At 39.9% G+C, this 46,301-nt stretch carries 44 protein-coding genes and 1 pseudogene; 42 read left to right on the top strand and 3 right to left on the bottom strand.

The features are described 5' to 3' along the window. From RYO55_RS06165 to RYO55_RS06110, 12 genes are all read left to right on the top strand, one after another. The coding region (locus RYO55_RS06165; RefSeq protein ID WP_314984651.1) for a putative porin at positions 1-881 on the top strand (881 nt) is incomplete at its 5' end. Between the two features lie 274 nt (positions 882-1,155). Continuing rightward, positions 1,156-1,968, top strand: coding sequence for a Cof-type HAD-IIB family hydrolase (locus RYO55_RS06160; RefSeq protein WP_156696977.1), 813 nt, complete (start codon positions 1,156-1,158; stop codon positions 1,966-1,968). 12 nt (positions 1,969-1,980) lie between these two features. Beyond that, on the top strand, positions 1,981-2,895 hold the full coding sequence (rapZ, locus tag RYO55_RS06155) for an RNase adapter RapZ (protein ID WP_004695526.1): 915 nt from the start codon (positions 1,981-1,983) through the stop codon (positions 2,893-2,895). A 12-nt stretch (positions 2,896-2,907) separates the two neighbouring features. Next, complete coding sequence (gene yvcK, locus RYO55_RS06150) at positions 2,908-4,257, top strand: gluconeogenesis factor YvcK family protein (protein WP_221741768.1); 1,350 nt, start codon at positions 2,908-2,910, stop codon at positions 4,255-4,257. Between the two features lie 15 nt (positions 4,258-4,272). After that, positions 4,273-5,220 carry a DNA-binding protein WhiA gene (whiA, locus tag RYO55_RS06145; protein WP_287518226.1) on the top strand — a complete coding sequence of 316 codons (948 nt, stop codon included), beginning with the start codon at positions 4,273-4,275 and terminating at the stop codon, positions 5,218-5,220. A 12-nt stretch (positions 5,221-5,232) separates the two neighbouring features. Then, on the top strand, positions 5,233-8,280 hold the full coding sequence (locus RYO55_RS06140) for an ATPase (protein ID WP_314984648.1): 3,048 nt from the start codon (positions 5,233-5,235) through the stop codon (positions 8,278-8,280). A gap of 351 nt (positions 8,281-8,631) precedes the next feature. Beyond that, complete coding sequence (locus RYO55_RS06135; protein WP_314984647.1) at positions 8,632-9,582, top strand: aspartate carbamoyltransferase catalytic subunit; 951 nt, start codon at positions 8,632-8,634, stop codon at positions 9,580-9,582. Then, positions 9,566-10,852, top strand: coding sequence for a dihydroorotase (locus tag RYO55_RS06130; RefSeq protein ID WP_270279366.1), 1,287 nt, complete (start codon positions 9,566-9,568; stop codon positions 10,850-10,852). Before RYO55_RS06135 ends, RYO55_RS06130 begins: the two co-directional genes overlap by 17 nt. Continuing rightward, positions 10,852-11,919 (top strand): glutamine-hydrolyzing carbamoyl-phosphate synthase small subunit, encoded by a 1,068-nt coding sequence (carA, locus tag RYO55_RS06125; protein ID WP_314984644.1) that lies wholly within the window; start codon positions 10,852-10,854, stop codon positions 11,917-11,919. Before RYO55_RS06130 ends, carA begins: the two co-directional genes overlap by 1 nt. A 1-nt stretch (position 11,920) precedes the next feature. Further along, a complete protein-coding gene (gene carB / locus RYO55_RS06120; RefSeq protein ID WP_314984642.1) occupies positions 11,921-15,121 on the top strand; it encodes a carbamoyl-phosphate synthase large subunit in 3,201 nt (1,066 codons plus the stop codon). 4 nt (positions 15,122-15,125) lie between these two features. Beyond that, positions 15,126-15,893 carry a dihydroorotate dehydrogenase electron transfer subunit gene (locus RYO55_RS06115; RefSeq protein WP_314984640.1) on the top strand — a complete coding sequence of 256 codons (768 nt, stop codon included), beginning with the start codon at positions 15,126-15,128 and terminating at the stop codon, positions 15,891-15,893. After that, positions 15,893-16,843, top strand: a complete 951-nt coding sequence (locus RYO55_RS06110) for a dihydroorotate dehydrogenase (RefSeq protein WP_314984638.1) — start codon at positions 15,893-15,895, stop codon at positions 16,841-16,843. Before RYO55_RS06115 ends, RYO55_RS06110 begins: the two co-directional genes overlap by 1 nt. Before the next feature lie 188 nt (positions 16,844-17,031). Here the strand turns inward: RYO55_RS06110 and RYO55_RS06105 are convergent, their stop codons facing one another. Beyond that, a complete protein-coding gene (locus RYO55_RS06105; RefSeq protein WP_004695545.1) occupies positions 17,032-17,922 on the bottom strand; it encodes a LysR family transcriptional regulator in 891 nt (296 codons plus the stop codon). A gap of 195 nt (positions 17,923-18,117) precedes the next feature. Here RYO55_RS06105 and RYO55_RS06100 point away from each other — a divergent pair, with 195 nt between their 5' ends. Continuing rightward, on the top strand, positions 18,118-18,303 hold the full coding sequence (locus RYO55_RS06100) for a hypothetical protein (RefSeq protein WP_295816443.1): 186 nt from the start codon (positions 18,118-18,120) through the stop codon (positions 18,301-18,303). Between the two features lie 14 nt (positions 18,304-18,317). Here the strand turns inward: RYO55_RS06100 and RYO55_RS06095 are convergent, their stop codons facing one another. Beyond that, positions 18,318-18,980, bottom strand: coding sequence for a YigZ family protein (locus RYO55_RS06095; protein WP_314984637.1), 663 nt, complete (start codon positions 18,978-18,980; stop codon positions 18,318-18,320). Positions 18,981-19,392: 412 nt separating this feature from the next. Here RYO55_RS06095 and RYO55_RS06090 point away from each other — a divergent pair, with 412 nt between their 5' ends. From RYO55_RS06090 to RYO55_RS06080, 3 genes and pseudogenes are all read left to right on the top strand, one after another. Then, positions 19,393-21,567 (top strand): heavy metal translocating P-type ATPase, encoded by a 2,175-nt coding sequence (locus RYO55_RS06090; protein WP_314984636.1) that lies wholly within the window; start codon positions 19,393-19,395, stop codon positions 21,565-21,567. Positions 21,568-21,732: 165 nt separating this feature from the next. Beyond that, complete coding sequence (locus RYO55_RS06085) at positions 21,733-22,260, top strand: ECF transporter S component (RefSeq protein WP_314984654.1); 528 nt, start codon at positions 21,733-21,735, stop codon at positions 22,258-22,260. Between the two features lie 161 nt (positions 22,261-22,421). Then, positions 22,422-22,727 (top strand): annotated as a pseudogene (locus RYO55_RS06080) (VOC family protein); the annotation flags it as partial. Positions 22,728-22,854: 127 nt separating this feature from the next. Here the strand turns inward: RYO55_RS06080 and RYO55_RS06075 are convergent. Beyond that, a complete protein-coding gene (locus RYO55_RS06075) occupies positions 22,855-24,180 on the bottom strand; it encodes an FAD-containing oxidoreductase (protein ID WP_314984635.1) in 1,326 nt (441 codons plus the stop codon). Positions 24,181-24,494: 314 nt separating this feature from the next. Here RYO55_RS06075 and ylxM point away from each other — a divergent pair, with 314 nt between their 5' ends. The 26 genes from ylxM to RYO55_RS05945 all read left to right on the top strand — a co-directional run bounded on the left by ylxM (position 24,495) and on the right by RYO55_RS05945 (position 45,942). Beyond that, complete coding sequence (gene ylxM, locus RYO55_RS06070; protein ID WP_004695559.1) at positions 24,495-24,830, top strand: YlxM family DNA-binding protein; 336 nt, start codon at positions 24,495-24,497, stop codon at positions 24,828-24,830. Beyond that, positions 24,820-26,172 (top strand): signal recognition particle protein, encoded by a 1,353-nt coding sequence (ffh, locus tag RYO55_RS06065; RefSeq protein WP_024060991.1) that lies wholly within the window; start codon positions 24,820-24,822, stop codon positions 26,170-26,172. Before ylxM ends, ffh begins: the two co-directional genes overlap by 11 nt. A gap of 60 nt (positions 26,173-26,232) precedes the next feature. Further along, the gene (rpsP, locus tag RYO55_RS06060; protein ID WP_004695565.1) at positions 26,233-26,496 is read left to right on the top strand and encodes a 30S ribosomal protein S16; all 264 of its coding nucleotides are present in this window, start codon (positions 26,233-26,235) and stop codon (positions 26,494-26,496) included. A gap of 21 nt (positions 26,497-26,517) precedes the next feature. Continuing rightward, entirely contained in the window at positions 26,518-26,745 is a 228-nt protein-coding gene (locus tag RYO55_RS06055; protein WP_004695567.1) for a KH domain-containing protein, read from the top strand. A gap of 14 nt (positions 26,746-26,759) precedes the next feature. Further along, on the top strand, positions 26,760-27,167 hold the full coding sequence (locus RYO55_RS06050; RefSeq protein WP_004695569.1) for a YlqD family protein: 408 nt from the start codon (positions 26,760-26,762) through the stop codon (positions 27,165-27,167). Continuing rightward, a complete protein-coding gene (rimM, locus tag RYO55_RS06045; protein WP_012864102.1) occupies positions 27,167-27,664 on the top strand; it encodes a ribosome maturation factor RimM in 498 nt (165 codons plus the stop codon). The genes RYO55_RS06050 and rimM overlap by 1 nt, the downstream gene beginning before the upstream one ends. 120 nt (positions 27,665-27,784) lie before the next feature. Beyond that, positions 27,785-28,600 (top strand): tRNA (guanosine(37)-N1)-methyltransferase TrmD, encoded by an 816-nt coding sequence (gene trmD, locus RYO55_RS06040; protein ID WP_302498791.1) that lies wholly within the window; start codon positions 27,785-27,787, stop codon positions 28,598-28,600. After that, positions 28,597-29,643, top strand: a complete 1,047-nt coding sequence (locus RYO55_RS06035; RefSeq protein WP_314984632.1) for a DUF4178 domain-containing protein — start codon at positions 28,597-28,599, stop codon at positions 29,641-29,643. The genes trmD and RYO55_RS06035 overlap by 4 nt, the downstream gene beginning before the upstream one ends. Before the next feature lie 44 nt (positions 29,644-29,687). Continuing rightward, positions 29,688-30,260: a hypothetical protein gene (locus RYO55_RS06030; RefSeq protein ID WP_302498789.1), complete on the top strand. Its 573-nt coding sequence runs from the start codon at positions 29,688-29,690 to the stop codon at positions 30,258-30,260. Between the two features lie 14 nt (positions 30,261-30,274). After that, on the top strand, positions 30,275-31,582 hold the full coding sequence (locus RYO55_RS06025) for a glutathionylspermidine synthase family protein (protein WP_302498788.1): 1,308 nt from the start codon (positions 30,275-30,277) through the stop codon (positions 31,580-31,582). 101 nt (positions 31,583-31,683) lie between these two features. Beyond that, positions 31,684-32,754 carry a hypothetical protein gene (locus RYO55_RS06020; protein WP_119206523.1) on the top strand — a complete coding sequence of 357 codons (1,071 nt, stop codon included), beginning with the start codon at positions 31,684-31,686 and terminating at the stop codon, positions 32,752-32,754. Positions 32,755-32,764: 10 nt separating this feature from the next. After that, complete coding sequence (locus RYO55_RS06015; protein ID WP_302498785.1) at positions 32,765-33,196, top strand: DUF350 domain-containing protein; 432 nt, start codon at positions 32,765-32,767, stop codon at positions 33,194-33,196. A gap of 11 nt (positions 33,197-33,207) precedes the next feature. Then, positions 33,208-33,768: a hypothetical protein gene (locus RYO55_RS06010; RefSeq protein WP_295816467.1), complete on the top strand. Its 561-nt coding sequence runs from the start codon at positions 33,208-33,210 to the stop codon at positions 33,766-33,768. 57 nt (positions 33,769-33,825) lie between these two features. Next, a complete protein-coding gene (locus RYO55_RS06005) occupies positions 33,826-34,398 on the top strand; it encodes an RNA methyltransferase (protein ID WP_005377916.1) in 573 nt (190 codons plus the stop codon). 9 nt (positions 34,399-34,407) lie between these two features. Then, positions 34,408-35,142 carry a YebC/PmpR family DNA-binding transcriptional regulator gene (locus RYO55_RS06000; RefSeq protein WP_221741834.1) on the top strand — a complete coding sequence of 245 codons (735 nt, stop codon included), beginning with the start codon at positions 34,408-34,410 and terminating at the stop codon, positions 35,140-35,142. Positions 35,143-35,346: 204 nt separating this feature from the next. After that, positions 35,347-35,841 (top strand): crossover junction endodeoxyribonuclease RuvC, encoded by a 495-nt coding sequence (gene ruvC, locus RYO55_RS05995; RefSeq protein WP_221741836.1) that lies wholly within the window; start codon positions 35,347-35,349, stop codon positions 35,839-35,841. Continuing rightward, positions 35,841-36,449: a Holliday junction branch migration protein RuvA gene (gene ruvA / locus RYO55_RS05990; RefSeq protein WP_314984626.1), complete on the top strand. Its 609-nt coding sequence runs from the start codon at positions 35,841-35,843 to the stop codon at positions 36,447-36,449. Before ruvC ends, ruvA begins: the two co-directional genes overlap by 1 nt. Before the next feature lie 2 nt (positions 36,450-36,451). Next, positions 36,452-37,456, top strand: coding sequence for a Holliday junction branch migration DNA helicase RuvB (gene ruvB / locus RYO55_RS05985; protein WP_038125893.1), 1,005 nt, complete (start codon positions 36,452-36,454; stop codon positions 37,454-37,456). A 2-nt stretch (positions 37,457-37,458) separates the two neighbouring features. Then, entirely contained in the window at positions 37,459-39,249 is a 1,791-nt protein-coding gene (locus tag RYO55_RS05980) for a SpoIID/LytB domain-containing protein (protein WP_314984623.1), read from the top strand. 11 nt (positions 39,250-39,260) lie between these two features. Beyond that, positions 39,261-40,286: a tRNA preQ1(34) S-adenosylmethionine ribosyltransferase-isomerase QueA gene (gene queA / locus RYO55_RS05975; RefSeq protein ID WP_314984621.1), complete on the top strand. Its 1,026-nt coding sequence runs from the start codon at positions 39,261-39,263 to the stop codon at positions 40,284-40,286. 8 nt (positions 40,287-40,294) lie between these two features. Next, a complete protein-coding gene (gene tgt, locus RYO55_RS05970) occupies positions 40,295-41,410 on the top strand; it encodes a tRNA guanosine(34) transglycosylase Tgt (RefSeq protein WP_221741844.1) in 1,116 nt (371 codons plus the stop codon). A gap of 77 nt (positions 41,411-41,487) precedes the next feature. Further along, positions 41,488-41,778, top strand: a complete 291-nt coding sequence (yajC, locus tag RYO55_RS05965) for a preprotein translocase subunit YajC (protein WP_105087073.1) — start codon at positions 41,488-41,490, stop codon at positions 41,776-41,778. Beyond that, positions 41,778-42,344, top strand: a complete 567-nt coding sequence (locus RYO55_RS05960; RefSeq protein ID WP_314984618.1) for a 5-formyltetrahydrofolate cyclo-ligase — start codon at positions 41,778-41,780, stop codon at positions 42,342-42,344. Before yajC ends, RYO55_RS05960 begins: the two co-directional genes overlap by 1 nt. A gap of 18 nt (positions 42,345-42,362) precedes the next feature. Next, entirely contained in the window at positions 42,363-43,637 is a 1,275-nt protein-coding gene (gene secD, locus RYO55_RS05955; protein ID WP_314984616.1) for a protein translocase subunit SecD, read from the top strand. After that, the gene (gene secF, locus RYO55_RS05950) at positions 43,634-44,527 is read left to right on the top strand and encodes a protein translocase subunit SecF (protein WP_314984615.1); all 894 of its coding nucleotides are present in this window, start codon (positions 43,634-43,636) and stop codon (positions 44,525-44,527) included. Before secD ends, secF begins: the two co-directional genes overlap by 4 nt. Before the next feature lie 239 nt (positions 44,528-44,766). Then, on the top strand, positions 44,767-45,942 hold the full coding sequence (locus RYO55_RS05945; RefSeq protein ID WP_314984653.1) for an MFS transporter: 1,176 nt from the start codon (positions 44,767-44,769) through the stop codon (positions 45,940-45,942). The last annotated feature ends 359 nt before the right edge of the window (positions 45,943-46,301 follow it).

Raw genomic sequence — 46,301 nt, 5'->3', positions numbered from 1 at the left:
GTTTGGAAGACCGCGTTGGTAACGTAAAAGTTACTGGTGATGCTCGTCTTCGTTATAAAGATGCTGAACATGAAAAATCCAAATTTGACGCTCGTGCACGTGTACAATTCAATGCAAGAGTAAACGATCGCACTGACGCAGTAGTTCGTTTGACATCTGGTAACTTCGAATTGGGTAACTCCACTACTGGTGGTAAAGCAGACGCTCAAATCGACCGCGCTTATGTTAACCACAAATTCGGCGAACGCGTATCCTTGAAAGCTGGTCGTTTTAACCAAGTTATTGGTGGCGGCTTAGCATTTGATGGTACTTTCGACGGTGCTCAATTCAATGCTGGCAATGACAAAGTTAATGCACAAGTAGCTTATGGTTACATGGTATCTGGCGATGCAGCTGGCTTGACTAAAGAGGAAAATGTTACTGATCTTATCGTAAATGTTAATGGTAAAGTTGGTAAACATGCTATGGTTGGTGGTTTCTATGACCGTATTAACCAAGATGATGATGTTAGAAACGTATATGGTTTCAATGCTGATGCTAACTTCGATAAAATTTGGATTGGTGGCGAATGGTTGAAAGCTTCTAGCCTTGAAGAATCTCAAGCTTGGACAGCAGGCGTAGGTTATGGTAACTACGACATCAAAAAACAAGGTACTTGGGGCGTAAAAGGTCAATACTTCAACGCAAAAGAAAATGCTCCTATCATTGATACTACTTACAACCACATCTACACTACAGATGCTAAAGGTTGGATGGCAACTGTTGACTATGCATTGCAAAACAACGTAGGCTTAACAGCTAACTACGGTTTTGATTGGAAAGATCAAAACGGTAATGATAAAGCTGACTTCTACCGTGCAGACCTTAACTACAAATTCTAATTTGATAGTTACTCATACGAAAGAGACTCCTTCGGGAGTCTCTTTTTGTGTTTAATATAAAATAATATGAGGCTTTTTATATAGTGTTTCATTAATGCCGTCTATTTAATTAATATAGAATGATTTATCGAAAATAGATGATTTTTCATTTAATGGAAATTTCATGAGTAAACTTTCTTGTCATTATTAGGGTTATTACCGCTAATTTCTATCTATATAGCCACTATTAATGGTATAATAAAGAGTATTTAAAATTTCTATAAAGGAGGCAAACATGAATCCTTCTTTTTCTCATATTAAAATGGTTGCCATCGATTGTGATGAAACCTTGGTACGCAGTGATAATACTGTATCTGACTATACAGTAGATGTGTTACATCGTTTACAGCAAAGGGGCATCGTTGTTACCATTGCTACGGGACGGATGTATCAAACGGCTAAGCCCATTGGGCAGGCATTAAAGCTTGGTAATGTACCGATGATTTTGTTCTCTGGAGGACTCATTCAAGAATTGGAAACAGGGTGTAAACTATTTGAGCAGACCGTTTCTGTTGAGGCTGTACAGCGTATTTATGAATTAGCAAAACAATATGATTGGCATATACAATCTTATATAGATGATCATTTGCTATGTCATCATAAAACGTGGCAGTCCGATCTCTATGAAGTTCAAACGGGAGCGAAAGCAGAGTTTTTAGGTGATGGGTTATATACTTTAGAGTCTGAACCAAATAAGCTAATCGCTATTGATACAGTAGAGGGGATTGATCAAATTATTGATACTTTGACTCCTGAAGTGGGCGATTTGGTTAATCTAGTTCGTAGCCAAAAAGACTTTTTAGAAATCGTTGCCCTTAATGTGTCAAAGGGGCGTGCTTTGACACAACTAGCTTTAGATAATCATATTAGTTTAGAACATATCGTTTCTTTTGGTAATGCAGAAAATGATATTTCTATGCTACGTAAAACAGGTTACTCTGTAGCTGTTGAAAACGCTACAGATCATGTAAAATCTGTGGCTTATACAATTTGTGGCCATCATAATGACGATGGAGTAGCCCATTGGATTGAGGATAATCTTTTATAATGGAGTAAAACTATGGAAGCATTTCGTTTGTTAATAGTTACAGGTATGTCAGGTGCCGGCAAAACTCAAGTATTGCAAGCTTTAGAAGATATGGGGTATTTATGTATTGATAATATTCCCCCTGTGCTGATTCCTAAATTAAGTGAAATTTGCCGACAAGGTGGAGAACGGACTAATCGCGTTGCTCTTGTTGTAGATATTCGGGGGGGCGAATTTTTTGAAGCTCTTTCTTCATCTTTAGATACATTAAAAGATATGAAGGTAGATTTTGAAATTGTATTTATGGATGCTACAGATGAGACTTTGATTCGTCGATATAAGGAAAGTCGACGGAGTCATCCATTGGCTCCTAATGGGCTAATTACAACAGGGCTAAAAAAAGAACGCCAAATTCTTAACTCTGTGCGCCATAAAGCAGATTTTATTATTGATACCACTAATATGAAGACGGCTAGCTTGAAAGAGTATTTAAAAACGCGCTTTGCTCAAGTTGATGAAGCTCATGGTATGGCGATTACTGTAGTGAGCTTTGGTTTTAAGTATGGTATTCCTCTCGATGCAGATATGGTATGGGATGTTCGTTTTCTACCTAATCCATTTTATATTCCTGAGTTTCGTCATAAAACAGGTCGTGTGAAAGCAGTGAATGAATATATCCATTCCTTTGAAGTAACCGAGGAATTTAAAAAACGTTACTTTGATACCATGGACTTCCTTGTGCCAAATTATGAACAAGAAGGGAAATCTCAGTTTATTGTGGCAGTAGGTTGCACAGGTGGTATGCATAGATCTGTAGCTATGGCAGAGGCTCTATACTCCCACTTGTTAGAAAAAGGATATCGTGTAACTGTTGAACATAGAGATATGATGAAAAATAATGTAGAAGAAGATTATAATCCTCATGAAATTATAACACTTGATAACTAGATAGGGGGGATTATGTTGCGAAAAGGATGGTTCCGGTGGCTAATTCCGGGTCTAAATATAAAACGTTGGCTTGCCCTATTTAGTTGTGGTGTAGGTCTTTTAATTATTGGTATTTCTTTGATTTTTAACTATCAATGGCTTGCGGTTCTTGAAGATATTGTACTTGCCTTTTCCTATAATATGACGGGCTTTTACAATTATAATGTACTCATTGCTGTAGGGGCTGTACTATTATCGATTGGTGCTGTATTAATGCTCATCGGTACGAGTAAAGTTATTAAAACGATTATTCGTGCGGTACTACCTAATCCTGACAGCAAGGTATCGGATATTATTTTTCAAAATATCCGACTCGATAAGGGCCCAAAAATTGTAGTAATCGGTGGTGGTACGGGCTTATCAAATTTATTGCGTGGTTTGAAATCATATACATCAAACCTATCTGCGATTGTAACTGTCGCTGATGATGGAGGTTCTTCTGGTCGCTTGCGAGAAGACTTTCAAATGATAGCTCCTGGTGATTTGCGAAACTGTTTAGTATCACTAGCTGAACAAGAAGGAGTAATGGAGAACTTATTCCGTTATCGTTTCGATGGTGAAAATGAGCTTTCTGGGCACAGTTTTGGTAATCTCTTTATCACTGCGCTTGCTCAAGTTTATGATGGAGATATTGAAGAAGCTCTTGAAGCGGCTAGTAAATTGTTGCGTGTCCGTGGTCGTGTAATTCCTTCCTCTACAGAGTTCATTAAATTGCGTGCAGAGATGACAGATGGCACTATTGTAGAAGGTGAAAGTAATATACCACACTCGGGTAAACGAATTCGCCATATCTATAGTGATCCAGCATTGCCTAAGCCAGAGGGGGCTGCATTACGTGCCATTGATGAAGCGGATGTAATTATTTTAGGTCCTGGTAGTTTATATACAAGTATTATCCCAAATTTACTAACTGATAAGTTGGCCTCTCATGTACGTGCTAGTAAGGCTAATAAAATCTATATTGCTAATGTTATGACACAACCGGGTGAAACCACAGGCTACACATTAAATGACCATGTAGAGGCTTTAATTGCTCATGGCGGAGAAGGAATTATAGATACTGTTCTTGCCAATGATGGGCCGTTGCCAATTCAAATGGTTGAACAATATAGTGCTGTAGGATCTGAACCATTGGTATTAGATACTAAAAAGTTACAAGACAAAGGAATCCGCACTATACGAGCTACCTTAATTAACCCTCAAAAACCAGCTGTTCACGATCCTGAACGGTTAGGAAAAGTTATTATGGATATCATTCATGCTATGCAATCTAACACTGAACCGCATATCTTGGAATATTATCTTCAACGAGATGATCATTAATGAGAAGGGATGTCCATGTCATTTGCAGAAGATGTAAAAAATGAATTATGCCAATATGAAGTCTCTAGTGATGCGGATGTGGCCATGAAAATTGAAGCGTCTTGCTTATTGCGTATGAGCGGATCTATCATTTTGGGGATGAAAGGTGCCGTTGGCATTCGTTTAGCTACGGCTAATAATGCAGTAGCTCGTCGGTTGCTTGGTATTTTGAAAAAGCAATACGAATTACCTACAAATGTATTAGTACGACAAGGTTTAAACCTGCGTAAAAAAAATATGTATACGCTCTCTGTGGAACCTTCTATAGAGGGGAGACAGGCTTTAGAGGATCTTGCTTTATGGCCTGTAACCGAACAAATTCCTCGCAGTTGGCTCAAATCAATGGAAGCACGACGTGCCTTTTTAAGGGGAGCTTTTTTAGGGGGAGGCTCTGTTAATAAGCCACAAAGTGATTACCATCTTGAGTTTATGACGGGAAACGAGATTTTTGCGAGGGAAATTATCCATGTATTACGGCTTTTTCACATTCATGCAGGCTTAACGGAGCGGAAAGAAGAGTATGTAGTATATCTTAAAGAAGGGGATGCAGTAACAAATTGTTTGCAAATCATGGGTGCTCAATCGGCGCTTATGGAATTTGAAAACGTGCGGATTATGAAAACCGTACGGAATCAAATAAATCGTCAAGTCAACTGTGAGACGGCAAATTTACAGAAGGTTGTGGATGCAGCAGTTCGTCAGGTAAAAGCAATCCGTATTATTGATAGAGAGATCGGTATTGAAGAATTACCTGAAAAGTTGCGCGTCGTTGCAAGACTTCGGTGGGAGAATCCTGAAGCGAGTTTAAAAGAGCTTGAAGAGTTGATGGAGGGGGAACTATCTAAATCTGGAATTGGCCATCGACTAAAGAAGATTGAAGCATTAGCACTTACGTATGACCCGTTGGGGCTCGAAGAAATATAGAGGTAATAATATATGTTTTCCTATAAATCAAGATATTGTGTAGCTGCGGCTATGGCTGCCATGGCTGCCCTTACAGGCCATGTAGAAGCTCGTGATATAGATTTACAATCAATTGGATATTTTCAGTTTTCTCCGTTACCACCATCGTTGGTGTCTCAAACGGATACATTGCTCCTATCGGATAGTCCTGAATATGTAGGACCTGTAGGAGGTACGTTAAGTGCAGGTACAATTAATGGCAATGGGCGTATCTATTTCTATCATGTAAATGAAATGGATCTACCTCACAAGATTGCTATCGTCTTAGAAAACCAAACGGCTTATCCAACTTCAGTACATGTCATGAGACAATTAAAATCTGTAGCTACACCTGACTATTTTGCAGCAGGTCGTGATTTGTCTCGGAAGGATTTGGAGCAGCCTCTTAATGAAAGCCCAGATGCAAGACCGTTATACTCTCTTAGCATCCCACCACAAGGGCGTCAATTAATCTTTAGTGACTTAGAAAATACACCGGTAAATCGAGATGCACTATTTACGGGCATCGTAGATATTAAAACAGAAGGGCCTATATTTGCGCGTGTTATGATGCTACCTATGGGGATGGACCCCGTAGATGCGTCACATTGGGTGAAAAATCTTCCCATAGATGAAATACAATTGCGCGGTACCTATACTGGTGCTAAACGTAATATGGAGGTTGCTACACCATTCGACACCGCTTTAGGTGGTGCCTTTGTAGAAATTGGTAATGACCGAGAAGATACGTTTATTAATGGTGTAGACGAAATGCAAAATAAAGCATTTGTTCGAGATCGTGGTAACTATGGCGTATCATATACGCTAAAAATTCCTACTAAGGGTAATGAACCGTTTAGACTGTATTTTAACCCTCTTGGGGGACCTTATTCTGGTTCCTTTACGATAAAAACATTACATCAACAAGGTGCTAGAAGGGGACAGACAGATACACGGACTTATCACATTGGTGGTGCAGATGGTATTTCCGCATTAGGGGAAGGTACTATATTAGATAGCCGTCTTTTAGGGAACTATAATGCGGGTGATTTATTAACGTTAAACTTTATGCCAGCTGGTGCATCGAATTTGCCAATTCGTTTCTTGTTAATTCCTGAATCTCTTGCAAATCCACAAAAACATCAAACCATTGCTGTTAATGTACCGAAAGATGTTAAAGATATCTTAGGGCACCCAACTCAAGGGAGCACACAAATACCTGTAGGTCCTGTAGGTGGTAAAGATGGAGATAAAGGGACAGTAGATACTAAAAAATCTACTGTTGAAAGTCCAGCTAAACGGGCAGAAACAATTGCTCATGAAGAAACTAAAAAGTTAAGCGATAAAGCTGCAGCAGATGTAAAAAAAGAAGCGCAACTTAAAAAAGCAAAAGACGAGAAAGAAGCCTTAGCTCGTAAAAAAGCCGAAGAGGCTCGACTAGCTGCAGAAAAAGCTGAAATGTTGCGAAAGGCTGCAGAAGCCAAGCATGCTGAAATTGAGCGCAAGATGGCTGAAAAAGCCGAAGCAGAGCGTAAAGCAGAGGAAGCTCGCAAGGCGGAAGCGGCTCGTAAAGCTGAAATGGCACGTATCGAGGCAGCGAGAAAAGCGGAAGCGGATCGACTAGAGGCGGCTCGTAAAGCAGAAGAAGCTCGACTAGCAGCGGAAGCAAAACGTCTTGAAGAAGAACGTAGAATTGAAGCTGCTCGTATTGAGGCCGCACGCAAAGCGGAGGAAGAAAGAAAAGCGGCCGAAGCTAAGGCTCGCTTTGAAGCGCAACGAGCAGCAGAAAAAGCTGCTTTAGAAGCCAAAAAGGCCGAAGAGGAACGCTTGGCTGCTGAGGCTAGAGTTCGTTTAGAAGCACAACGTAAAGCTGAGCAGGAAGCATTGGAAGCAAGACGTGCCGAAGAAGCTCGTAAAGCAGCAGAAGCGAAAGCTGCTTTAGAAGCACAACGTGCTGCCGAGCAAGCCGCTCTTGAAGCGAAGCGCCAAGAAGACGCTCGTAGAGCGGCAGAGGCTAAGGCTGCTTTGGAAGCACAACAAATGGAAGCAGCAAGAAAAGCAGAAGAGGCTCGTCGTGCGGAGGAAGCGCGTAGAGCAGAAGAAGCTCGAATTGAAGCGGAACGTAAAGCTGAGGCCGCTCGCGTAGCAGCAGAAGCAAAACGAGCAGAGGACGCACGCAAAGCTGAAGCAGCTCGAATTGAAGCAGCGCGTAAAGCTGAACAAGCTCGTTTAGCAGCAGAAGCACGTAGAGCAGAAGAAGCTCGGAAAGCAGAAGCAGCTAGACTTGAGGCACAACGTAGAGCTGAACAGGAACGTCTTGAAGCTGCGCGCCGTGCCGAAGAAGCTCGAATTGTTGCAGAGGCTAAACGTGCTGAAGAAGCGCGTAGAGCCGAAGAAACTCGCCGCATAGAAGAAGCAAGACGTGCCGAAGAGGCTCGTAAAGCAGAGGCGGCTCGTATAGTGGCGGAAGCTCGTAAGGCAGAGCAAGAGCGACTTGCTGCAGAACGAGCTGAAGCAGAACGTCAAGCCGCAGAGGCACGACGTATTGCTGAGGAACGATATAAAGCGCAACTAGAAGCAGAGCGTAAAGCTGAAGCTGCTCGTCAACAAGCGTTGGCTCAAGCTGAAATCGAGCGTAAAGCAAAAGAGCGTGCTGAAGCTATTCAACGTGTCCGAGATCAACAAGAGAGTGCTCGTCGTCGTGCAGAACTTGCACGCCAACAACTTGAAGCCGAACGTAAGGCTGCTCAAGCATCTAAGAGGACTCCTTCCTTCAGTGAACTTGATGATATTCATGGGGATACATCAAATGTAACTATTCCAAATGCTGTATCCATTGATGAGTTGACTAAACCTAGACCGACTGCATCTCAAAATACACGTCGTCGTGAGCAACGTCAACCTCAATTGTCGCCAAATCAGCAATATGTGCAGATAAATCCTGTAGCGAATGAGCCGCAACAAGATCAAATGCCATATACTCCACAAAATGAACAGCAAAATGATGAAGAAAACCCACCAAGATTATATCCATTAGGTTAAGACCCTTAATTTCTAAAAAAGAAATTTTAGATTAAAGTTTAAGATATAGAAGTGGATTAATAGCTGTTTAAATATAGAGAGGACAAGCAATTTTATATGCTTGTCCTCTTTTTAAAATCCATATGAATTTTGTGTTTTACATTGACTTTCAAAGGTGGATTCAGTACAATAAATAAAGAAATGCATATATGGTACGAGAGACCATTGCATAATACAATACCTTTTAATTTAGTCCAGAGAGGCTGAGAAAGGAATATAGTTGAAGTGCCCATAGGGGCTTCTTTGTGCAAACTATTTGACCTTTTGCCCTGGGCAAAAGGTCTTTTTTGTTACGTGAGTTAGGAGGAAATCATGGGACAAGTTAGCCTAAAAGGCAAAGATTTATTGGGTTTGCAAAATGTGTCACCTGAAGAAATCAAATTGATTTTAGATGTGGCAAAGAAAATGAAGAAAATCGTTCTTTCTGATGACAAGAAGGTTCCACTATTAAAGGGGAAATCCATTATCAACCTTTTTATGGAACCAAGTACTCGTACCCGTAGTTCCTTTGAGTTAGCCGGCAAATACTTAGGGGCTGACGTAATCAATCTTTCTCCTAGTGGATCTTCCATGGGTAAAGGTGAAAGCTTCCGCGATACATTATTAACTATGTCCTACATGGGTACAGATGCTATCGTAATGCGCCACAGCGCAGAAGGTGCACCTTTATATGCTACGAAAGCCGTAGATCCGATTATCATTAACGCAGGTGATGGCGCTCATGAGCATCCAACACAAGCATTACTAGACATGTATTCTATCTTAGAGAAAAAGAAATCTATTGAGGGGTTAAAGGTGGTTATCCTTGGCGATATAATGCATAGTCGCGTAGCACGCTCCAACATTTATGGACTTACAAAAATGGGGGCTGATGTACATTTAGCTGGTCCTCGTACAATGGTATATCCAGAACTTGAAAAATTAGGTGTTACCGTACACCACGATATTCGTGAAGCCGTTGCTGATGCAGATGTGGTAAACGTACTTCGCATTCAATTAGAACGCATTCACTCTGCACTATATCCTACAAACAGAGAATATGCACGTATCTTTGGTATTAATAACGATGTATTAAAATTAGCTAAAGACAATGTAATGGTCATGCATCCAGGCCCAATGAACCGTGGCCTAGAAATCGCACCAGATGTGGCGTATTCTGATCAATCAGTAATTCAAGAACAAGTGCGTAATGGCGTAGCTATACGTATGGCTGTATTGTACTTAACTATTATCGGAGGTGACGGTAGTGAGCTTGCTTATTAAAAATGGTACGGTAGTAAATCCGGCGAAAAAACAAAACGAAGTAGCAGACATTCTCGTAAAAGATGGTAAAATTGCAGCCATTGGTCAAAACTTAAATGCTGAAGGTGCTGAGATATATGATGCAACAGGTCTTATTGTAGCACCAGGCCTTATCGATATTCACACACATTTGCGTGAGCCAGGTCAAGAAGCAAAAGAAGATTTCCACTCCGGTACACAAGCCGCTGCTGCAGGTGGTTTCACACGTGTTGTAACTATGGCTAATACAAATCCTGTAGTAGATAATGCTGCGCTCGTAAGAGGGTTGCAAAAGCAAGCCGAACTTACTGGTGTTGTTAAGGTAGAATTTATTGGTGCGGTATCAAAAGGTCTTGAAGGTAAGGAACTTGCTGAAATGGGGGATATGGCAGAAGCTGGTGTAGTAGCTTTCTCCGATGATGGTCACTATGTAGAAAATGCTGCATTTATGCGTCGTGCTTTAGAATACTCGTCCATGTTTAATAAGATGGTTATCGACCATGCAGAAGATATTACATTGACTAAAAATGGCCATATGCATGAAGGTATTGTTTCTTATGAATTAGGTGTTATTGGTCGTCCTGCAGTAGCTGAAGATTTGGCTGTTGCTCGTGATATCTTGTTATCTGAAATGACAGGTGGTCATATCCATATTGCTCACGTAAGTAGTAAAAATACTGTAGATATGGTGCGCCATGCGAAGGCTAAAGGTCTTAATGTAACCTGTGAAGTTACAAGCCAACATTTGTCTTTCACAGATGAATACCTACGCGAATATAATCCAGCATTTAAAATGGCTCCTCCAATTCGCTCAGAAGATCATCGCCAAGCATTATTAGAAGGCTTGAAAGATGGCACAATCGATGCGATTATTACAGACCATGCACCACATGCATACGAAGAAAAAGACCATGAATTCTGCTGTGCACCAAATGGTTTCAGTGGCCTCGAAACATCTTTGGCAGCGGTTATTACAAATGCATATGGTCCTGATAAACTTAGCATTGATCAAGTTGTGTACTATATGAGTACTCGACCAGCTGAGTTGATGCACCTTGATGCAGGTGTTCTTGAAGTTGGTAAGCCAGCGGATATTACTGTATTTTCTACAACTGAAAAGTGGACAGTAGATAGAAATAAATTTTATACAAAAGGTAAAGTTAGCCCATTTGATGGTATGACTGTTACAGGTAAAGCTAAACTCACAGTAGTTGATGGCAAAATTGTTATGAAGGAGGGCGTAGTCTTATAATGAAAGGCAAGTTAGTTCTTGAAGATGGTTCTGTGTTTGAAGGTTCCTTATTAGGTGGCGCCCCAACGGTAGGCGAAGTTGTATTTAACACAGGTATGACCGGGTATCAAGAAATCTTGACTGACCCATCCTATGCGGATCAAATTATTACATTAACCTATCCTTTAATTGGTAATTATGGTACTTTAAATTCTATCACTCAAGGTCCTAAACCATATTGTAAAGGTTTTATTGTAGGTGAACTGTGTGACTTCCCATCTAACTGGCAAAATGAGGGGTTATTTAGTGAGTATCTTCGTTTGCACGGCATCCCTTGCCTTTATGATGTAGATACACGTGCGATTACACGTGTTCTTCGTAACCATGGTGTAATGAAGGGCGTACTCGTACGCTCTGATTACCCTATGGAAGATATTCAAAAATTGTTTAAACAAGACTTGCCAACAGATCAAGTTATGCGAGTAACTACAAAATGGCAAGGTATGCGTGGCGATAAAAATGCAGAGTTTCACGTAGCTGTAATGGACTATGGTGTGAAGGAAAACATTCTTCGCTCTTTAGAAGTAGCAGGCTGTCGCCTTACGGTATTCCCAGCAGATGCAAAAGCTGAAGAAGTATTAGCAAGTAATCCGGATGGTATCTTCTTGTCTAACGGACCTGGAGATCCTAAGGACCTTGGCTATGCTGTAGAAGAAGTGAAAAAGATGTTCGGTAAAAAGCCAATCTTTGGTATTTGTATGGGCCATCAAGTATTGGCACAAGCCTTTGGTGGTTCTACCTTTAAATTGAAGTTTGGTCACCGTGGTTCCAACCACCCTGTACAAGATTTACGTACTGGCCGGGTGTATATTACGTCTCAAAATCATGGCTATGCAGTCGATGATACTTCTTTGCCCGATTTTGTGGAAATTACACATCGCAGTGTAAATGATGGTACTGTAGAAGGTATGCGTCATAAAGAGTTGCCTATTTTTTCTGTCCAATACCATCCAGAAGCATCTCCTGGACCTACAGATAATCTATACTTGTTTGACGAATTTGAAGACTTAATGAGAAAGGGAAAATAATATGACCTCAGAAGCAAAAAAAGTACTTGTAATTGGTTCTGGTCCAATTATTATCGGTCAAGCTGCAGAGTTTGATTATGCTGGTACACAAGCATGCCGTTCCCTTCGAGAAGAGGGTTATAAAGTAGTATTAGTTAACTCCAACCCTGCTACTATTATGACTGATACAGATATTGCAGACCGCGTATATGTAGAACCGATTAGTCTTGAATTCGTAACAGAAGTTATAAAAAAAGAACGCCCTTGGGGCTTGTTGGCTACATTAGGTGGTCAAGTAGGTCTTAATATGGCGGTACAATTGTCTGAAGCTGGCGTATTAGAAGAATATGGTGTAAAACTTCTTGGTACAACTCTTGAAGCCATTAAACAAGCCGAAGACCGTGAACTCTTCAAAGAAGCGATGAAGGAAATCAACCAACCGGTCCCTGAATCCGATATCTTTAACGATCTTGAAGAAGCAGTAGCCTTTGCTAATCGTATTGGGTATCCTATTATCATCCGTCCTGCATACACATTAGGCGGTACTGGTGGAGGTATTGCCCATAATGAAGATGAAATGTATGAAATCACACGTCGTGGTTTGAAACTTTCACCAATTCACCAAATTCTAGCAGAACGTTCCGTTGCAGGCTGGAAAGAGATTGAATACGAAGTAATGCGCGATAGTGCAGATAACTGCATCATCGTATGTAATATGGAAAATATTGACCCTGTTGGTGTGCATACTGGGGATTCTATCGTTGTGGCACCAAGCCAAACCTTGAACGATATTCAATACCAAATGCTGCGTACCGCATCTGTAGAGATTATCCGTTATTTAAAAATCGAAGGCGGTTGTAACGTACAATACGCTTTGAATCCAAATAGCAACGAATATATTGTTATCGAAGTAAACCCTCGCGTATCTCGTTCCTCTGCATTGGCATCTAAAGCAACTGGGTACCCAATTGCGAAGGTAGCAGCAAAAATTGCAGTAGGCATGACATTGGATCAAATTACAAATGCTGTAACCGGTGAAACTAAAGCATGCTTTGAACCGACTCTTGACTATGTAGTAACTAAGTTTCCACGCTGGCCTTTTGAGAAATTCAACTTGGCAGATCGTACCTTGGGCACACAAATGAAAGCCACTGGCGAAGTTATGGCCATCGACCGTTCTTTGGAGGGCTCCTTACTTAAAGCAATTCGTTCCTTGGAAATTGGTTTAGACCATATTGAGCTTAAGAAAATCGCTCATGAGTCTATGGAACAATTGATCGAACGTTTACATTTAGTAGATGATGAACGTATCTATGTTGTAGCAGAAGCACTTCGCAAGGGAATCAGTGTAGAAAAAATCCACTATATTACAAAAATTGATACATTCTTTATTGAAAAAATCAAAAACATTGTTACTGTGGAAAAAGCATTGGCTGAGCAAGGTTTAAGAGAGGATGTATTGCGCAAAGCAAAACGTTATTCCTTCACTGATTCTGTTATCGCTCGTTATGCTAATACAACTGTAGAAGATGTTCGTGCAAAACGTAAAGAATGGAATATTCTTCCAACATATAAATACGTAGATACTTGCGCAGCTGAATTTGAATCTAAAACACCTTATTATTACAGTGCGTATGCACAAGAAGACGAAGTTAAACCACTAGGCGAAAAATCCGTAGTGGTACTTGGTTCCGGTCCGATTCGTATCGGTCAAGGTGTAGAGTTCGATTACTGTTCCGTACATTCCTCTTGGGCCCTTCGTAAAGCGGGTTACCAATCTATTATGATTAATAACAACCCAGAAACAGTGTCTACAGACTTTGATATTTCTGACTCTTTATACTTTGAGCCATTGACTGTGGACGATGTTATGGAAATCATCAATAAAGAACAGCCAGCGGGCGTCATTGCTCAATTTGGTGGTCAAACGGCTATCAATTTGGCAGGCCCATTGGCAGAACGTGGCGTCAAAATCCTCGGTACATCCGTAGATAGCATCGATATGGCGGAAGACCGTGAACGCTTTGATGAATTGTTGGCGAAGCTTGGTATTCCTCGCCCAGTAGGTGCTCTAGTAACCTCTGATGAAGAAGCACAAGAAGCAGCTAAAAAGTTGAAATACCCATTAATCGTTCGCCCTTCTTATGTATTGGGCGGTCGTGCGATGGAAATCGTATACAACGATAAAGAGCTTGATGTATACATGAAGGAAGCCGTAGTAGCATCTAAGGAGCATCCTGTTCTTATCGACCGTTATATGGTTGGTATGGAGGTAGAGGTTGACGCTATTTCCGATGGTACCGATGTATGTATCCCTGGTATTATGGAACAAATCGAACGCGCCGGTGTTCACTCTGGTGACTCCATGGCCGTTTATCCAGCTCAACATTTGAGTCAAGAATTGATTGATCAAATCGTTGATTATACACGTCGTATTGCAGTAGGCCTTAATGTTAAAGGTGTACTTAATATTCAATATATCGTGGCTGATGGTGAACTTAACGTTATCGAAGTTAACCCTCGTTCTAGCCGTACTGTACCATTCATTTCTAAGGTTACAGGTATCAATATGGTAGAATGTGCAACACGCATTGCCCTTGGTGAAAGCTTAAAAGACTTAGGCTTACCACTTGGTCTTGTACCTAATAAACCATATGTAGCTGTAAAAGCACCTGTATTCTCCTTCTCTAAAATGGGTCTTGTAGAAATCGCTCTTGGACCTGAAATGAAGTCTACTGGTGAGGTTATGGGGATTGGTCGCACATATTCTGAAGCTTTATTCAAAGCTATCAATGGTGCCAATATGCGTATCCCAGAGGATGGTACAATCCTTATGACTGTTGCAGACCGCGATAAAGAGGAAGCTAGTCAATTAGCAAAAGGCTTTATTGAATTGGGCTATCATATTGAAGCAACTGGTGGTACTGGTAAATACTTCAAAGAACATGGCGTTGACTGCAAGGTAGTTAACAAAATCTCTGAAGGCGATGATAACTGTGCTGACCACATTCGTCAAGACAAAGTCGATCTTGTACTTAATACATTGACTGCAGGGAAACGACCTGAACGCGAAGGATTCCAATTGCGTCGTCTTGCTGTAGAAATGGGTACACCATGCTTAACAAGTCTCGATACAGCACGGGAAGTATTGCGTGTTGTGGCGAATCGTAAAGATGATGCGAACTACACTGTAGAAGCATTACAAGATTTTGAATTGGAGTAAAACCATGAGTGGCTATGTAGAACAGGGCGAAGTCGTTCGCAATGAGCAAATAGGCTCTGATGTGTGGATTATGGATATTCACGCACCAAAACAGGCAGCAGAAGCAAAGATAGGACAGTTTTGTAATGTTCGCGTAGCGGACTCTACGGCGCCATTATTGCGTCGCCCTATTAGCTATGCTGGGTTTAATGCCCGAAAGGGTACGATTACCCTTTTGTATCGCGTCGTAGGCAAGGGGACTGAAATTATGACACGTCTCGTGCCTGGTGATACATTAGATTGTTTAGGACCTTTGGGCGAACCGTTTGTAACATCTAATAATATGCTTCTCGTTGGCGGTGGCGTTGGTATTGCACCGATGCTATGTATCGCATCCCATTTGCAAAAAGGTGAAGAAGCACAAGTTATTCTTGGTTTTAGAAATGAAACTGAAACCTTCTGGGCTGATTTATTTAAAGATACGCCTGTTCAAGTCCACATCACTACTGATGATGGTAGCGTGGGTACAAAAGGCTTCCCTACAGCAATCATGCCTGACCTAATTAATGCTAATTCGTTTACTTCTGTTATGACTTGTGGTCCTATGCCTATGATGAAAGGCGTAGCACAAGTGGCTAAAGAACTCAATGTGCCATGCCAAGTATCTTTAGAAGAGCGCATGGGATGTGGTACGGGCGGCTGCTTAGGTTGCGCTTGTGATGGTGCCGGTGGCAAACGTTATAAAGTTTGTAAAGATGGTCCTGTATTCCCAGCTGAGGAGGTGTTCTTTTAATGAGTGAACGCGATTTAAATAACACCGTTACGCCTAATCTAAAGCTCGCCATCGATTACTGCGGGATTAAGATGAAAAATCCTATTATCGCTGCATCTGGTACCTTTGGTAATGGCCCTGAGTATGCTGGTTATTTAGACCTTAGTAATGAAGTAGGTGCTATTTCTGTAAAAGGATTAACACCTAAAGGTCGTCATGGTAATCCTGGCACTCGCATTGCAGAAACACCATCTGGCGTATTGAACTGCATTGGCCTTGAAAATCCTGGAGCTGAACATTTTGTTAGAGAAATTCTACCGGATCTTAAGAAATATGATGTACCATTGCTAGCGAATATGTCTGCTGGTACGGTAGAGGAATTTGCGTGGATGGCAGAAACACTATGTGTAGATGGTATTGCAGGCCTTGAAGTCAACGTATCTTGCCCAAATGTTGCCTGTGAAGGCATGGCTTTTGGTATAGATCCAAAGGTAGTAGAACAGGTAACAAAAGCGGTTCGTAAAGTAACAGATAAGCCCGTTATTGTAAAACTTTCACCAAATGTAACAGACATTGTGGAAATCGCAAAGGCTGTTGAGGCCGGTGGTGGCAATGGGGTAAGTCTCATTAATACCTTGTTGGGCATGGCTATAGATATTCACCGTCGAAAGCCTGTATTGGGGAATATTTATGGTGGATTATCTGGTCCAGCCGTAAAGCCCGTGGCTCTTCGCATGGTTCACCAAGTTTATAAAGGGGTAACTATTCCTATTATTGGTCTTGGTGGTATCATGACTGGCACAGATGCTATCGAATTTATGATGGCAGGGGCGCAAGCTGTTCAAGTTGGTACAGCTACAATGGTAGATCCAACAGCAATTTCACGTATTGCCCGTGAAATGAGCGAATATGTAGAACAACATAATCTTGATAACATCACTGATATCGTTGGTGCTGTTCATCAAGTATAACAGAGTCATATGTACGGCGAACTTAAACAACCATAAGATTTGTCGTTATATAGGATATGATACAAAAAGACCTAGCACATTCAGTACTAGGTCTTTTCTTATGTATTGAATTGGTGTATATAATTGCATAGGCACCAATTATATAGACTGTTAATATCATAGTATGGTAATAATATGTATAATTATGATTATACATAGGCTTTGTAGAAGTCGATAAATTGCTGCGCTACTGGGGAAAGCGCATGGCCTTTAAGCGTGATAAAAGCTTTTTTGAAATCCCCCGAGAATTCTGGCAATTTAATGCGGGCCATTTTGCGATGATTGATAAGTTCCTTAGCGTCCATTGGGACTAAAGAAACTGTACGACCAGAAGAGGCCCACTCAATAGCTGAGCTTTTTGTTGTAGTTATAGCTACCGCATTAAGTTGCTCCATATCTGTTAAGCTAGATTGCATAATCATTCGAACAGAGCCACCAGAAAGGGATAGAGGACATTTTTTTATGTCTTCCCACGTGATGGTATCATGCTCACGATCTGTCCAGAATACATCACGACGGAAAATAGCGTATAAATGCTCTTCTTGGGTAAGCAGGATATCAAATTTATCGATATCTACCATTTGAATATTGGCGATACCTAATTCGGCGCTACCGTTGATGAGTTGGGTCACTACATTTGTCATAAGTCCTTCATAAATTTCAAAATGGACAGATGGATATTTCATGGAAAACGCTGGTAAATATTGCTGTACGATTGGCGTTGAACGAGATGCAGACGTCGCAATGCGTAAAGTACCTTCAATGCGTGAATTCAATTGTTGTACAGCATTATATGTAGATTCTTCAATAGAGCAAAGTTGTTGCGCTTTTTCGTAAAAGATTTTACCAGCATCTGTTAATTGCAAGTTTGATCCTCGTTGGCCGCGTTTAATGTTGATTAATTGAGCCCCAAATTCAGCCTCTAAATATTTCAACTGCTTACTTAACGCTGGTTGTGTAATATGAAGAATCTCTGCGGCCTGTGTCATATTGCCCGTTTGAACAAGGGTAATAAAATTGTGGTAGTAAGATGTATCCATAGAATCTCCCTATTATACACATAATATGATAAATAAAAATTATAACGAACTAAGTAACGGTCATTTCACATTTAATAAAATGCTATATATACTAAATTCAACAAAGTAATAGAAAGTAAATTGAGTTTTCAATTACCTTTCTATACTTATCACAAATTTTGATATACAACAAGAGTTAAGAAAGTAGGTACTACTATGGGCGTGGTAAAAAGAACCTTAGGTCAAGCAATTCGTAATTGGGAAGCACGTAGATTAATGACGGCTCGTAATAAAATTAGCCGGAAAAAACAATTAGAACGAGTATGGCCTTATCCTATGACTAAGGAAAAACGTCGTGAACTCGGTCAAGGCATAGCCGGTTTAGTTAATAACGACAATTAAAAGTTTGGAATCTACTAACTAGATAATTTATCTAGTGGTAGTACCACCTCAATAGAATCTAATACAGTACAAGTAGCAGCTCCATGACTTATGTCTTGGAGCTCTTTTTGTATGTGCTCTACATCAGTAGGTGGTATTAGAATTGTAATGTCTACATATTCACCAAAGCTTGCTTCATAATGTAATTCTTCGTCCTGTAAATATCTTTCTACTGCTCCATACAGCGAATAGTCAATCTTTGCTTGTAGTCGGGTTCGTGTTGTATGTAGTTCTTTAGGGGCAAGACGTAAGGTTTCCGCAACGGAGTGTGAATAGGCCCGAATCAAGCCACCAGCGCCCAATTTAATACCTCCAAAATAACGTGTTACGACGACGGCTACATTGGTAATGCCAGTTTTTTTGAGTACTTCTAGCATTGGTTTACCTGCTGTACCTGATGGTTCTCCATTATCGGAAGATCGTTGTTGTTCTTGCTGTGGCCCTAATGCATAGGCTGTGCAGTTATGACGTGCATCCCAGAATTCTTTATTGATGCGGCTTATAAAGGTTTGAGCTTCCTCTTCAGTCTTGCAAGGATATACAGTTGTTATAAACCGTGATTTTTCAACAACATATTCATGGCGAAATTCTTTCGCTACCGAAGTAAATTCTACCGTAGGGCTTATTGATTCAGACATATATTCACCTCCTTTGGAATCAAAGTTTATGTTTATTCATCATCACTTTATTATAATCTATTTATGAATGCTATGTATAGGTAAAAGAGGTTAATTCCCTTGTAAAAATGAAATAACCCTCTATATTTGGTAGGATATTGACGTAATGAGAATTTATGTTATTATTAAATATAGATATATGACTAGTTACTCATGTAATATGTTCATATATTGAAGTTTTAGAGTATATTAAACATTCTTAGTGAACCTGTTTATGGCTATTTTATTTACAATAGGGTATATATCATTTTTATAGACCGATGTTTAGATGTATATTTAAGTATATAGATACAAAATATAGTACGGATTTGTAATAATATAGTAAGTTGTAAGATAAGATATATGTATCTACAGAGTAGAAAGGCCTGTGAATATGAGCGTAAAAAAACAAGAATTTGATATTACAGGTATGCACTGTGCAGCCTGTGTAAAACGCGTTGAAAACGTCGTTTCTAAAGTCGAGGGCGTAGAATCTGTTAAGGTCAACCTCTTAACTCGAAAGGGGAGCGTTGAATATAAAGATGGCGCTACTATAGATTCACAACAGATTATTGATGCCATTACAAATATTGGTTTTGGTGCTGCAGAAGCAGACGAAACAAAGCAAGAAATAGAAAAGGTTAACTTAAAACCTCATATTACACGCCTTATTATTGCCGCCTGTATGGCGGTACCGATGATGATTAATATGACGTTACATCGATTTGGTATTCAGGCATTGCCTGTATGGGTAGAGTTTGTTCTTGCTACTATTGCTCAGTTCGGTCCAGGTCTCATGTTCTATAAGAGTGCTTGGAGCGCTGTAAAAAATGGAGCGCTTACGATGGATGTGCTCGTTGTAATGGGTACGACGGTAGCCTATTTATTCAGTATCTATAACTGGCAATTTCATCCTGAACTAGGCCCTCATGGAATTTACTTTGAAACCTCTGCATGGCTCATTACATTCATCCTTCTTGGTAAGCTGTTAGAAGAAATTGCAAAGGGTCGTACCTCTGAAGCACTTCAAAAATTGATTGCTTTACAACCTGCAACAGCTCATGTGTTGCGTGATGGAGAATTTGTGGACATCCCTACATCTAAGGTGGTAGCAGGCGATATTTTACAGGTTCGAGCAGGCGAAAAAATTCCAGTAGACGGTACGATTACTGATGGCTACTCCACCGTAGACGAGGCTATGCTGACCGGTGAAAGCTTACCGGTAGAAAAACAAGTTGGTTCTGAAGTTATTGGTGCTACTATAAACCTAAGTGGTGCTTTTACCATGGAAGCTAAGCGTATCGGTTCTGATACGATGTTGTCTCAAATCATCAAGGTTGTAGAAGAGGCACAAACATCCAAGGCTAGTATTCAACGCATTGCAGATATTGTGGCGCAATACTTTGTGCCTACAGTAATCGGTCTCGCTATCGTGACGGGTCTCGTATGGTATTTCATCGTGGGCGACTCCCTCAATGTGGCGCTCATTAATGCAACAGCCGTACTCGTTATCGCTTGCCCTTGTGCTCTTGGCCTTGCCACACCAACATCTATAATGGTTGGCTCTGGTCTGGGTGCGGAACACGGGGTGCTCATCAAGAGTGCAGAATATCTTGAAAAAGCGGGTAAACTCGATGCCATTGTTATGGATAAAACCGGTACCCTTACACAGGGTGTATTGGATGTGACGGCTTTTAAAAATTATAATGGTGATGAAAGTACTAATATGTCTATTATGATGTCTCTTGAAAGTGGTACATCTCATCCGATTGCAAAGGCCATGGTTTACTATGGTGAAGATCATGGCTATAAAGGTAAAGTTGTTGAACTTGAAAGTTTTGCTGATGTACCAGGTAAAGGGTTACAAGGTGCATACCAAGGCGTATCCGTACAACTTGGGCACAGTCGTTGGATGAATGAACTAGGTTATGATTTAACGGCGGTTCAAGAAGATATTTTACAATTTGAAGAACAAGGTGCTTCCGTATCTGTTCTAGCTGTAGATGGCGTTGTTAGTGCTTTGTGGGCTGTAGAAGACGAATTACGTCCAGAAACTATCGAGGTTGTAAAAGAGTTACATGCTCAAGGTATTGATGTATGGATGCTTACTGGTGATAATCGTCGAACTGCTCAATATATTGCTAAACAGGCGGGTATCTCCCATGTTATAGCTGAAGTATTGCCTCAAGACAAGGCTAGCAAGGTAAAAGAATTACAAGATAAAGGTCTTGTAGTGGGGATGGTTGGTGACGGTATCAATGATGCTCCTGCTCTCGTTACGGCAGATATTGGTTTTGCTATTGGCAGTGGTACAGATATTGCGGTAGAAGCAGCCGACATCGTCCTTGTACGAAATGATTTACATACCTTGGTACAAGCAGTACGACTCAGCCGTAAGACAATGACCAATATTAAACAAAACCTATTCTGGGCATTGATCTTTAACTGTATTGGCATTCCTTTGGCCGCAATAGGTGCATTAAATCCAATGATTGCGGGTACAGCGATGGCATTTAGCTCTGTAACAGTCGTAGGTAACTCGCTTCGTTTGAAACGAGCAAAAATCTAATTGATATATGATAAAAACAGCATCTATACAATTGTATAGGTGCTGTTTTTAACTTGTTCCATTCTGTTGCAAATATTTTAATTCCTATAAACTCGGTATTTTTATAGTACATATCATCTGCTATACTGAGTATAGTTATTTGTTAAGTAAGAGAGGATCATGGCTATGAAATTAAAGACTCGTGATATAGTATATATTGGTTTTATTGCCGCTTTGTGTGCAGTAGCAACAACAATTCGCATTGAAGTGCCTGGTGGTGCCATGGTGCATCTTGGTTCGGCAGCACTCTTTACGACATCAATTTTGTTTGGTGGTTTATATGGTGGTTTAGGCGCAGCAATCGGCTCTGCCTTATTTGATCTCTTTGGTGGTCATACACAATACATCGTGTTTTCTTTCTTTATTAAAGGGATTGCAGGCCTTATTGTAGGTGGTTTGACTGCAGGCTATTTGCCGCCATCCATTACAAAACCGACTGCATCCTTTGGTCGGATTTTAGTGGCTCTTATTATAGGCGCCATATGGACTGCCTTTGGCTATTTCTTAGCTTGGTGGTTTGTTCTTGAAAGTGCGGTCGTAGCAGCTAGCAAAATTCAATACTCCTTGATTACAAGTGCTGCAGGTATTGTGGTGGCGATCGTGTTAACGCCGAAATTACAAACAGTAGTACGTAGACTATTTACAAAAAATTAATAGAGCGAACAATTGTAGATTCTATATGAAAGTGCCTTAATAAGGGGTGTTATTAATAGGTTACATTATAGTAGACAGAGGTTTTTATGAAAGTCCTAAATTTAGATCACCTAGTTATCACAACTGCAGACTTGAAGTGATGTCTTTATTTTTACGGAGATGTTCTTGGAATGGATGTAGTAGAACGGGATGGGAGATATGCCATATTTTTTGGCAATCAAAAGTTTAATATTCATACGAAACCTGCAGAATTTCTCCCTGCCGCAGAAAAACCTACGTATGGCAGTCTAGATATATGCCTTGTAGTTGAAGAGCCTATAGACGTTGTAAAATGTGATATAGAGGAAAAAGGATATCCCATAGAACTTGGTCCTGTCGCTCGTCATGGAGCACGAGGGGACATGAAAAGCATTTATTTAAGAGATCCTGATGGGAATTTAGTAGAACTTTGCCATTATAATCTGTAGCATTTCAAGTTAAGGTATATAAATCGTACCTTATTTTTTTGATAGTTAAAGAGCGCACATTAGCATAATTATATTAGTTAATGTGCGCTCTTTTATTACTTTTAGTGTATATCAATTGTTTAGTACATTAAAAATTACAAAGGTCATTTAGGTTTTCGGCCATGGTAGGGTGTGTGAAAATTTGATTTTTGAAATATGTATATGGAATGTTGTTATCCATAGCCATTTTAATTAAGTTAATCAATTCTTCTGCGCCTTGGGAATAGAGTGTAGCTCCCAGGATTAAGTCGTTATCCGCATCCACAACAATTTTAAAGGCGCCTTTTAAATAGTCGTTTACATGTGCTCTAGGCATGGTAGCTACGAGCATTTCTTTCGTTTTAACCGTATATCCTTGGTTGATTGCATCTTCTTCTGTAAGACCTACACGAGAAAGTGGAGGTGTTAAGAAGGTAGTATAAGGAATATTTTTACGATCTTTTAAGGTATACTGGCTGTTACCTGTAAGTGCGCCAAATACGATACGGAAGTCATCAAGAGATATATATGTGAATTGCGGTCCACCGTTTACATCACCGACTGCGTATACACCAGGGACGGAGCTTTCACAAGTATCATTAATTACAATAGCACCGCGTTCGTTAGTAGCGATATCCGTATGTTCTAAACCGATATTAGCTGTATTGGCTTTGCGACCTGTAGCGTATAGAACAGCATCAAAAGTATAGTTTTGATTATTAGCGGTGATAACTGGTTTGCCGCCATCATTGGATACAGAGTTTAATGTCACATTATTAAGAATAGTAATGCCTTGCTCAGTTAAGTACTCAGTAGCTAGCTCTTGAACGATAGGTTCTTCGCGTTTTAAGATGCTAGATTCGATGTTGAATACGGTTACCTTAGCACCAAGTTTAGCATATAGACTGGCAAATTCAAGACCGATAGGACCAGCACCGATAACGCCTAATGTACTTGGTTGAGTAGGTAATTGTTGAATCTCAGTACTATTATAGAAACCTGTAGCTGTATCGATGCCAGAAATATTAGGTTTGATTGCTACAGCACCGGTGTTAATAACGATAGTGTCAGCAGATAATATAATCTTATCCTCGCCAGCAGTAACGGCGATTTCTTTATTACTAATGAATGCACCATGCCCGGTATAGACATCGACATGTTCATTTGTATCTAACATACCGAAGTTTTTATTGCGTAAACGAGATGTAACAACCTCGCGTTGGTTTAATACTTGATCGTATGATAAGCCTTTTGATGCGGCAATGATCATCGTCTTAGTAGGGATACATGCGATATTAATACATGTACCACCGTACATTAGTGGATTTTCTTCAATCATGGCTACGGATTTGCCCATAGAGCCAAATTTTGCGGCTAAGGTTTTACCAGCCTTGCCAAAACCTAAGACGATAATGTCATATTGTTTGGTATTCATACAATACCTCCTATCTTTTATATTGAAAATATTAGATATTGATATTATAGCATATTATTATAGATATAAAAGTAGAAATTAGAATTAATTATCATTGATTATAAATTAAATTTATTTTGAATGATTATGTTAAGGTAGTAATTTAGCTTATAGCTTTGTAGTGTATTTAAGGAAGTAGGGGGCACTTGTATATCTGTGTTTCTTTTATACTACAGTAATTAATTAAGTGTGTTAAGTATTTCTACTTGACACATCTTTTTATATGCTGTAGTATATGTAAAGTAATATGACTTGACAGTGATGGAGGTGGCGAAATGGAAGAACGAGTACTCATAAGTTTGCTCTTAGATTTCTATGGACCATTATTGACGGACAAGCAACGCATGTCCTTACAACTTCACCACGAAGATGATATGTCTCTTGGCGAGATTGCCGAGGAATTAGGCGTATCACGACAGGCTGTACACGATAATTTACAGCGTGCCCGACATATTTTAAATGATTACGAATCTAAATTGCACTTGGTGGCACAATATGAACAACGGGAAGGCTTGCTTTCACAGTTAAAAGCAACATTGCCTAAAGAGGTGTTGGCCGAAACTAAGGTGCAACAAGTATTGGCGCAAATGGAGGGATATTATGGCATTTGATAGCTTGTCAGAAAAACTGCAAGAAGCCTTTCAATCCTTAAAAGGGAAGGGCAAAATTACAGAAGATGATGTCAATCTTGCGTTGCGTCAGGTACGTACGGCTCTATTAGAAGCGGACGTTAACTTTATGGTAGCAAAGGACTTTGTTAAGTCCATTAAGGAAAAGGCCCTTGGTGAAGAGGTGTTCGGTTCCTTGAATCCAGCTCAAACGGTTATTAAAATCGTAAATGATGAATTAACAGCTCTCTTAGGTGGTACGCAAAGTCGTATCATGATTTCCAGCAAGCCTCCAACTATTATTATGCTCGTTGGTTTGCAAGGTGCTGGTAAAACTACAACTGCTGGTAAACTAGCTGTATACCTACGCAAACAAGGTAAGCGTCCGATGCTCGTAGCTGCCGACGTATATCGCCCAGCTGCGATTACTCAGTTGCAAGTAGTAGGTAAGCAAATTGATATTCCAGTATTTGCAGATGAAACACCTGGTGCGAATCCAGTAGATATTGCGCGTCGCGCCGTAGAGCAAAGCACACATATGCTGAAAGATGTTGTTATCATCGATACCGCAGGTCGTTTGGCTATAGACGAAGTCCTTATGGATGAATTGTCCAACATTAAAGCGGCTGTTCGCCCTCATGAAATTTTACTCGTTGTAGATTCCATGATCGGTCAAGATGCGGTAACAACAGCTCAAACCTTTAATGAAAAATTAGGCGTTGATGGTGTTATTCTTACTAAACTCGATGGTGATGCACGCGGTGGTGCCGCACTGTCTATCAAAGCCGTAACAGGCTTGCCAATCAAGTTCACTGGTGTGAGCGAAAAAATGGATGGTTTTGATGTATTCTATCCAGACCGCATGGCTTCTCGTATTCTCGACTTGGGCGACTTTAAAACATTGATTGAAAATGTACAAGGCGCTATCGATGAAGAAGAAGCTCGTGAAATGGCTAAGAAAATGGCAAAAAACAATTTCACCTTGGATGACTTCTTAAAACAGATGAATCAGGTGAGAAAGTTAGGGCCATTACAAAATATTATTGGCATGTTGCCAGGCATGGGGCAAATTAAGGATCAATTAAAGGACCTTGATTTGAATAGTAAAGAGGTGCGTCGTATTGAGGCTATCATTACATCCATGACGGCGGCAGAGCGAGAAAATCCAAGTATTCTTAATGGTTCTCGTCGCAAGCGTATTGCATTAGGTTCTGGTACACAGGTTCAAGATGTAAATCGCTTGTTGAAACAATTTGAAGAAGCGCGGAAGATGATGAAGCGCATGCAAGGTTTACGTGGCGGTAAGGGCGGCTTCCCTGGAATGCCTAAATTACCGTTTATGTAATACATGGGCAGGGGCGCTGAACTTGTCCATTTACATCAGTATAAGGAGGTGAATTTCACAATGTTAAAAATTCGTTTGACTCGTTTAGGTGCTAAAAAAGCTCCTTTCTACCGTATTGTAGTTGCTGACGCACGTGCTCCACGTGAAGGTCGTCCTGTTGACACAATTGGTCAATATGATGCTACTAAACAACCAGCTATCGTTAATGTAGACGAAGAAAAAGCTTTGGCTTGGTTAGCTAAAGGTGCTCAGCCTACTGACACTGTTCGCTCCTTGTTCAAAAAACAAGGCGTTATGCAAAAATTTGCAGACGCTAAAAAGTAATTAATAGAGAGGCATACTGTGATGATAGAATTAATTTCATTAATTGCGAAATCATTAGTGAAGCAGCCTGATGCCGTTTCTGTTACCATGGTCCAAAAGGGGAATGTTGAAGTTTACGAACTTCATGTAGCCCCAGAGGATATGGGCAAAGTCATCGGAAAGCAAGGTAGAATTGCAAAAGCGATTCGATCTGTGGTGAAAGCGGCGGCTATTAAAGAGAACAAAAAGATATCTGTTGATATTGTCTAAAAGGGAGTATTCCAATGGAAGAAATGACATTACGTGTCCCTGTAGCAGTAAAAGCAAAAGTAACAGACGACTTGAAAGCGAAAATTGTATCCGATCTTGAAACTCGCCTTGATATGGTAAATAAAGATTTGGAAGCAATTGAGTTTCAAGCCCAACGTATTTTAGCTGATGCAGCTAAAGTTGATGCTACAAGTCTTACTGCTATTCGTCAACAAATCGACGAAGAAAAAAATAAACGCTTGGCTTTCAAAGAAGAAGTAACAGCTAAATTGAAGGATGCTAAGGAGTTGTCTTTAGGAACTGAAATTCCTCAAGGTACATTAGAGCAAACAGTTACCGTTAAAATCGGAGATAATTTGGATGCCTTGATGGGCGCTGAAATCCTATTAGAAGACGGTAAGATCGTTGCGTTTCGTCAATAATGAAGCATAACGATTTCATCACAATAGGTGTTATCATCGCCCCGCACGGTGTGCGGGGTGATCTTCGTATTATGCCACAAACCGATTTTCCAGAACGGTTTATGCATATGGATGCCTGTTACATCGATGGTAAAGAATACCACGTTGCATCCGCACGATTTCACAAACAATTTGTTTTAGCATCTTTTAAGGAAATTCCTAATCGCAATACGGCTGAACTATTCACTAAGAAAGCAATTCAAGTTCGTCGTGAAGATTTAGTGGAATTGCCAGAAGGTCGTTACTATATTTTTGATATCATTGGTCTTGAGGTACAAGATACTATGGGTAACGTGCTTGGCACAGTTACTGATGTATTACAACCAGGTGCTAATGATGTCTATGTGGTCTCCAAAGATGGGGAACCAGATCAATTATTTGCAGCCATTGAAGAGGTCGTTAAAGACATCAATGTGAAAAATAAATTGATGATCGTAGATCCGCCTGAATGGATATAATCATTTGGGCGGTTTTGTTTTATCTACATATAGGTATATTATCGTAAAAGTTATATAATATAGCTATATATAGATAATACTAATGAGTTAATGTGAGTTAATAAGTACAGGGGACGGTATATGCGTATTGATATTGTATCTTTATTTCCAGAGTTTTTTGATGCGTTTTTTAATCATTCCATCATAAAACGAGCTATCGAGGCAAAACGTCTATCTGTAGATGTAACGAATCCTCGAGATTTTAGCCATAATAAGCATGGTCAAGTAGATGATACACCATATGGTGGTGGGGCTGGTATGCTCATGATGGCACCTCCTATTTTTGAAGCTGTAGAATCCGTTATTGCTCAATATGATAGTGATATTAATGATACTTATACCACAGATGAGATGTGTGATGAAATGAGTCTTATTGGTAATCCTAATGAAAGTATACGACGTCGTATTATCTTTATGGGACCTACAGGACAGCCTTTCACACAGGAGAAGGCTCGTGAATTGGCTAGCTATGATCAAGTGGTCCTTATTTGTGGTCATTATGAAGGTGTAGATTATCGCGTAGAGAAACATCTTGTAGATGAAACGATTTCTATTGGTGATTATGTATTGACCGGTGGTGAGTTGCCAGCTATGGTAGTTACTGATGCAGTGGCTCGCATGATACCTGGTGTATTAGGTGCGGCTAGTGGGGCACAAGAGGATTCTTTTTATGAGTCACTTTTAGAATGCCCACAATATACAAAACCACCAGAATTTAGAGGTTGGACTGTTCCAGATGTATTGCGTAGTGGTCATCATAAAAATATTGCCACATGGCGTCAAAAGGAAGCACTAAAAAGAACACGATTATTACGGCCTGACTTATTAGAACGACCATTAACAAAAGAGGAAGTTAAACTGTTAAAAGAAATTGTTGCAGAAGAGTCTAGGCTATGAAATTTAAGTGTTATGATGTTGTAGAGATTCTGGGAAAACGATATGTAGTCGGGGAGGTCATTTCTTATCAAGAGTTTATCGTTGATAAAACAATACGTTATGATCTTAATGATGAAAATTATAAAAAAGAACTAGGTGTTTCCAAAGGAGCTCAGTCTTGGACCGAATATGGTCTTATGCCCGTTAATGGGACGGATAAAAAATGGCTTACCATTGTAAACGGTGAAAAAGAATATTGCACTTTTTCTGAAACAGTTTTACGTTCAACCCCTCCTGCAGGATATAGACTACATGATAAAGGTATAGAACGTGTCGTAGCTGTGGAGGGGCAATCGAAGGCTAGAAGTGGCGACGAAGCAGATTATAAAGAATATAGATCAATTAAAAAGGATAAAACCTATGTATTCTTTATTGAGGACTGGCATGGTGGTTTGACGGATCAGGCTCAAGGTGAGCGGATTCGTTTGTCTGATGTACATCGACGGCGAGATCAGGCTGCTCAAGCAGTGAGTAAAAAGATTCGTAATGCAGCGAGGAGAAAAGAATGGACACGATTGGGTCTGAGTTGGGGAATCATTTTATTCTTTTTTGGATACTTGTTTATAGGAGATATGTCTTGGCATGAATTGCGTGATGAAGTAGGATTCCCATATACCATGGAAGAGCGCATTAAAGATTCCTATTATTATGAACCGCAAGGTACAAAAGACGGTTTGATGGTATATACGTCAAAGCAAGATCCAAATGCAACGGCTATCGATCTTATCGATGCTGTGTATGGCAAGGTTTATACCATTAAACAAGATACTAAGTCCCCTGAGCAGTGGATTGTCATTTATACGACTAAAGATGTATCTGTTATTAGTGTGGTTAATGGCACTACGTATGTTGAAGTGGGGCAATTAAAAAACTTGTCAGATTCGGAGGATAGGCGTATAGCGACTATTAGAAATGACAGTGAAATATTGTTACGATATGCGTATATGGTGGAGTTAAAGAATAAGCAGGGTCGTAAGACGTTATCAAATATAATAAAAGATTGATATAGTATTGATTTCAGTTGCGAAATCAAACGAAGGAATATTATATGTATGAACCAAGTAAGAATACTGTTTACATAGCCATAGCCTTTACATCTATAGCAGCTCTAGTAGGCGCTTATTCGTATTGGGACGATGTTAGCTATGCTCTATGTGATGTGGTCAAACCAGAATTAAATAATGGTGAAGTACGGCTCGTTGATGATGAAGGTAAAAGCTATACCTTGATTAATCACGGTGATGGAAAAGAAACTGCGCTCTATGATGATGCAGAAAAATCTGTTACCTTTCATCGTGATGAGAAAGGCAATATTATATGGGATGCAGGCTTAGCCAGTTTGATTCCAACTTTGGCGGTAGGTTACTATGCGTTCCATGGCTTTTCAGCTCCAACGGCATATATGGATGCACCCAGTATGACCTATCGTGCTACATCGCCACTTACATCTTTTGATGCAAATATAGGCACTAGCAAATCTAATAGTGCAAGAGTGGCTAGGACTATTAATGAGATGACTAGAAATCGTTACAATACTAAAACGAGTAGTCGGGCACATAGAATTGGTGAAAAGTATGGCTTTGGTAGTGTAGGGGCTCGAACTTCGAGCGGTGCCTCTTAATGAAAGGGTGAACAATGAAATCCTATATTGATGAGCTTGATAGAAATATATTTAATTTCGTGGAATATGAAGGGTATGATGATCGGTATCCGTCATTGTCTATGCAGGCCTTTTCATCCGACTTTTACGATGAAATTCGTCATGCTTCACGTAGATTATTTCAAATATTTTGTAAAGCTGCGAAAGTATTTCAAATGGCCCCAGATGATTTTGCACGAAACATGGATATGCCAGACAATTTAATTCCTTATTTACATAAGTCGAATGCCTTAGGGTTACCGACGTGGTTATCACGCTTTGATTTTGTTCTCGATGTAAATGGCAATTTGCGGATGGTAGAACTTAATGCAGATACGCCATGTTTTCTTATTGAAAGCTATTATGCCAATGAAGTTGCAGCTAATTATGTAGGACGAAAACATCCTAATATAGAATGCCGCAAAGAATTACATACATTTTTAAAGCGCATGTATGATGCTGTTTTATCTGCTAAGTATGGTAGAAACCAATATGAATCTATGCGGGCAAATAGAGAGAGCCTACCTAAGAATCCCTTTGTATTCTCTTGTTTTCATGATTATTTTGAAGACTACGGTACAACACAATTCCTTATGAAGGAATTAAAAACAGCCTGTCCTGAGGCAGACACGCGCTTCATATCCTTTTATGATATGAAGATTGATGATGAGGGCATTCCTTTAGAAGATGGTAGTCATGCGACTCTATTATATCGATTGCATCCCATGGAACTTTTGATTGATGAACAAACACCAGATAATGAACCTTTGGGTGAGATGTTTTTAGATCTTTACGAGGAGAATAGATTTGCTCTTTTTAATCCGCCAGAGGCAATTATTTTACAAAACAAATCATTTATGTCCTTAGTATATGCATTGTATTTAACAGAACAATTTTTTACGAAACCAGATCGAGATATCATCGAGCGTTATTTGGCACCATCCTATTTTGAAAATGATTTTTCCTTTCTTGATGATGGCCTTTATATTCAAAAGGAGATTTGGGGCCGTGAAGGACGACATGTACAAGTTGTTCAAAAGCGTGGTGATATATCTGAGCTTTACATGGAAAAGTTAGTTGATAACTATGACGATATTGTTTGTCGCGATAGTAAAAAGGTTATGTATCAAGACTTTATACAGCAGAAACGTTTTACTCATACAGTTGATTGTGGAGTGAAAGATGGATTTTTAACCTTATCCTGTTTTATGCTTGGTGATCAAGCTTCTGCGGTAGGATGCCGTTTTTCTCCGGAAGAGATAGCTGGTACAGAAGCATACTTTGTACCATTACTAATAGAGTAAGTGAAATACTATGGAATTTGTGGCTATATAGTATGTTAAACGAATGATAATAGGTTTACTTCGCAGCAGTTGTGGTTATGTCTATTTTAGCGAGGGTGCGTATGGAGTTTAATTGTTATGATGTCTTAGAGGTTCATGGCAGCCGCTATGTAATCACTGAGAAAATTAAATACATAGAGATTATTCCAAAAGCAGATAAGGAACAATCCTATAGGGGCCAGCCGTCTATGACAAAATCACCAGGTGATTATTGGCATGAATATGGACTAGAGGCTGTTGAGGGAATCGATAAAATATGGTTAACCATTGAGTACAATGATAATGAATGGTGTACCGTATCTAGAACATCCTTTCATACACGGCCGGGGAAAGATTTTACATTACATCAAATCGGCTTAGAAAAGGTTGTCGATGTGGATGGTGAAAGTGGTGCCTCCGTAGGGGACCGCGCAGGATATAGAGAATATCAGCTACCTTGTGAAGGTGGTGCTAGTGTATTCTTTGAAGAAGAGTGGTTTGAAGGTAAAAAAATGTTTGCCGAAGGATCACGAGTACCCTTGGTGAACATTCGTCTTTGTAATGATGCAGCCGCTCAAGCTATTAAGCAAAAGATGCGTAACAAATCAATGAAAAAGAGGTTTGGATCTATTGCTGTTGGTGTGGGGTATGGTGTACTATTTTTACTATTTCTATTTTGGTCGGACAATGATTTGTCTTGGCATAGTATACGCGCTATGTTTGGAGTGCCTTACACGGCAAAAGAACATATGCATGACACATCTGCATATTATACAAAAACAGATTCGGATAGCGACTATGTATACACGTCTACACTAGATCCTGTTAGTACCGCATTAGACTTGATTGATTCTGTGAATGGTGATATTAAGAATGAGCGGGATAACTTAGAAGAGGGACATGAAGTTATTGTATTTTATTCTGGGGACTTGGTGTATCTCATCACTAATACGGATGGACAAACTAGGGTTAAGGTATGTGAACAATCAAAATTAACACAAGAGGATTGGAAAATTATTGATCGTACATTAATCAGCTCTCATATACTCGATAACTATGCGACCATGGTTCGACTAGGGGATAATACGGGACGCGAACGATTGTATCCTACCAGCAACTCTAACAACACATCCAATACAAAATTATATTATTAGGAGGCTTATTATGATTTATATACCAGATGTATTATTGACAATTTTTTATGCTTGTTTTGGCATTATGCTGATGTTGACAGCGAACACGGTTATCGATTTCTTCGTGCCTGGAAAATTTAGTGAAGAAATTAAGCGCGGTAACTGTGCTGTGGCGTGGCTTTCAGCGGGATCATTTATCGGTATCGGTGAAATTTTGCGCGCTGTTATCATGTCACCAGCCGTGACTACGGCTGATACGTCCTTGTTACATGGTATCGTAGCCAGTGTTATATATGCTGTGCTTGGTATTATATTATTTGTGATAGGCTATATGTTTATCAATATTTGGCATCGTAAATATAAATTATCCGAAGAAATTATGCGTGGTAATACAGCGGCTGGTATTCTTGTATTTGGCATTTTCGTTGGTCTTGCTCTTGTTATTAGCGGTGCTGTGCACTAAGGGAGCGTTTTATGTATAAGCCAAGTAAGAAAACCATATACCTTACAGGTGCTTTCGCCGCAGTTGCTGGTCTTGTAGGTGTATATTCCTACTGGAATGATATCTCCTATGCTGTGTGCGACAAGGTTTATCCAGAGGCAAATGAGGGGGAGGTTCGATTAAAGGATAGTCAAGGAAATCGGTATTCTCTTTTAAACCATGGCGATGGAAAAGAAACAGCCTTGTATGACGATAATCGTTCAGTTACCTTTCACCGTGATAATGGTGGAAACTTAGTGTGGGATGCTGGTTTGGCAAGTTTGTTACCAACTATTGCAGCTGGGTATTATATGTTTCATGGGTTTAATCCTCCTACGGCACGTATGGATGGACGAACTATGACGTATCGCACGGTATCGCCATTAAAACCGTATGAACAACCTAATGAATATACGTCATCAGGATCAACTATACATGGCTATGGAGGTGGAAGAAGCTTTCGTAGTTATGAGAATAATAGAAGTAAGAAAGCATCATCTATAGGGCAAAAGTCTGGCTTTGGCAGTGCTGGTGCACGGTCTAGTGCTTCATAATGGATGCGATGACACTATATGTTGATGGCAGTTGTTTAGAAATCAGGAGATTTAGCATTGGCAAATTTATATATTGGGCTCGTTCATTATCCGATTATGAATAAGCATAAAGATGTGATAACGACGGCCATTACCAATTATGATATTCACGATATTGCACGCGCATCTATCACCTATGATGTATCTAAATATTTTGTGATTCATAATATACCGGCTCAACGAGAATTAGCAGCTACCATTATGGAACATTGGAAGTCAGGCTTTGGTAGTACCTATAATCCGGACAGAAAAGATGCTTTCACAGGCGTTGAACTCGTTAATTCTATCGCTGTTGCGGTGCGTACTATCGAGGAATTGGAAGGGGTAAAACCTATCGTAGCAACTACCGATGCTAGAACTTATGATAATACAATTTCCTATGCACGGATGCGCGAACATCTTGAAAATGAGGGGCGCCCTGTGTTAGTATTATTTGGTACCGGTTATGGTATGACAAAAGAAACGATGGAAAGCTTTGACTATATTTTAGAACCTATATATGGCCATGGTGAATACAATCATTTATCCGTGCGTAGTGCCGTATCAATCATCTTAGATCGGCTGCGGGGCGAAGCATGGTGGAATAAATAGGAGGCGTCTATGTCAGGACATTCTAAATGGGCAAATATTAAACATAAAAAAGGTAAAACCGATGCATTAAAAGCTAAATTGGCTACAAAAATCGGTCGTGAAATTACCGTTGCAGCACGCATGGGTGGTGCAGATCCAACTGGTAATATGCGTTTGAAATTGGCTTTACAAAAAGCTCGTGAAAACAATATTCCTAAGGATAATATTCAACGTGCTATCGACAAGGGCGTTGGCGCTACCGATATGAACGCATATGAAGAAATCGTATATGAAGGTTATGGTCCTGCCGGTGTTGCCGTTACTGTAGAGGTTATGACGGATAATCGTAATCGCGCGGCTGCTGATGTGCGTCATGCCTTCTCTAAACAAGGTGGCAACCTTGGTGAAAGCGGTTGTGTAGGCTGGATGTTTAAATCTAAAGGTGTATTCGTTATCGATAAAGAGGGTCATGATGAAGACGAAGTGACAATGCTCGCTCTCGAAGCTGGTGCAGAAGATCTTAAGTCTGAAGATGATGTGTTTGAAATTTATACAACACCAGAGGATTTTGATGCTGTAGAAGCAGCGCTTGCTGATGCGGGTATCGAAACTGTAGTAGCTAAAATTACAATGGTTCCAGATACAACGATTGAGTTAGCTGGTGATGATGCTGTAAAAATGCAGAAAATGCTTGACGTATTGGATGATCTTGATGATGTACAAAACGTATATCACAACGGTATTTTGCCAGACGATGAAGAATAAATAAACAGGGGCACTCTATGGGTGCTCCTTTTCTATTGATGAATTAAATTAGAAAGATATGTAAAAGTTAAGAAAAGTAATAGATTTCTTATATTAATTATACGGGAATTCATGAATTTCGATGTGATATTGTGCTATAATAATATAGATTATGTAATGGAGGTAGGCGATAGCTTATCTCATTTTTAAACTAAGGGGGTTGGGGTGCGCATTATAGGAATTGACCCAGGCACGGCTATATGCGGATACGGCATTATTGACGTGAAGGGCAGCAAACTAACACCAGTAGCCTATGGGGCTATTACAACTCCTAAGGAATTAACTGATTCACAGCGATTGGAAATTCTATTTAATGATCTTAGCGATCTTTTAGAGGAATACAAGCCAGATAAGTTTGGAGTAGAGGAATTATTCTTTAACCGCAATGTAACGACAGCCATTAAGGTTGGACAAGCACGAGGGGTCATCTTATTGGCCGCCGAGCAACAGCGTATTCCACTCTATGAATATACGCCGCTACAAATCAAGCAAGCGGTCACTGGTTATGGCAAGGCTGATAAGAATCAGGTCATTTATATGACGATGAATATTTTGGGGATTCGTGAGAAAATCAAGCCCGATGATACAGCAGATGCATTGGCAGTTGCTATCTGTACGGCTCATAGTTCTCACAATGATAGATTGAAGAGGTTGGTATAATGATAGGGTATGTACGGGGCATCGTAACACATCTCTTTAAAGAGTCTTGTTATGTAGATGTACATGGCGTAGGGTATCGCGTATATGTGCCGACCACTACGCGTCAACAATTGATAGAAGGTCGTGAGGTGACGCTATTCACGTATCTTAATGTACGAGAAGATGCGATGCAACTCTACGGCTTTTGGACGGAAGAGGAATATGAGTTGTTTATACTTCTTATTTCTGTTTCCGGCATCGGTCCCAAGGTGGGGCTTGGCATCTTGTCTGGTATGACGCCAGAGGCTTTCAAATTAGCAGTTATCAATGGACAGGTGCAACAATTAACTAAGTTACCTGGCATTGGTAAGAAGTCTGCAGAGCGACTTGTTTTAGAACTGAAGGATAAGATTGCTAAGATGACACATATTTCTGCAGAATCACCTGCGGCTATTCAGCCTATTGGCGTCATTGCTAGTGGTGCCGCAGGGGAGGCTATTGAAGCTCTCGTATCATTAGGATACTCCGAGCGAGATGTGGCTGATATTGTTGAGTCTTTAGATGATGGTAAGCGCGATGTATCTGAGTTGATTAAAGTCAGCTTGATTGAGCTTGGGAAAGGACGATAAGGATGAATGAAGAAGTACGCCTTGTCGGCAATGGCGAGCACGAAGAGGATATATGGCAATATAGCCTTCGACCTAAGTTCTTTAATGAGTATGTAGGGCAAGAAGAGGCTAAAGGCAATCTAAATGTGTATATTCAGGCTGCAAAGCAACGTGGTGAAGCATTGGATCACGTTTTGCTCTATGGGCCTCCAGGTCTTGGTAAGACTACATTAGCAGGGATTATTGCGAATGAATTGGGTGTTAATTTTCGCATAACTTCTGGTCCTGCTATTGAAAAGTCTGGTGATTTGGCTGCGATTTTAACAAATTTAGATGATCATGATGTATTATTTATCGATGAGATTCATCGCTTGTCCCGTAGCGTAGAGGAAGTGTTGTACTCTGCCATGGAGGACTATGCTATTGATATTATCATCGGTAAGGGACCAAGTGCTCGAACTGTACGCATTGACTTGCCAAAATTTACTTTGGTAGGTGCCACTACTCGAGCGGGTGCTTTGGCGGCACCGTTACGGGACCGATTTGGTATTATTAATCGGTTGGAATATTATAAACAACCAGAGCTAGAATTTATTGTGACTCGAGCCGCAGAAATACTTAATATTGGTATTGTGTCGACTGGGGCAAGCGAAATTGCACGTCGTTCACGAGGAACACCGCGTATCGCAAACCGTCTGCTTAAACGGGTACGCGATTTTGCACAAGTCATTGGTGATGGGGTTATCACTCAAGAAATTGCAGATGAAGCATTACAACGTTTATATGTAGACAAAATGGGACTTGATCGAATCGATCGACGTGTGTTGGAATGTATTATTGAAAAATATGATGGCGGTCCTGTAGGGATTGATACCATTGCGGCGGCCATCAGCGAAGAGAGAGATACCATCGAAGATGTGTATGAACCATATTTGATGCAATTAGGATTTTTAGGACGCACACCGCGTGGGAGGGTGGCTACTAAATTGGCCTATGAGCATTTAGGTATTTCACAGACAGGGAAATAACAATGAAAACGAAACGATTACAATTGATGATAATGGCCACTTTATTTTTAGGTGTAAACATTGGTGGTGCTTCTGTAGCACATGGAGCGACGCTGCAAAATAAAAGTGCAGTGGTAACGAAAAAGCCAACGCCAAAATCAACAGTATCTAATACAACTGTATCGAAAGTAAATACGACGAAGAAATCTAGTTTTCGTCCACTTGCTACTAAACCAGTTGCAAAGCCGGTCGCAACAACTAAAACGGTTTCTAAGTCAACTGCTACATCTACGGTGGTTAAACCTAGTGCAAAACCGGTTAATGTAGCAAAGCCTGCTACAGCTACAAAGTCGGTAACGACGGCTAAACCAGTTAGTGCAACAAAATCAACTAGTACTGCGAAATCTAGTACTAATGCAACAGCTACGAAATCAGCTACTACAGGTAAAGCTACAACGGCTACAAAACCTGCGGCTTCTGCTGCTGCAAAGCCAGCTACTAAACCTGCAGTTACTGGTGATAAGCCTGTAGCACAAAAAAGAGCTACTGAAAAAACTGCTACTAAAAAGGTAGTAAAAACAACGGATGCGAATAGCATTCAAGCCAATACAGCAGTTATTACTCGCAACAAAGTGGGCTCCGTAGTGACGCCTGCCACAGAACGCAAAGAAAACATGCCAAATGTACGTGTTCTACTAGGTAGTCGTAGCTCCGATGCTACTGTTACATCTACAGCCAACATGGTTGTATTGAACAGCGGTAATGGTCAAGTTAGCACAATCAGTGCTAATCGTGGTACATCTATTGGCGTTCGCGCCGGCAAGATTGCTGTAAATGGAAAGGCTATTGATAGTGTGGTTACATTGAAGCCTGCGAATAGCGATGCACCATTCTTGTTCGAAGGTAAAGGTTATCGTGGCGGTTTAACATTACGTGCCAATAATGGAACCATGATGGTCATTAATTCTGTGCCCCTTGAGGATTACCTGTATGGTGTTGTCCCACAAGAGGTAGTACCGTCTTGGCCGGCTGCTGCATTAGAGGCACAAGCTGTAGCAGCTCGTACTTATGCTCTTCATACGATGGAACAAAATAAAGGTAAATTCTACGATGTGAGTAATTCCACGGATCATCAAGTATACAGTGGTGTGAGTGGTGAATCTCAAGCTACCACAAATGCGGTAAATAAAACTAAAGGCGTAGTTATGCTTTATGATCAACGCCCTATTAATGCCTTATTCCATTCTGATGGCGGTGGCTATACAGAGGATAGTGTAAATGTTTGGGGAAGTGATGTGCCATACTTGAAAGGGGTAAAAGACTTTAGTACTGGTACATCTACATCGAATTGGACTGTTACTACCTCTCGTCAAGCTCTTGAAAGTAAGCTTAATGCGGCAAGCAAAGGGGTAGGTAAATTGAAGAGCATTCAGTTGACCCCTCTTGGTAAACCAGGGCAACAAACATCTGACCGCGGTGTATCTGGTCGCATCAAGAGTGCAACTTTCATAGGCACCTCTGGAAAAACTACTGTAGACGGTGATGCATTGCGTAGTATTTTAGGTTTAAAATCTACACTATTTGATTTCTACGTAAATCATAATCCTGCTAAAGGTACGGGTAAGGCCTATCATAGCTTTACTGGAAAGAATGATACTGTCTATATTAAAGGCCACGGTTGGGGACATGGTCTTGGTATGTCTCAATGGGGCGCTGCAGAAATGGCAAAGCGTGCTAACCCTGGAGATACAAATTATTACCAAACTATTTTGCGTCACTACTATAGTGGCATTACATTGAAGAAAATGTATTAATAAGGATAACGATGAAAGTTACAGATTTTGATTATGAATTGCCAGAGGAACTGATTGCTCAACATCCCATAGAGCCTCGTGATACAGCACGGCTTTTAACCTTGGATAAGGTAAGTGGTAAAGTTAGTCATAAAGAGCATTTTTACGATTTGCTTGAAGAACTTCACGAAGGTGATGTACTCGTATTTAATAATACGAAGGTTATCCCTGCGAGATTATATGGTCATCGGCAAGGCTCTGGTGGTAAAGTAGAGGTACTACTACTCACACCATGTGGTAAAAACCGTTGGGAATGCCTTGTTAAACCTGGTAAAAAGTGCCCTGTTGGTCAAGTTATTGAGTTTGATGACCGCTTGAGAGGGATTGTGATTGATAAGACTGAATTTGGAGGTCGTATCATTGAGTTCACTTGCAATGGTGTATTTGATGATATCATTCAAGAGATTGGTGAAATGCCATTACCTCCATATATTCATGAAAAACTAGAAGATAAAGATCGTTATCAAACGGTATATGCTAAGGAGAAAGGCTCTGCTGCGGCACCAACTGCAGGACTTCACTTTACACCTGACCTCTTAGAAAAGATTAAAGCTAAAGGTGTAGAGCTTGAGTTTGTAACCTTGCACGTTGGATTAGGTACCTTTAGACCTGTGTCGGCAGAGACTATTGAAGATCATGAGATGCATAGTGAGTTCTTCGTTGTATCTCAAGAAACCGCTGACCGTATTAATGCAGCTAAGAGAAACGGACGCCGTATTATTGCGGTAGGTACTACATCTGTACGTACACTCGAGTCTGCTACGAATGATGATGGTGTATTACAAGGTATGAGTGGTTGGACTCAAATTTTTATCTATCCTGGCTATAAATTTAAGATGATTGATGCATTGGTAACGAATTTTCACTTGCCTCAATCTACATTGTTAATGTTGATTAGTGCACTAGCTGGTCGTGAACACTGTTTGGCGGCCTACGAAGAAGCTGTTAAAGAACGTTATCGTTTCTTTAGCTTCGGCGATGCTATGTTTATACGTTAGGAGGGACTATGCCGAGTATTACTTATGAATTACAAAAGACATGTCCTCATACGGGGGCACGGGCAGGTTTATTGCATACGCCACATGGTACCTTTCAAACACCGATGTTTATGCCTGTAGGCACGCAAGCGACAGTTAAAACTATGACACCAGAAGAACTAAAGGCTATGGGTTCTCAAGTTATTTTGAGTAATACCTATCATTTATTTCTTCGCCCAGGGCCGGAGCTTATAGAAGAGGCTGGGGGCCTACATAAATTTATGAATTGGGATCAAGCGATTCTTACTGATAGTGGTGGATTCCAAGTATTTAGTTTAGGCGATATGCGCAAAATTACTGAGGATGGTGTTACATTTAGATCCCACATTGATGGATCAAAACAGTTTCTATCTCCTGAAGTGGCTACAAAGGTACAAGAACAATTAGGTTCTGATATTGCGATGGCTTTTGACGAATGTATTCCGTATCCTGCCGATCATGATTATGCGAAGCGTTCTACAGCGCGTACCACACGTTGGGCTCATCGTTGCCAAGAGGCTCGTAAGGCTCATGACCGCCAAGGTATGTTTGGTATTGTTCAAGGTGGTATGTACAAAGATTTACGCAAACAAAGTGCGGAAGAGCTTGTAGCTATGGACTTTGAAGGGTATAGTGTCGGTGGTTTATCCGTAGGGGAACCTCATGATTTAATGAATGAAATCCTTGAATATACAACCCCATTATTACCGATAAATAAAGCTCGCTATTTAATGGGGGTTGGTACTGCGGACTGTCTTGTAGAAGGTGTTGCACGTGGAGTTGATATGTTTGATTGTGTATATCCAACTCGTGTTGCTAGAAATGGGATGGCCATGACCTGGAATGGTCGTCTTAATATTCGAAATGCTCAGTTTTCTCGTGATTGGGGGCCATTAGAAGAAGGGTGCCAATGTTATACATGCAAAAACTATTCTCGCGCTTATATTCGTCATTTGTATAAGGCGGAAGAAATTTTGGCGTTACGTCTTGTAACGTATCATAATCTCTACTTCTTGTTAGAGTTTATGCGTCAAATGAGACAATCTATTCTAGAAGATCGGTTCCCACAATTTAGAATGCAATTCTGGGATAGCTTTAAAAAATAGTAATTAAGTCTAGTCAAATTTATATTAGGTGGCTATACTAGAAAAGAAATACATATTTATTAATCTAGGAGGATAACATGGGAGATATTCAACAAATCTTGCAAACTAGCTGGCCTATTTTGTTAATGGTAGTGATTTTTTACTTTTTATTGTGGCGTCCACAAAAGAAACAACAAAAAGAGCGCGCTAACTTGTTAGGTAGCTTAAAAAAAGGCCAAAAAATTGTTACTATTGGTGGTATTTACGGCGAAATTGTTGAACTTGATGACGAAAAAGTCAAAGTACAGGTATCTGAAAAAGTTGAATTAACATTTGCTCGTACAGCAGTTGCTAACGTACTGTCTAAGAAAAACAAGGAAGAAAAATAATGAATACAAAGGAAGCAGTGCGCCAGGCGTGTAAGTCTCAGCGCGCTGCTTTATCCATTGCTGATTGTAGGCAGTGGACGTCGATGTTGACGAATCAAATCGTCAATAGTCCTGAGTATACATCGGCAAAAAATATTATGGCCTATTTGGCGATGCCCAAAGAGGCCGATTTAGACGATGTGATTCGTCATGCTTTAGAACATGGTAAATCCGTATACGTTCCAGTATGTACCGATAAGACGACTATGATTGCAGTTCGTCTTAAGTCTCTAGAATCTATTACTCGGGGTGTGTTAAATATACGCATTCCCTCTGAGCCATATGATATTATTGATCCACATGACTTGGATTTGATTTTAGTGCCTGGTGCTGGCTTTGACCGTCAAGGTGGTCGTATGGGGATGGGGAATGGGTATTATGATCGATTTCTCAAGGAACTTTTACCAAGTACATTTATGGGCGTATGTTGGGCGGTACAATTATGGGATACACTAATCCCGATGGATGAGTTAGACCAACGGATGAGTAAAATCGTGACAGAGCAAGGCGTTATACATTGTGTATAGCAGAAGGGAGCAACTATTTTGAACGGTAAAGCTATTATCAAGTTTTTAGTAGTCATTGCTGTCATCATTGGTACCTTTGCGTATTGTATTCAACCTTTAGCAGGTTCTTTGAAACAAGGCCTTGATTTACAAGGTGGTACGCATATTGTATTGGAAGCAGAAGATTCTGCGACTGGTACAGCTGACAATGATGCAGTAGAACGGGCAAAGCAAATCTTAGAGCGCCGTATTAATGAAATGGGTTTGTCTGAACCATTGGTACAACGTGAAGGGGCTCGTCGTATTATCATTGAATTGCCAGGTGTAAAAGATCCTGACGAAGCGATTAAACGTATCGGTAAAACAGCGGTCTTGGAATTTAAAAACGACCAAGGTCAAACCGTTATGACTGGTGATGATTTAAAAGATGCGAAAGAAGAGTTAGGTCAAAATAAACAACCACTCGTTGCTATTGAATTAAGCGATGAAGGGGCTAAGAAATTTGCTGATTTAACATCTAAAAATATTGGTCGTCGTATTGCCATTACATTGGATGGTAAAGAATTGACTAATCCTGTAGTACAACAAGCAATTACAGGTGGTAAAGCCACTATCTCTGGTAGTCAAAGTTTAGAAGAAGCTAAAGACTTGGCTATTTTATTACGTTCCGGTGCATTGCCTGTTAAAATTAATGTATTGGAAGTGCGTACAGTAGGTCCTTCTTTGGGGCAAGACTCCAAGGATAAATCTGTTATAGCCTTCAGTGCCGGTATTGCAATGATCATGATTTTCTTGGTTATTTTATATCGTTTTTCTGGCATCGTAGCTAATATAGCGTTACTTGTATATGTTATGCTCTTATTACTCGTGTTGGGCAAGGGCTTTAATGCGACTATGACATTGCCAGGTATTGCTGGTATTATCTTATCCATGGGTGTTGCAGTAGATGCGAATATTCTAATCTTTGAACGTTTCAAGGAAGAGGTATTTTCCGGTAAATCTATGCGGGTTGCTATGGAAGCAGGTTTTAGCCGTGCGTTATCCACAATTACTGATGCAAACGTATCCGTTATCATTACAGCTGGTATCTTAACTATTTTAGGATCTGGTCCTGTAAAAGGCTTTGCTATCAGCTTAGGTGTAGGTGTTGTGGTAAGTATGTTCACAGCGATTACTGTGAGTCATTTCTTATTGCGCTTATTAATCGATTGTAACTTTACAAACCATCCATTCTGGTTTGGTGCGAATATTTCTCCAAGCACAAGTGCTGACGCATTTGCACCTAAATCTTTGAAAGGAGGTAAACGCAAATGACATTAGACGTAATTAAACATCATCGTTGGTGGTTTGCTATTTCCTCCACACTCGTTATTATCAGCTTAATTTCCATATTTACTAAAGGGTTTAACTTTGGTATTGATTATACTGGTGGTACTATTGTTGAAGTTGTATTTGATCAACCTGTAGAGGTTAGTCAAGTTCGTGACGTTCTAAAAGAATATAATCTTGAAAATGCACAAATTCAGCTTTCCGGTGATACTACTGGTGATACAGCTGGCGAAGACGTAATGATTCGTACACGTAATCTTGAGTCTAGTGAAAGTGCAGCTGTTGTTGATTCTTTGACTAAATTTATTGGTAACAATACAGTTAAACGTATTGAAACTGTAGGTGCTGTAATTGGCTCTGAAGTTACAGAACATGCGTTATTAAATCTTGTTATAGCATTCGCAGCATTAGCTCTATATATTTCTTATCGTTTTGAATATAAGGTTGCCATTTCTGCTTTAGTTGCCATTTTCCATGACTTGATTATGGTTCTTGGTGTTTTCTCTTATTTCCAACTAGAAATTGATGCATCCTTCTTAGCTGCCATTCTTACGGTTGTAGGGTACTCTATGAATGAATCCGTAGTAATCTTTGACCGTGTTCGAGAAAATACGCATACTCACAAACGTTCTGATACATTTGCAGATCTTGCGAATGCATCTATTACACAAAGTATTCATCGTAGTTTCTATACATTGGCAACAGTTATGTTTGCCTGTGTATCCCTTTATTTATTTGGTGGAGATACTACAAAGAACTTTGCTCTTTGTATGATTATTGGCTTTGCTAGCGGTGCGTACTCCTCTATCTGTGTAGCTACATCCTTGTGGGTTATGTGGAAGAGCCGCAATAAAAATGACGTACGTAATCAATAATAAGTTATAAATTATTATTGTGTTAATGATTAAAGTACAAGAACCTCTCTTGATTTATTTCTGAGAGGTTCTTTTATTTTGCCATCTTTTATTATGTAAAACGGTATAGGTATATTACAGATAATATTCATTTTTAACTATACAAAATTTAAAGAGGCTTGTTCTTGAATTCGATAAGATAGAGGCGTAAAATGGCTAGGTGACACGATATAAAAGGAGATACAAATATGGATTCAAATATGGATTCAAATAGATTATGGAGCCCTGCTTTTACTAATTATGGTATTAGTAGTGGTATTTTATATATGACTCAATATGTTCTCGTAGCGGCATTGCCAATTGTAATCACGTCTGAACTGAGTGGCAGCGATCTTGATGCGGGCTTAGCAATGACATATTTTCAAATTGGTACAATTTTATGTAGGATTTTTGCAGGACGATTAATAGATGGTTTTAATAAGCGTATTGTTCTATTAATATCAACAGCCTTGTTTTTCATTATTATGGGATTATTTAATTTTACTACCTCCTTAGAGGCTGTTTTTGTACTACGTGGGTTACATGGTGTTGTGTTTGCCCTTGGAACAACTGTGATGGCTACTTTAGCAGTATTAGTATTGCCTCCTAATCGAAAAGGTGAGGGGGTTAATATGTTTGCTATCTTTTCAAATATAGCAATGGTTTTAGGACCTGCTATCGGTCTATATGCTTTATCGTTATACGGTAGTATGGCATTGTATATATTTTTAACGGTTATGACTGGATTGGCCATGGTCTTAAGTAATATTATTCCCCTATCAAAGGAGTTAACATTACCTAAACAATCAAAATATAAAGGTTGGCATATTTCCCAGTTTATAGAAAATAAAAGTTTACCTTGGGCTTTAATGGGCTTATTTATCGGTTTTACTTACTCTGGTGTTTTAGTTTTTATACCTATAGAACTTAATAGCATGGGGGCAGGAATATGGGGAAGTGCTTTCTTTGCTATTTTTGCGTTGATGATTATTATTAGTCGGCCTATAGTAGGAAAAATATATGCTCGATATGGTTCAAAAATTATTATCTATACAGGATTAGGATTATTTATATTAGGCTTATTTGCATTGGGATTAGCTATAACACCATTAGCTATTCTATTCACCGCTCCATTGTTGGGGTTAGGCTATGGTGCAGCACAACCTGCATTCCAAGCGTTAGCTATACAATCAGCTCCTATTGAGCGTGCGGGTGTATCAACAGCAACTTATTTTCTAGCCTTAGATATAAGTGTCGGTGCTGGATCGGTTATACTTGCAGTATTAGCTAGTGCGTGGGGCTATCAATATTTATATATGTTCACTGCATTGGTTATGGTGATAGCACTTGCTTTGTATCATATATGGGTAAAAAGATATACTCCTTTAGAACTATAGATATTTTAAGGTAAAAATTGGGTAAAGAAGTATTTAACAAGTTAAAATGGATTTTAATGAGATATTATATATAGAATGTTAAAAAAATGATGAAAGTAAGATGAAAATGATAAGGTAGCAATTTTATATATTGACGTTTATTATATTTATGCTATACTAATACAAGTCATTAGGACACAGCTCAAATGATAAGTATAAAAAACTTCTTAAAAGTTAAAAAAAGCACTTGACGTAATGAGCTTAACTTGATAGAATAATCAAGTCGCCAGTTGATGAAACACTTCGACGAAAGAATGTGTAGACTGGCACAGATCTTTGAAAACTGAACAATGATAGGTAATCAATCGAAATGATTGAAC

Origin of the sequence: uncultured Veillonella sp., from assembly GCF_963551295.1 — a bacterium.
In the GTDB taxonomy this organism is placed as follows: domain Bacteria; phylum Bacillota; class Negativicutes; order Veillonellales; family Veillonellaceae; genus Veillonella.
The sequence above is the reverse complement of the archived record's forward strand: the minus strand, read 5'-3'. Positions and strand labels throughout refer to the sequence as shown.

Excerpts from the sequence above, each read along its gene's own strand:
- RYO55_RS06160 (WP_156696977.1), top strand. The coding sequence starts at position 1,156 with ATGAATCCTTCTTTTTCTCATATTAAAATGGTTGCCATCGATTGTGAT.
- rapZ (WP_004695526.1), top strand. The coding sequence starts at position 1,981 with ATGGAAGCATTTCGTTTGTTAATAGTTACAGGTATGTCAGGTGCCGGC.
- yvcK (WP_221741768.1), top strand. The coding sequence starts at position 2,908 with ATGTTGCGAAAAGGATGGTTCCGGTGGCTAATTCCGGGTCTAAATATA.
- whiA (WP_287518226.1), top strand. The coding sequence starts at position 4,273 with ATGTCATTTGCAGAAGATGTAAAAAATGAATTATGCCAATATGAAGTC.
- RYO55_RS06140 (WP_314984648.1), top strand. The coding sequence starts at position 5,233 with ATGTTTTCCTATAAATCAAGATATTGTGTAGCTGCGGCTATGGCTGCC.
- RYO55_RS06135 (WP_314984647.1), top strand. The coding sequence starts at position 8,632 with ATGGGACAAGTTAGCCTAAAAGGCAAAGATTTATTGGGTTTGCAAAAT.
- carA (WP_314984644.1), top strand. The coding sequence starts at position 10,852 with ATGAAAGGCAAGTTAGTTCTTGAAGATGGTTCTGTGTTTGAAGGTTCC.
- carB (WP_314984642.1), top strand. The coding sequence starts at position 11,921 with ATGACCTCAGAAGCAAAAAAAGTACTTGTAATTGGTTCTGGTCCAATT.
- RYO55_RS06115 (WP_314984640.1), top strand. The coding sequence starts at position 15,126 with ATGAGTGGCTATGTAGAACAGGGCGAAGTCGTTCGCAATGAGCAAATA.
- RYO55_RS06110 (WP_314984638.1), top strand. The coding sequence starts at position 15,893 with ATGAGTGAACGCGATTTAAATAACACCGTTACGCCTAATCTAAAGCTC.
- RYO55_RS06105 (WP_004695545.1), bottom strand. The coding sequence starts at position 17,922 with ATGGATACATCTTACTACCACAATTTTATTACCCTTGTTCAAACGGGC.
- RYO55_RS06100 (WP_295816443.1), top strand. The coding sequence starts at position 18,118 with ATGGGCGTGGTAAAAAGAACCTTAGGTCAAGCAATTCGTAATTGGGAA.
- RYO55_RS06095 (WP_314984637.1), bottom strand. The coding sequence starts at position 18,980 with ATGTCTGAATCAATAAGCCCTACGGTAGAATTTACTTCGGTAGCGAAA.
- RYO55_RS06090 (WP_314984636.1), top strand. The coding sequence starts at position 19,393 with ATGAGCGTAAAAAAACAAGAATTTGATATTACAGGTATGCACTGTGCA.
- RYO55_RS06085 (WP_314984654.1), top strand. The coding sequence starts at position 21,733 with ATGAAATTAAAGACTCGTGATATAGTATATATTGGTTTTATTGCCGCT.
- RYO55_RS06075 (WP_314984635.1), bottom strand. The coding sequence starts at position 24,180 with ATGAATACCAAACAATATGACATTATCGTCTTAGGTTTTGGCAAGGCT.
- ylxM (WP_004695559.1), top strand. The coding sequence starts at position 24,495 with ATGGAAGAACGAGTACTCATAAGTTTGCTCTTAGATTTCTATGGACCA.
- ffh (WP_024060991.1), top strand. The coding sequence starts at position 24,820 with ATGGCATTTGATAGCTTGTCAGAAAAACTGCAAGAAGCCTTTCAATCC.
- rpsP (WP_004695565.1), top strand. The coding sequence starts at position 26,233 with ATGTTAAAAATTCGTTTGACTCGTTTAGGTGCTAAAAAAGCTCCTTTC.
- RYO55_RS06055 (WP_004695567.1), top strand. The coding sequence starts at position 26,518 with ATGATAGAATTAATTTCATTAATTGCGAAATCATTAGTGAAGCAGCCT.
- RYO55_RS06050 (WP_004695569.1), top strand. The coding sequence starts at position 26,760 with ATGGAAGAAATGACATTACGTGTCCCTGTAGCAGTAAAAGCAAAAGTA.
- rimM (WP_012864102.1), top strand. The coding sequence starts at position 27,167 with ATGAAGCATAACGATTTCATCACAATAGGTGTTATCATCGCCCCGCAC.
- trmD (WP_302498791.1), top strand. The coding sequence starts at position 27,785 with ATGCGTATTGATATTGTATCTTTATTTCCAGAGTTTTTTGATGCGTTT.
- RYO55_RS06035 (WP_314984632.1), top strand. The coding sequence starts at position 28,597 with ATGAAATTTAAGTGTTATGATGTTGTAGAGATTCTGGGAAAACGATAT.
- RYO55_RS06030 (WP_302498789.1), top strand. The coding sequence starts at position 29,688 with ATGTATGAACCAAGTAAGAATACTGTTTACATAGCCATAGCCTTTACA.
- RYO55_RS06025 (WP_302498788.1), top strand. The coding sequence starts at position 30,275 with ATGAAATCCTATATTGATGAGCTTGATAGAAATATATTTAATTTCGTG.
- RYO55_RS06020 (WP_119206523.1), top strand. The coding sequence starts at position 31,684 with ATGGAGTTTAATTGTTATGATGTCTTAGAGGTTCATGGCAGCCGCTAT.
- RYO55_RS06015 (WP_302498785.1), top strand. The coding sequence starts at position 32,765 with ATGATTTATATACCAGATGTATTATTGACAATTTTTTATGCTTGTTTT.
- RYO55_RS06010 (WP_295816467.1), top strand. The coding sequence starts at position 33,208 with ATGTATAAGCCAAGTAAGAAAACCATATACCTTACAGGTGCTTTCGCC.
- RYO55_RS06000 (WP_221741834.1), top strand. The coding sequence starts at position 34,408 with ATGTCAGGACATTCTAAATGGGCAAATATTAAACATAAAAAAGGTAAA.
- ruvA (WP_314984626.1), top strand. The coding sequence starts at position 35,841 with ATGATAGGGTATGTACGGGGCATCGTAACACATCTCTTTAAAGAGTCT.
- ruvB (WP_038125893.1), top strand. The coding sequence starts at position 36,452 with ATGAATGAAGAAGTACGCCTTGTCGGCAATGGCGAGCACGAAGAGGAT.
- RYO55_RS05980 (WP_314984623.1), top strand. The coding sequence starts at position 37,459 with ATGAAAACGAAACGATTACAATTGATGATAATGGCCACTTTATTTTTA.
- queA (WP_314984621.1), top strand. The coding sequence starts at position 39,261 with ATGAAAGTTACAGATTTTGATTATGAATTGCCAGAGGAACTGATTGCT.
- tgt (WP_221741844.1), top strand. The coding sequence starts at position 40,295 with ATGCCGAGTATTACTTATGAATTACAAAAGACATGTCCTCATACGGGG.
- yajC (WP_105087073.1), top strand. The coding sequence starts at position 41,488 with ATGGGAGATATTCAACAAATCTTGCAAACTAGCTGGCCTATTTTGTTA.
- RYO55_RS05960 (WP_314984618.1), top strand. The coding sequence starts at position 41,778 with ATGAATACAAAGGAAGCAGTGCGCCAGGCGTGTAAGTCTCAGCGCGCT.
- secF (WP_314984615.1), top strand. The coding sequence starts at position 43,634 with ATGACATTAGACGTAATTAAACATCATCGTTGGTGGTTTGCTATTTCC.
- RYO55_RS05945 (WP_314984653.1), top strand. The coding sequence starts at position 44,767 with ATGGATTCAAATAGATTATGGAGCCCTGCTTTTACTAATTATGGTATT.